Origin of the sequence: Roseovarius sp. MMSF_3298 (assembly GCF_030733705.1) — a bacterium.
Taxonomy (GTDB): Bacteria; Pseudomonadota; Alphaproteobacteria; order Rhodobacterales; family Rhodobacteraceae; genus Roseovarius; species Roseovarius confluentis.
This window is the reverse complement of sequence record NZ_JASHIN010000010.1, coordinates 1-56,200: the sequence shown is the minus strand read 5'-3', so window position 1 is coordinate 56,200 and position 56,200 is coordinate 1. Positions and strand designations below refer to the sequence as shown.

Below are 56,200 nucleotides of genomic sequence, written 5' to 3'. Positions count from 1 at the left end.
GTGTTGTTGCTGCCCGCGCCCGCGATCACCGGAATGCGGCCGTTGACGGCGCGCACTACTTCGGACACCACGGTTTCATGCTCGGTATGGCTGAGCGTAGGGCTTTCGCCGGTGGTGCCAACGGGCACGAGGCCGTGGCTGCCTTCGGCGATATGCCACTCGACAAGTTTCTTGAGCGTATCGAGATCCAGCTCGCCGTCCTTGAACGGCGTGACCAGGGCAGGAAATGATCCTTTGAACATGATACGCTCCTCTCTATGTCATAGCCCGTGGGGCTGGTGGATGACCGCGGTGGAACACGCAATCGTGCCGCGGCGTTGCCCAGCTTGTGAATGGACGATCCGTCCCCTTGAAACTAGGCTGGCTGTGTCTATCGTCGCTGGCCCGGGAAAATGCAAGAGATGTTCAGCGTTCAAAGAGTTGTCGTGGCCTTAATGGCCCTGCTGTGGCCGCTGCTCGCGGTGGCCCAGTCCGAGGATGGGGGGCAGGCGGAGCCCGCTGCCGTCTCCGAGGCCGAGGCCGAGGCGAGTGCGGAGGAAACCGTCATGGTCGCCCCCGCGCCGCGCATACCGCCGCGCCCGATGTCGAGCGCGTTCGATGCGATGCTGGCCGGGCGCTGGACTACGGCGGTGCAGATTGCTGAACGGGCTGGGCCTGCGGGCGTGACGCTGATCGAATGGCACCGGCTTCGGGCGGGCGAGGGCACGCCGGAGGAAATCCTGACCTTTCTCGAGGACCATGCCGATTGGCCAGGGCTGGATTACCTGCATACGCAGGCCGAGGTGGCGATGATCGACGCCTCCCCCGAGGAGATCATTACTTTCTACGAAGACCGGGTGCCGCAATCGGGCCTTGGCGCGCTGTCCTATGCGCGGGCGCTGCAGGAGGCCGGCCGGCCCGGCGATGCCGATGTCGCGATCGTGCTGGCGTGGCGGACGCTGGACTTGTCGACGGCGGAGCATGACGCCTTTATCCGGGCGCGACCGAACCTTTTGAAGCCGCATCATGCGGCGCGGCTGGACATGGCCTTGTGGCGGGGGTTGCGGGACGTGCAGCAGATGCTGCCGCTTGTGGACGAGGAGACGCGCGATATCGCCCAGACCCGGCTGGCGATCGAGGCCGATGCGGACGGTGCGGACAAGCGGCTGGAGCTGCTGCCTGATGCGGCAAAAAGCAACCCGCATATCGCCTATGCCCTGTACAACCGCCATATTCAAAAAAACCGGCCGGACGACGCGATCAAACTGATCCTTCGGCAAAGCCGGCTGGAAGGCAACGGGCTGGGCGATGCCGAACGGTGGGCCGGCTGGCGGCGGGAATTGGCACGCGACCGGATGCGCGACGGTGCGGCCCGCACGGCCTATGACCTGGCATCGGTGCACGGGCTTGTGGAAGGCTCGCATTTCGCCGACCTGGAATGGCTGGCGGGGTTCATCGCGCTCACGGACCTGAACGACCCCGAACTGGCGATTTTCCATTTCCAGCGGTTCATGGACGGGGTCGAGACGCCGATCTCGCTGGGTCGGGCCGGGTACTGGCTGGGCCGGGCGCAGGAGGCGGCGGGCAACGAGAGTGCCGCCGAGATAGCCTACGAGTTGGGGGCGCTGCACCAGACCAGCTTTTACGGGTTGCTGGCGGCCGAGCGGGGCGGGTTCCCGTTCGACCGCAAGCTGAGCGGGCGACAGAGCTTTGCGGACTGGCGCGAGGCGGACTTTGCGCAGGGCGAGGTGTTCCAGGCCGGTGTGCTGGCGCTGGCTAACGGGCGCGTGTCACTGGCTGAGCGGTTCTTCAAGCACCTCGCAGCCACGCTGGAGCCGCCCGAACTGGGCCAGTTGGGGCAAGCGATGCACGACCTTGGGTCGCCGCACCTGCAGGTGATGGTGGGCAAGGCGGCGGCGCAGCGCGGGATCACGCTGCCGGCGCCATACTATCCGCTGCACCCGATGCACGAGTTGGAGCTTCCGGTGCCGATGGAGCTGGCGCTGGCGATCGCGCGGCGCGAAAGCGAGTTCGACCAGGGCGTGGCCAGCGGCGCGGGCGCGATGGGCCTGATGCAGCTTATGCCCGGCACCGCCGCCGAGGTCGCCCGGCGGCTGGGCGAGCCCGGGCACACCCGGTCGCGCGTTTTCGACGATTGGGCCTATAACGCACGGCTTGGCTCGGCCTATCTGGCGCAGATGGCGTCGCAGTTCGACGGTAATGTGATCATGATGGCCGCGGCCTATAACGCGGGTCCCGCACGACCGCCGCGCTGGATGACGCGGTTCGGCGATCCGCGGCAGGAGGGCGGGGACATCATCGACTGGATCGAACATATCCCGTTCAACGAGACGCGAAACTACGTGATGCGCGTGGCCGAAAGCCTGCCGGTCTACCGGGCGCGGCTGGGAAAAGAGCCGCACCCGGTGCCGTTTTCGCAGGAACTGGTCGGCAATACGCTTTCACCGACGGTGGATTGACCCGGTGACTCGGTGATGCGGTGCCGGGGGCGGCATCCGCCTCGTCCCACTTTCCGCACGGATCAGTGGTTGGAGTGGTCCATGCTTTCGCCGCCCTCGGGGCGCGCCTCGACGTTGAACGTGATCTCGACTTCGCCCGCCTTTTCGAAGACCAGCGTGGCCGGGATTTCCAGACCGTCCTCGAACGGTGCCTCCAGCCCCATGAACATCACGTGATAGCTGCCGGGGGCGAGCTCGACCGTTTCACCGGCGGCGATGGGCAGGTTTTCAACATGCATCATCTTGGCGACGCCGTCGGTTTCCTCGGTGGTGTGAACCTCGACCTTGGGAAAGTCGGCGCGCACCTCGAGCAGGACGTCGTCGGTGTCGCCATTGTTGGTAATGGTAAGAAAACCGGCGCCGGCCTTGGCCATTTTCGGCGTCTCGAATGCCATCGGGTGCATGATTTCAAGGTCGCCCACGGTGTAATCATGCGCGGTGGCGATGCCTGTCGAAAGGATGAGGGCAGATGCAAGTGTAAGAAGGGTTTTCATGTCAGTTTCCTGTGGTGTGGTGGCGCGGGCCATGTGCCGCGTGCCGGGTGTGGTATGACAACGCTCCGGGCCGAAGCCCGCCTGCGTCTATTGTCTGGGGGAGTGTTGTGCGGGCGCTGTGCGCGCACCAAGTCAAGCCCGCAGCGGCGGAGCGCGTGCGGCGTTCTGAACCGGGGCGGTGGTCACCGGCTGTGACGTGCCCGTCTGGAATAGGGCGAGCGCGGCGGGCACCTGCAACGGCGTCGGCAGAGTCCGGTCCGCGCCGAGGTTGAAGGCCGTTACCCCGAAGAAGGGGCAGGAGTCGGCCAGCAGGCCGGTTTCGTCGTCGTTTTCCACCGGCAAGCCGGTCTCCATCGAGACGTAGACGATCTGGCCGCCCGAGCAGAGCGCCATCAGCCCTGGGTCAGGCGCGGTTAGGATCGTGGGCTGGGCCACAACGCGGATCGCGATGAACAGCGCGACGAGTACCGTCAGTGCTGCCTTGCAGATCGCTGTCACGTTTCGCGCCTTGCGCATGGGGTGTTCCCTTGCCGTCCACGCGTTTTGATACATCGTCTGCCGTGCGCGGGAAAGCCCGGTAAAATGCCGCACTGAAGCGTTTCCGGGTCAGTCTGAAACATGCATCGCTTTTTGCGTCTCAAGAGGCAGTGAAAAGCGATTCACTGTGTCCTGCAAATGCTTTAGCCGCGCAGCCGCTGGCGCCAGAGGGTAAACAACCCGGCGGCCACGATGAGCCCCGCACCGAGCGCCACATTGAGGCGGATCGTTTCGGAAAAGAACAGGATGCCGATGGTGCTGGCGAAGACCAGTTGCAGATAGGCGAAGGGCTGGACCGCGCTTGCCTCGGCGACCTCGTAGCACTTGATAAGCGTATAGTGTCCCGCCGCGCCGGTAACGCAGAGTGCGGCCATCCAGAGCCAGTTATAGGCCGACATCGGCTCCCAGAACCAGATGCCGACGGCGGTCATGGCGACCGAGCCCACCGTGCCGGTCCAGAAAAAGCTGGTTGCGGCGCTGTCGCGGCGGCCGACATAGCGCGTCAGTAGCCCGTAGAGCGCGAACATCAGGGCGGCGATCAGGGGCACGATAGCCTCGGGCTGGAAGACGCCGAAGCCAGGTTCGAGGATGATCGTGACGCCGACGAAACCCACGCCAATGGCCGCCCAGCGGCGCCAGCCGACGCTTTCGCCGAGGACCGGGCCGGAGAGCGCGGCGATGAGCAGGGGATAGCAGGCAAAGACGGCGTGGCTTTCGACGAGGCCCAGCAGGGTGAAGCCGAAGATCATCACGCAGATCTCGGCTACCAGCAGCACGGCGCGGAAGCCCTGTACCAGTGGCTGATCCGTGCGGGCGGCAGCGCGCAGGCCCCCGGCGGTGCGGCTGGCCACGGTCATCACGAAGGCCGCAAAGAACCAATAGCGGATCATCACGATCATCAGCACGTTGTATTCCCGCGCGAGGTATTGCGAGATGCCGTCCTGCACCGCGAAGATGAAGGTGGTTGTCACCATCATCAGGATGCCGAGACGAGTGTTCTGCTCTGCCATGGTCAGATCTTTCTTGCGCGGGTCATGTGTCGCTTGCGCCCGTATCCCGGAACGCGCGTGACTTCAAATCCCGCCGCCTGTAATCCGCGCCGGACGAAGCCCGCGGCGGTGTAGGTGGCCGCGGTGCCGCCCGGCGCGGTGTGCCGGCCCACTTCGCGCATGAGGTCTTCTTGCCAAAGCTCGGGGTTCTTTGCCGGGGAAAAGCCGTCGAGAAACCAGGCGTCTGCCATGCCGTCCCAGCCCGGGAGGGTGGCACGTGCGTCGCCCTGGATGACGCGCAGGGTGAAATCGGGGCCGGTCAGAGGGTCGCCGAAGGGGCCGCAGCGTTCCAGTTCGAGCGCTTCGACCGGCAGATCGGGAAACGCCGAAAGGGCGCGCGCGATCTGGGCCGGGTCCATCGGGAATGCCTCGAAGCTGGTGAAATGCAGGGTGCCCGGCGCGCCCGCCGTGCGCCACGCCTGAAGTGCGGTCAGGAAGTTGAGGCCCGTGCCGAAGCCCAGCTCGGCGATGTGAAAGCCGTTGCGAAACCGGGCGGGAAGGTCGTTTCCGTCCAGAAAGACGTGGCGCGTTTCGGCCAGGCCGTTTTCGAGGCTGAAATACGGGTCGTCGAACTGGGTGGAGACCGGCACATCGCCGTCACGCCATTCCAGTTCTGCCTGCTGGTCCTGCATCGCGCCTTCCGGTAGTCAGGGAAAATCCCGGCGACCATGCCGCCGGGCAGGGGAAATGACAATGGCAGACGTCACCATATTCGGCGCCGGGATCTTCGGCTTGTCCATCGCCTTTGCGTGCCAGTCGCGGGGGGCGTCGGTGCGGGTGATCGACCCCGGCGGCGTGGGTGCGGGGGCGTCGGGCGGCGTGGTGGGCGCGTTGGCGCCGCACGTGCCCGAGAACTGGAACGAGAAGAAGGCGTTCCAGTTGGAGAGCCTGCTGTTGGCCGAGGCGTTCTGGGCCGAGGTGGCCGAGGTATCGGGCCTGCCCTCGGGGTATGCGCGAACGGGCCGGGTGCAGCCGGTGGCGGACGAGGCCGCGCTGGCGCTGGCGCGGCAGCGGGAGGTCACGGCGCGCGAACTGTGGGGCGAGGCTGCGACGTGGCAGGTGGTGGCGGTGGATACGGTGGCCCATGCGCCGGTCACGCCCACGGGGTTGCTGATCCTCGACACGTTGTCGGCGCGGCTGCATCCGCGCGAAGGCGGCAAGGCGCTGGCGGCGGCGATCCTGCAACGTGGCGGAGAGATACTGGCGGAAGGCCATGCGACGGGGCGCGTGGTACATGCCACGGGTGTCGCGGGGCTGGCGGAGCTGTCCGACAAGCTGGGCGCGCCGGTGGGCAATGGCGTGAAGGGGCAGGGGGCGGTGCTGGATTTCGCCGCGCCGGACGCTCCGCAGGTGTTTGCCGACGCGCTGCACGTGATTTTTCATCGAAACGGGACGACCGCCGTTGGGTCGACCTCGGAGCGCGAGTATGCAAGCGCGACGGACACGGATACGCAATTGGACGAGGTGTTGGAACGCGCCCGCGCGGCGGTGCCGGCGTTGCGCGACGCAAAGGTGATCGAGCGTTGGGCCGGGGTGCGGCCCCGGGCGCGGTCGCGGGCGCCGATGCTGGGGGTGCATCCGCTTTACCCGGACCAGTTCATTGCCAATGGCGGCTTCAAGATCGGGTTCGGCATGGCGCCGAAGGTGGCGCAGGTGATGGCGGATCTTGTGCTGGACGGGCGGGACGAGATCCCGGCGCCGTTCAGGCCCGAGGCGTCTTTGCCGAAGTCGGGATGATCAGCCTGCCTTTGCGGCCATGCACTGTCGCCCGTCCGGGCCACGCACCCAACATGAGCCGTCCTCGCCCCAGCAGAGCTCTGCCGTCTCAAAGTGCATCAGGGGGCTGGTCGCGCGGAAGCCGAAGCGTTTCAGACCGCCCAGTTCGGCATCGGCCATCTGCATCAGGTGATGCGCCAGAAGGGGCCCGTGGACGACAAGGCCGTCATAGCCTTCGACCTTTCGGGCATAGTCTTCGTCGTAGTGGATGCGGTGGCCGTTGAAGGTGAGCGCCGAGTAGCGAAAGAGCAGCGTGCTGTCGAAGCTGACCGTGCAGGTTTTCACCGCGCCGTCGGGGGCGCGGGGCGGTTCGGGTTTTTTGCCCGTCTCATCCTCGCGATAGACGAGGTCCTGATGCTCGGTGATGCAGCAGATGTCGTCTTGCCAGATTTCGTGGCGCAGGGTGACGAAGGCCAGAGGGCCGCTGCGACCCTGCTTGTGTTCGGCCTTTTCGCGGGTGGTGCGGCGGGTGGCGGGCTGTCCGGCGCGGAAGGGCGCGTGAAACTGCAGTTGGCCGCCCGCCCACATGCGCCGGGGCAGGCCCATGTCGGGGATGACGCCGCCAAGTTTGGGATGCCCGTCGCGGCCAAGGTCGACGGGCACCTGCGGGTCCCAGAAATAGATCTGGTGGAAGAACGGCGGAAGGGCGTCTCCTTCCTGTATGGCTGGCGTGTCACCCAGCGTCGCCTGAAGCGCGCGAGCGCGGGCCGGGTCGATCGGATCGATAAGGGTTTGCGTGGCGTCTGTCATCGTGGCCTGCAGTCTGGTTTTGGCGTATGTCTATGCCCGGGTTTGCAAGGATGACAATCCCCCTGGCAAAGGAGACGCTGATGCCCCCCGCACTGACATCGCTGGATCATCTTGTGCTGACCGTGGCGGATATCGACGCGACACTGGCCTTTTATACCGATGCCCTGGGGATGAATGCGGAGGCGTTCACCCCTGCCGACGGCTCGCGGCGGTGGGCTCTGAAGTTCGGAGTGCAGAAGATCAACCTGCACAAGGCCGGGGCGGAGTTTGAGCCGAAGGCAGCGCATCCCGCGCCCGGCACGGCGGACCTGTGTTTCCTGAGCGACCTGCCCTTGGCCGACTGGCAGGCGCATCTGCATGCGCAGGGCGTGACGGTCGAGGAAGGGCCGGTACCGCGCACCGGGGCGACGGGGCCGCTGACCTCGATCTATGTGCGCGACCCGGATGGCAACCTGATCGAGATTTCCAACGCTGGTTGAGCGCCTAGTCCGGTTCGGCGAAGCTTTCGGCGCAGAAGCGGTGGATTTCAAGCGTGTCGCTCCAGTGATCCTTGGGCAGGCCTGCCTTGACCTTCAGGGCAGTCAGGAATTCGACGGGGTCGGACAGGCTGTCCCAGACCATCGGCAGGAACACACCGCGCTTGGCCCCGTCGCGCAGGATCAGCCCGTCGCGGTACGGCGTCAGTTGTGGCAGCAGGTCGGACTCGCCTGAAAACGTCATTGGCGCGGAGGGCGACAGGACTGCGATCTTGAGGCGCAAGTCGGGGACCTCTTCGGCGGTCACAGGCTTGAAACGCGGATCGGCGGATGCGGCCTTGACCGTGTTGTCCGACACGTCGCGCACCAGCGGTTGATGCGCGGAGAGCGAGCCGATGCAACCGCGCAGGCGTCCGTCCTGTTGCAGCGTGATGAAACTGGTACCGTGGCCGCGCAGCGTCTGCGGAAAGCTGGTTTCATCGAGCTTGGGCGGCTTGCCGCGCTTGGTGAAAGAGTCGAGCGTCTGCCGCGCGGCCCTGAGCAACATCTGGCGGTGGCGCGGGATGATGATCTCGTCGGTGGTGTCGAAAAGCGCCCAGGCGCCGTAACCAACGGTACGCGACGTGTCGCCGGTGACATCGGCGCTGGAGGCCATGGCGAGACGGGCGACGCGCAGGCCCGCGCCCGTGGTCGAAGCGAGGAACTCGGTGATAGCGGTGGCGCCGCAGGCATGACGGGATGTGAGCATCTTGCCCTTGGAGGTTTCCAGCAGCTTGGCGGTCTCGGTGTCCTTGGCGTCCGCCGCCTCGCGGGGCAGGAAGTGGCTGAGATCGCTGGACAGGACGAAAAGCGGCTGGTCCAGCGCACTGAGGTGGTCGATGGCGGCGGACACCTGGTCTTGGGGGGCGTTGCCGATGACGAGCGGCACCACCTTGGCGCGGGGATGCAGGCGGTGCAGGAAAGCAAGCTGCGTCTCGATGCCGTGCTCGCGGTCATGGGCAGCGTCCTCGACATGGGCCAGCTCTGCCTGCACGAGGCTGTTGGCGGCTGCGCGGTCGATCATCACGTCGAAGCCGGGCATGGCGTAGCCCTTTTGCGAGGGCAGGGCGATGCCCTCGAAGGCGTGCGCATGCGACGGCGACAGGATGACGATGGTCGAGGGGCGCCCGCGTGCGGTAGCCCGCCACGCCGCGCCGGCCAGCCAGCCGGAAAAGCGATAGCCGGCATGGGGCGAGATGATCGCGCGGGGCACCGAGCCTTCGGGCCGCCAGCCGCTGGTGCCACGGGTGATGCAGCTTTCGGCCTCGGACCAGAGCGCGTCGGGCTCGGCCGGGTAGAAGGTTCCGGCGACGGCTGGTTGGCGCATCATGGGGTCGGGTTCACTGTTCATTTCGGGATCGCATGCCTATCTGGTAGGCAGGATCATGGAGGAAAACGACCGGCGATGCACCCCGCGCGATTCTGGGAGACTGAAAGCGATGGCAGGCTGCGCTGCACCCTATGCCCGCGCTTTTGCACCTTGCGGGACGGGCAGCGCGGCATGTGTTTCGTGCGGATGCGGCAGGGCGACCGGATGGTGCTGGACACATACGGGCGCTCAACCGGGTTCTGCATCGACCCGATCGAGAAGAAGCCGCTGAATCACTTCCTGCCGGGTACGCCGGTGCTGAGTTTCGGCACGGCGGGGTGCAACCTGGCGTGCAAGTTCTGCCAGAACCACGAGATATCTAAGAGCCGCGAGGTCGACAGCCTGGCGCATCAGGCGGCGCCGGAGAAGATTGCCCAAGTGGCGCGGACAGAGGGCTGTGCGTCTGTGGCGTTCACGTACAATGACCCGGTGATCTTTCACGAATACGCGTTGGACACCGCCACAGCCTGCCGTGAAGCTGGCGTGAAAAGTGTTGCGGTGACGGCGGGGTATATCTGTGATGCGCCACGGTCGGAATTCTTTGCCGCGATGGATGCGGCGAATATCGACCTGAAGGGGTTCACGGAAGGGTTCTATCGCAAGCTGACCGGTTCGGAGATCGCGCCGGTACTGGAGACAATCGATTATGCGGTGAACGAGACCGAATGCTGGGTCGAACTGACGACGCTGCTGATCCCCGGCGAGAATGACAGCGCGGCGGAGCTGGAGGCGCTGTCGGCCTGTGTGATGGAGATATGCGGTCCCGACGTGCCGCTGCATTTCACCGCCTTTCATCCCGATCACCGGATGCTGTCGCACGCGCGCACGCCGCTGGAGACGCTGCTGCGGGCGCGTAACGTGGCGCATCAGGCGGGGCTGCGGCATGTCTATATCGGTAACGCGCATCACCCCGACGCGCAGTCGAGCTATTGCGCCGGGTGCGGAGATCGCGTGATCGGGCGGGACTGGCACGCGCTGTCGGACTGGAAGCTGGACGATTTCGGCGGGTGCGTCACCTGCGGCACGCGCTTTCCCGGCGTGATCGACGGCCCGCCGGGGGGCTGGGGGCGCAAGCGGCGGCCTGTGCGCATGGCCTGAGGATGCGAAAAAGCCCCGGGTGGCGCGCCGCCCGGGGTCAGGTTGCCTGGCAGGCGGAGGAAAATCTTACCAGTCCGTCGGGCCCTTCTCGGCGAAGGCGTGGACGAGGAAGTCGATAAAGGCGCGGACCTTGGGCTGTGTGAAGCGGCCCGGGGGATACACCGCGTAGATGCCTTGGGTTTCCATCGGCAGGTCGGGGATGACGTCGACCACGTGCCCCTCTTTCAGCGCGTTGGCGTAAAGAAAGCTGGGCAGGTAGGCGATGCCAAGGCCAGAGATCGCGGCGTTCAGGAGCGACTGGCCGTCATTGACCGACAGGCCACCCGCGGTGCGTACCTGGCGTTTTTCGCCCGAGGGCGCGGTCAGCTTCCAGACCGAGCCGTTGGACTGGCTGGAATAATGCAGGAGCTTGTGCTCGTTCAGATCGTCGATCTTGCCGGGCCGGCCGTGTTTCTCCAGGTAGCTCGGGCTGGCGATCATACGCTTCGTGGTCTCGGTCAGCTTGCGGGCGCGCAGGGTGCTGTCTTCCAGTTCGCCGATTCGGATCGCCATGTCGAAGCCCTCGGAGATCAGCTCGACGTAGCGGTTGTTGAGCACCATGTTCACGGTGATGTCGGGGAAATCGTCGAGGAACTGCCCAAGTATCGGACTGAGGTGATTCACACCGAAATCGGTGGCCACCGAGATGCGCAAGAGGCCCGAAGGGTCGGACTGCATGGAACTGACCAGCGCATCCGCCTCGCCCGCATCGTTGAGCACGCGCAGGGCACGGTCGTAATAGGCCAAACCGATTTCCGTCGGGCTGACCCGGCGGGTGGTCCGGTTCAGCAGGCGCGCACCCAGTCGGGCCTCGAGCGACGAGACGTGCTTGGATACGGCGGATTTGGAGATGCCCATCTTGCGCGCGGCGTCGGTGAACCCACCCTGGTCCACGACGGTCGCAAAGGCCTCCATTTCGGTAAGGCGATCCATTCTCGATACCCTCGTCGTTTATTGTTGAATTGAAGGTATCGCGGGAAATTCAGGCACAACTGCGGCGCGGGCCAGACAATATCTTGGTTTTGTGGTGCATCGTTCGTGGCCCGGAAACATGTTTGCGCCTTGATCCGGAGCCTGCCACCTTGCCGTGTTGCCCGCGCGCCCCATGTCTAGCAATGTCGCAGGTTCGTTCAGGCAACGCGGCGCCTGCGGGATTCGAACAAGGGAGAGCTCGCATGAAACTTCTTGCCAAGACTGCCGCCGCTTTGGTGCTGACCGCCTCGATGGCCTTTGCCCAAGGCACACCAGTCCCCGACGGCGCAGAGGTGTATTTCGTCAATCTTGAAGACGGCGCGACCGTCTCGGCCCCTGTGAAAGTCGTGTTCGGCCTGAGCGGCATGGGCGTGGCGCCTGCCGGCACCGAAAAAGAGAATACCGGGCACCACCATATCCTGGTGGACCGCGCGCCTCTGGGCGAAGGCCCCGATGGCGAGGAGGAACTGCAATCCGCAATCCCGTCGGATGAGAACCACGTGCATTTCGGCGGTGGTCAGACGCAGGTGGAACTGGACCTGGAGCCGGGCGAGCACACGCTGCAACTGGTGCTGGGTGACATGAACCATGTGCCACACGACCCGCCGGTGACGTCGGACCAGATTACGATCACGGTCGAGTAGGCGCGGTCAGATCCACTTCAGCTTTCGCAAGATCCAGACTGCGCCGACGGTCAGGACCACCAGCACAAGACACAGGGCGGCGAAGGCCCAGGGGGTGTCCACACCGGGCATCCCCGCCACGTTCACGCCGAAAAGGCCGGTGATGAACCCGAGCGGCAGGAAGACCGCCGCGACGATCGACAGGATATAGCCGTTGCGGTTCTGCCGCTGGTCGGCCTGAGTGGCGTGATGGTCCTGCACGGCCTCCATCCGCCCGATCATCGATTCCAGTTCCTCGACCGCCAGCTTTGCCAGGTTGCCCAACTCGCGCAGCCGCGCGCGGGCGTCGGACGTGACAAGCTCGCTGTCGGTGCCGACGAGCGCGATCAGCGCGTCGCGCTGAGGGGCGAGGTAGCGGCGCAGGCGGATCGCCATGCGCTGATCCTCGGCCAGATCCTCGGGCGGATCTTCATCGTCGTCCTCGACGCTGTCTTCCATGTCGTCCACGCGGCGGCTGAGGTCGAAGACCGTGTCCTGCACCCGCGTCATGAGCCGCTGCGCGAGGTCATGCACGAAGGCGACCGGGCTGGCGGGCGCGTCGCCGTTGGCCGCGTCTTCCCGGATGGCGTCGATGGCGAAGACCCGGCGCTTGCGCACTGTCACGACCAGGCGCTCGGTCACCCACATGCGCACGGCCACCATCTGGTCGGCGGGGCCGTCTGCGTTGAGGTTCACGCCGCGCAGGTTCAGCATCAGCCCGTCGCCGTAGCGGTCACAGCGCGGCCGGGTTTCCGGGGCCAAAAGCGCGGTGGCCGGGATGGACGGAACGCGCGCCTCAAGCCACGCCGGTAGCTCCGGATCGGCAAGGTCGAAATGCCACCAGGCATAACCTTTGTCCGGACCGTTTTCCGAGGCCGGGCGGGCGGTGCCATCGGGGGCGATATCGAAGGCGCAGACGGGCATGGCGCGACCCTAGGGCCGGGCGTTGGCGGCGACAAGACCTAGAGCGTCGCCGCCAGCCGCGTGCCCTGGTCGATGGCGCGCTTGGCGTCGAGTTCCGCCGCCACATCCGCGCCGCCGATCACATGACAGGTCATGCCCTTGGCCTCGAGCGCGTCGGCAAGGCTGCGTTCGCTGACCTGACCGGCGCACAGGACGATAGTGTCGACTTCCAGCGTGCGCGGGTCTTCGTGCCCCTCGCCATTGGACACCACGAGGCCAGTGGGTTCGATGCGCTCATAATTGATGCCGCCGACCATCTCGACATCTTTCATCCTGAGCGATGCGCGGTGAATCCACCCGGTGGTCTTGCCCAGCCGCTTGCCCACGCGTTCGGATTTGCGCTGCAAGAGCGTGACGGCGCGGGCGGGCGCATCCGGCTGCGGGCCTTCGGGGGCAAGGCCGCCAGGGGTTTTGGCGGGGTCGCCGACGCCCCATTCCTCTTTCCATTCCGCGAGTTTCTCGGTCGGGCTTTCGCCCTCGTGGACAAGGAACTCGGCCACGTCGAATCCGATTCCGCCCGCACCGATGATGGCGACGCGCTCGCCCGCCGGCTTGTTGTGCTTCAGCACGTCGATGTAGGAGAGCGTGTTGTCGCCCTCCTGGCCTTCGATCTCGGGGTCGCGGGGCAGGACGCCGGTGGCGATGACCACCTCGTCAAACCCGGCCAGGTCTTCGGGCAGCACATCATGGCCCAGTTTCACGGTCACGCCGGTCTCTTTCAGCATGGTATCGTACCAGTCGACGAGGCCGAAGAATTCCTCCTTGCCGGGGATCTGCTTGGCCATGTTGAGCTGTCCGCCGATCTTGTCGTCGCGGTCGAAAAGCGTCACGTCATGGCCGCGCTGCGCCGCCGTGATCGCGGTGGAAAGGCCCGCGGGACCGGCGCCGACGACGGCGACGGTCTTGGGGGTGTCTGTGGGCGTGATCGGCAGCTCGGTTTCATAGCAGGCGCGCGGGTTCACGAGGCAGGTCGAGATTTTGCCCGAGAAGGTATGGTCGAGGCAGGCCTGGTTGCAGGCGATGCAGGGTGCAATGGTGTCGGCGCGGCCCTCGATGGCCTTTTTCACGAACTCCGCATCGGCCAGGAACGGACGGGCCATCGAAACCATGTCGGCGCAGCCGTCGGCCAGCACGTCCTCGGCCACCTGCGGCGTGTTGATCCGGTTCGAGGTGATGACCGGGATGCCCACGTGCCCCATCAGCTTCTTCGTGACCCAGGTAAAGGCCGCGCGGGGGACGGAGGTGACGATGGTGGGCACACGCGCCTCGTGCCAGCCGATGCCGGTGTTGATGATGCTGGCCCCGGCCTTTTCGACCGCTTTGGCCAGTTGCACCACCTCGTCGAAGGTCGAACCTTCGGGGACGAGATCGATCATCGACAGGCGGTAGATCAGGATGAAATCGGGGCCAACGGCCTCGCGCACCCGGCGTACGATCTCCAGTGGCAGACGCATCCGGTTCTCGTAGGATCCGCCCCAGCGGTCCTCGCGCTTGTTGGTGTGGCGCACGAGGAACTGGTTGATGAAGTACCCCTCGGAGCCCATGATCTCGACCCCGTCATAGCCCGCCTGGCGGGCGCGGGCCGCGGCGGTAACGATGTCGGCGATCTGTTTTTCGATTCCGTCCTCGTCCAGTTCCTTGGGCGGGAAGGGCGAGATGGGCGACTTGATGGGCGAGGGGGCGACGCATTCGGGGCCATAGGCGTAGCGGCCCGCGTGCAGGATCTGCATGGCGATCAGGCCGCCGGCGTCGTGCACCCGGTCGGTCACGACCTTGTGGTTGGCGATGTCCTGATCGTTGAAGAGGCCCGCCGCGCCGGGAAAAACGCCGCCTTCGCGGTTGGGGGCCATGCCGCCGGTGACCATCATGGACACACCGCCACGGGCGCGGGTGGCATAGAATTCGGCGACGCGGTTCCAGTCCTTGGTCTCTTCCAGCCCGGTGTGCATCGAGCCCATCAGCACGCGGTTCTTCAGCGTCACGTGGCCCAGGTCGAGCGGGGCGAGCAGGTGGGGATATTGGGTCATGTGCGGCCTCCCGGGGGACGTTCGGATCAAAACGTAGGTTGACGCGCACCATGGTCACGTCAGCCGCGATTGTCACGCCCGACGCTGCGTTAGGCGGCGGAACGGGTCACCCGGATGTGATGCCGGGTGCGGGGGCGAGTGGTTGACGACAGTGTGTGATCCTGTCCAAACTTCGCGCCAACCAAATATGCAAGGAGACCGCCTATGCTGACCCGACGCAACCTTCTCGCCGGTGCCGCCGGTCTGGTGGCCACGGCCCCGCTCGCTGGTCTGGCGCAATCCGGCCCGGCCATTCACGTGATGAAAGATCCCAACTGTGGCTGCTGCAGCGCGTGGATGGACATTCTGCAAGGCGACGGCTTTGCCGTGACCAGCGAGGATGCGTTCGGCACGATCCTGTCGCGCTACAAGATCGACAACGGCATTCCGCAGCAGATGATCTCGTGCCACACGGCCAAGGTCGACGGGTACATGATCGAAGGTCACGTGCCGCCCGCCGATATCCGCCGCCTGCTGGATGAGCGCCCCGACGCGGTGGGCCTTGCGGTGCCGGGGATGCCCTACGGCTCGCCGGGGATGGGACCGGAGGACCGGCGCGAGGCCTATGACGTGCACCTGATCCTTCGGGACGGCAGCACCGAGGTCTTTTCCAGCTACGACGCGGCGGCCTGAGCGAGCTCAGGCGCTGGCCGCCCAGTCCCAGTACATCTCGCGCACCCGGCGCGTGACCGGTCCGATCTGGTAGTTGGTGTCGTCAAACGCCGTGACCGGAATGACCTTCATCATGTTGCCGGACAGAAAGACCTCGTCGGCATCGTGGAAATCGTCGAAGGACATGATGCATTCATGCACGGTCACGCCGTCAGTGCGCAGGTTCTCGATATGCCGCGCGCGGGTGATCCCGGCCAGGAAGGTTCCGTTGGGCACGGGCGTGAAGACCTCGCCATCCTTGACGGCAAAGGCGTTGGCGGTGGCGGCTTCGGCCACGTTGCCAAGCGCGTCGGCCACCAGCGCGTTGGTGAAGCCCTTGGATTTCGCCTCGGCCAGCATCCGGGCGTTGTTGGGGTAAAGACAGGCGGCCTTGGCGTTGACGACCGCGTCCTCAAGCACCGGGCGGCGGAACCGCGTGCGGGTGATGGTGGCCGAATGCTCGGGCGGGGCCATGGGGATTTCCTCAAGGCTGATGGCAAAGCCGGTGGCGCCGCCGTCCTTGGGCACGATGGCCGACATGCCGCCCTCGATCGCCCAGTACATCGGGCGGATATAGACGGCCGCATCAGGGGCGTAGGCCTTCAACCCGTCCTGCACGATCTCGACCATGTCCTGCACCGACACGGTCGGCGTGACCATCAGCGCCTCGGCCGAAGCGTTCACGCGGGCGCAGTGCCGGTCGAGGTCCGGAGTCAGCCCGTGGGCGAACCGGGCCCCGTCGAAGACGTTCGAGCCCAGCCACATGCCGTGATCGGCGGCGCGCATCACCGGGATATCCCCGTCATGCCAGGTGCCGTTGAAATAGGTCCGGATGTTGCTGCCTGTGGCCATGGTCGCCTCCCTTTGGCGCGGACCCTAAGCCCGGTCGCCCAAAGGGTCCAGAGGTGTCAGCCGGCTTCGGCCAGCAAAGCCTCGATATCCAGCCGGCTGTTGGCCATCTTGAGATTGCCCTGCGCGTCGCGCGGCCAGTCTTCGGGGGCGCGGTCACGGTAAAGCTCGACGCCGTTGCCATCGGGGTCGGACAGGTAGACCGCCTCGCTGACGCCATGATCGGCGGCGCCTTCCAGCGCGATGCCCGCCTCCAGCACGCGTTTCAAAGCTTGCGCCAACGCGGTGCGATCGGGGTAGAGGAATGCCGTATGGTAAAGGCCCGTATGCCCGGACGGGGGCGGCGTCCCACCCTTGCTCTCCCAGGTATTCAGGCCGATGTGATGGTGGTAGCCGCCCGCGGATAGAAATGCGGCCTCGGTGCCATAGCGCTGCTGAAGCTCGAAGCCCAGAACGCCGGAATAGAAGGCGATGGCCCGTTCCAGATCCGACACGCGCAGGTGCACGTGGCCGATACGGGTTTCAGGATGCGTTGTGAATGTCATGATATGACCCTTTCTTGCTTGCGCCATAGATGGGCCAGTTGAACGCACCGCGCAATTCCGCGCACTGACGCAGAGATCGTGCGAAAATGCAGACGCTTTTCTTGCCGCAAATACTCCGGGGTGTTTGAGGCGCAGCGCCCCTCATGCCCTTCAATCGAGCGTGGCGAAGCCACTCAATCGGGTCAGGCGCCGACCATGCCGACGATGTCCTTGGTGCGTTTGAGGATCGGCGCGGCGATCTCGCGGGCCTTTCCGGCGCCGTCCGACAGGATGCGGTCGATCTCGGCGGTGTCCTGCATCAGGCGGGCCATCTCTTGGGAAATCGGCGCCAGCTTTTCCACCGCCAGCTCGGCCAGCGCGGGCTTGAACGTGCCGAACTGCTGCCCGCCCACGTCGCGCATCACGCCATCGACGCTCTGGTCGTTGAGCGCCGCGTAGATGTTCACCAGGTTGCGGGCCTCGGGGCGGTCCTCCAGCCCTTCGGCGTCCGAGGGCAGCGGCTCGGGATCGGTCTTGGCCTTGCGGATCTTCTTGGAAATCGTGTCGGCATCGTCCGTGAGGTTGATCCGGGACATATCGGACGGATCGGACTTCGACATCTTCTTGGACCCGTCGCGCAGGCTCATGACGCGGGTGGCTGCCCCCTCGATCACCGGCTCGGTGATGGGGAAGAAATCGACCTCGAAATCGTTGTTGAACTTGATCGCGATGTCGCGCGTCAGTTCCAGGTGCTGCTTCTGATCCTCGCCCACAGGCACATGCGTGGCGTGGTAGGCCAGGATGTCGGCGGCCATCAGCGCGGGGTAGGCGAAAAGGCCAAGCGAGGCGTTTTCCTGGTTCTTGCCGGCCTTGTCCTTCCACTGGGTCATCCGCTTCATCCAGCCCATGCGGGCGACGCAGTTGAAGATCCAGGCCAGTTCGGCATGGGCCGAGACCTGGCTTTGGTTGAAGAGGACCGACCGCGCCGGATCGACGCCAGAGGCGATGAAGCCCGCGGTCAGTTCGCGGGTGGCGCGGCGCAGGGCCTCGGGGTCCTGCCAGACGGTGATGGCGTGCATGTCGACCATGCAGAAGATCGACTCGACCCCGCTGTTCTGGCTGTCGGCAAAGCGTTTCAGCGCACCGAGGTAATTGCCCAGATGCAGGTTGCCGGACGGCTGGATGCCCGAGAAGACGCGGGGGGTGAAGCTGGCCTCGGCCATGGCGGACTCCGTCTGGAAATTCGTGTCCGCCTCGCTTACTGCTGCGGCCAACAGCCGTCAAGGAGGCCACACCGATGTCCGATCCCCGAGCCACAGGTCCCGGCGACAGCCCGGTCAACCCGATCCCGCCGCTGGTGCTGGTCATCGTGGCCGCCATGGCCGCAGCCGAGGCGGTGTTCCAGTTGGGCGCACGTGGCCTCGCCGGTGGGCCCGAGGCCATCGGCTGGCGAATCTCGACCATCCAGCAATTCGGGTTTTCCAACCGGGCGATGACCTGGATGCTGGAGACCGGTCAGTTAAGGATTGATTATCTTATCCGCTTCGTCACTTATCCGTTCGTTCACGCCAGCCTTCTTCAGGCGGTTTTCGCCATTGTGATGACGCTGGCCATCGGCAAATTCGTGGCCGAGCGCATGGCCGGGTGGGCGGTGGCGATTTTATTTTTCGTCTCATCCATCTTCGGCGCGCTGGTCTTTGGCCTGATCTATCCTGACGGGCCGGGGTTAATAGGGGGTTTCCCCGGCGTCTATGGCCTGATCGGGGGCTTTACCTGCCTTGTCTGGCTGCAATTGGGGGCGATCGGCGAAAACCAGATGCGGGCTTTCGTGATGATCGGCGTTCTGCTGGGGCTGCAGCTGATCTTCGGGCTGCTCTATGGCAACAATTTCACATGGGTGGCCGATATCGGCGGCTTCGTCGGTGGGTTCTTTCTGTCCTTCGTGCTGGTCCCCGGCGGCATGGCGCGGCTGCGCGAGAAGTTGCAGCGGCGTTAGAGCGTGTCGCGTTCATTTGCATTCACGCGCCGCGCTCCAACCTTTTGATAACGCACGTCCGAGGAGCGCAAACCCGGTGCCCACTTTTGCGCGACGTGCGCTAGCGGCGCACCGCGGCACGAAATTCCGACAGGCGGAACGCGCCCAGAAGCTGGCCGAGGCCGAAATAGCTGACACTGCCGAGCCCGATCAGCACCAGAAGTGCCAGCCAACGCCAGCCGCCCAGGCCGAAGAACGGTGTCATCAGCACTTGCAGGCCCCACAGGATCACGCCGAGGAGGACCGACGTCAGCAGGATGCGCCAGATGCGGCGGCGGAAGCGGTCGTCGAAGCTTGCCACCTCGCCATAGCCGCGTGCGCCGCGCAGCAGAAGCCAGACCATGGCCCAGCCGGCCGCCGTGGCGGCGATGGCGGCGGCCCACCAGCCGACGACTTGCGCCAGCCCCACGGCCAGCGCGGCGTTCACCACCATGGCCACAAGGGCGTAGTGGAACGGTTTCTTCGTGTCCGATCTAGCGAAAAACACGGGTTGCAGGACCTTTTGCAGCACGAAGGCGGGCAGGCCGAGACCGTAGATCATCACCGCGAGCGCCGTTGCGGCGGTGTCGTCGGCATCGAACTTGCCGCGCTCGAACAGGACCGACACCAGCGGCAGGGGGATCACCATCAGCGCCACGGCGCAGGGCACGGTCAGCGCCAATGAGATCTCGGCGGCGCGGGAATAGGCGTGGCGGGCGCCCTCGTGATCCTCGGCTTTCAGGCGCCGCGACAGGTCGGGCAGCAGGACGATGCCGACGGCGATGCCGACGACACCCAGTGGCAACTGGTAGAGGCGGTCGGCGGCGTAGAGCCAGCTGACGGCGCTTTCGGTGTTGGAGGCGACGAGCTGACCCACCACCAGGTTAATCTGCACCACGCCGCCCGCAAGAGCGGCCGGCACGGCGACGCGCACCAGCTTGGACATCTCGCGCGTCCAGCGGGGGCGGGTGGGGCGTATCGCCATGCCCGCACGGTCGGCGGCGATCCAGACAAGCGCCAGTTGCGCCACGCCGGCGAAGGGGATCGTCCAGATCAGCGCGTCGGCGACGGGGCCGCCCACGTACCACGTGATCATCATGGCGCCGACCAAGAGCACGTTCAGGATGACCGGCGCGGCGGCGGCGGCGGCGAAGCGCCCGGCGGCGTTGAGAACCCCGGAAAACAGGGCTGCGAGCGAGATGAAGAAGATGTAGGGAAAGGTGATGCGCGCGTAGTCGACAGTGATGTCGAAGCGCGGATCGCCGTAGTAGCCCTCGGCCGTGGCATAGACCAGCGCGGGCATGAAGATCATCGCCAGCGCGGTCAGGATCAGCAGGACGAAACTGAGGCCGGAGAGCGCCAGCCGGGCAAAGCCGATGGGGTCTTCGTCGGCCTCGAGCCGCTTGGAAAACATCGGCACGAAGGCGGCGTTGAACGCGCCCTCTGCAAAGAAGCGGCGGAACATGTTGGGCAGGCGGAAAGCGGCGACATAGGCATCCATCAGCACGCCGGGGCCGATGAGGTTGGCGATGATGACGTCGCGCACGAAGCCCAGGATCCGGCTGGCCAGGGTCCAGACGCCCACGGTCAGGACGCCGGAGAGAAGGCGGATGGGTTTCATGTGCGGTGCCTGCGTCTGCCTTGTTTTCAAGAGCATTAGCCGATTGCCGGGGGCGGGGGAAGTGTGGGAATGCGTGCCTGTCGGCCGAATCGGGTATTAACGGTCCTGTTTCCGCCGATTTCGGACGTCGGTATCGCGTCGGTATTCGGGTGGTTTTGCGACGGTGGAATTTTCGCGCGTCGTGCCACGCGACTTCCTGAGGCCACCGCGCGGTGCGTTTGTCGCATATTGAGGTCTGGCGCCCCGCGACGAGGGTGGTAGCGTCGGGCAACCCCACCCGGATCGGAAGGTGCCCCCGATGACGACCTCGCCCTATGACATCCTGTTCGAGCCCGTGCGGATCGGGCCCAAGACCACGCGCAACCGGTTCTACCAGGTGCCGCATTGCACTGGCATGGGCTTTCGCTATCCGCAGGCCGAGGCGGCGCATCGCGGCGTGAAGGCGGAAGGGGGCTGGGGCGTGGTCTCGACCCAGGAAACAGAGATCCATCCCAGTTCCGACCTGACGCCGGCCAACGAGGGGCGGCTGTGGGATGACGGGGACATTCCGGCGCTGCAGCTGATGGCCGAAGCCGTGCAGGCGCATGGCAGCCTTGCGGCGATCCAGCTGGCGCATAACGGGTTTCATGCCACCGGGCGCTATGCGCGGCAGCCGATGCTGGCGCCTTCGCCCACGCCCAGTGACTGGGGCGATCCATGGCAGGCGCGCGCGATGGACAAGGCCGACATCAAGGCGTTTCGGGGCTGGCATGTGGACGCGGCGAAGCGGGCCAGGCGGGCGGGCTTCGACATCGTCTATGTCTATGCCGGGCATGACATGACCCTGCTGCAGCATTTCCTGCTGGCGCGGCACAATCACCGGACGGATGAATATGGCGGCAGTTTCGAGAACCGGCTGCGGCTGTTCCGTGAGGTGCTGGCCGATACCAAGGAGGCGGTGGGCGACAGTTGCGCCATTGCCGTGCGGCTGGCGGTGGACGAGTTGATGGGCGCGGACGGGCTGCGCCACGAGGTCGAGGGGCGCGACATCGTTGAGGCGCTGGCCGAGGAGCCGGACCTGTGGGACGTGAACATCTCGGACTGGTCGAATGACAGCCAGACGTCGCGGTTTGCAAAGGAAGGGTACCAGGAGTCTTACACGGCCTTTGTGAAATCCGTGACGACGAAGCCGGTGGTGGGGGTGGGGCGGTATACCTCGCCCGACACGATGGTGCGGCTGGTCAAGTCGGGGCATCTGGACCTGATTGGCGCGGCGCGACCGTCGATTGCCGACCCGTTCCTGCCGAACAAGATCAAGGATGGGCGGCTGGAGGAAATCCGCGAGTGTATCGGGTGCAATATCTGCGTGTCGGGGGATCAGTTGCTGATGCCGATGCGCTGCACCCAGAACCCGACGGTGGGCGAGGAGTGGCGGCGCGGCTGGCATCCGGAGGTGATGACCAGGGACAAGGCTGCGTCGGAGCGGTTCCTGATCGTGGGTGGCGGGCCTGCGGGCATGGAGGCGGCGCGCGGGCTGGTCGCGGCGGGGCACGAGGTTGTGCTGGCGGAAGCCAGTGACGCCTGGGGCGGGCGCGTGGCCATCGAAAGCGCCTTGCCGGGGCTGGCGGAATGGGGCCGGGTGCGCGACTGGCGGCTGTGGCAGTTGCAGCAGAAGGATGCGGCCGATCTCTACCTGCAAAGCCGGCTGAGCGCGTCGGAGATCCTGGACTACGGGATCGGGCAGGTGGTGCTGGCCACCGGGGCCAGCTGGCGGCTGGACGGGGTGGGGCGCACGCACCGCCTGCCGGTCGCGGCATTCGGGGCATTGCCGGTGCTGTCGCCCGAAAGCGCGATGCAGGGCGGGCTGGAGCAGGATGATGGATCGGGGCCGATCGTGATCTATGACGATGACGGGTATTACTTTGGCAACGTGCTGGCCGAGCTGGCCGTGCAGACCGGGCGCGAGGTGGTGTTCGTGACGCCCGAAGCGGTGGTAGCGCCGTGGACGACGAACACTCTGGAGCAAGAGCGCATCCAGGCGCGGTTGATCGGGCTGGGGGTCACGATCATTCCGCTGCACAAGGTGGCGGAGGGAGATAGCAGCACGCTGGAACTGGCTTGTGTCTATTCCGACGCCCGGCGGCAGATCCCCTGCGCGACGCTGGTGCCGGTGACGTCGCGGGTGCCGAATGATGCGCTTTGGACCAATCTGAAGGAGCACGAGGCCGACTGGGATGCGGCGGGGATCAGGGCGGTGACGCAGATCGGGGATTGTTATTGCCCGGGCACCATCGCGGCGGCGGTGCATGCGGGCCACGACTTTGCCCGGACAGTCACCGGCGCGCAGATCGACCCGCCGCGACGGGGCGAGCGGGTGGATTTGTCGCCGGAGAGGTGATGCGGGCGCGTGCCGGAATTTTCGGAAATTCCGGGCGTGAAAATACGTATTTTCACGGCCATTTCCTGCGCAGGAAATGGGGCCTGCAGGAACCTGCGGTGGAGTTGAAGCGCGATGACCGCTGCGAGCCCTTTGCGAGACATTAGTATCGAGTCACCAGCCGGTTAACAGCCGCGAAGCGGCCCGGCCATCGTCAGCCCCTCCCTTGGGCTGGCGATTTGGCTGAGGCTGGGCGCAACGATCATTCCGAGGATGTATTTGGCAGGCATAAAGGGCTTCAGAATTGCCGTCGGATCGCCACCCCAGGGGCTGACGCTCGCCTCCGTCATGAACGGCAGCTCCGTCCGCATTGGCGACCTTCAGGCAGCTTGCGACGAAGGACCGGACCGAGCCCTCGCCGCTCAGTCGCCGCGGCCTCAGGTCTCGGTCGGTTCAGTGACGTCCCTGTCACGCTCCCACCCTTCATGTTGCAGGGTTATGCGTTCGATCGCGGCCATGGCCTCGCCTTGGCTGTCCAACTCGGGGAGTGCCTCGTAGTCCGATACCCAAGCGCGGAAAACGTTGTAGCGAATAACGAGCTGTCCGGAGAGATTGTAGAGCTCGACCTGGATATCCTTGCGCATGTTCTTGAGCGAGACTGCCGCATCACCTTGCAGGCTGAAGACCTGATTGGCCCAATCCTCGAACGCGGTGTCGTGCGTGATGCCGCGTTCCATGGTGATGGGTTCATAAGCGGTTTTGCCAGGAGAGCGGAGGGGGCGGCTGAGGGCGCCGCCTTCGCGGAGACTGAGAACCTCGGTCGAGCGTTTGAGCGCACTGACCTTGCTGATGCCCGCAACGAAACGGCCGTCCCACTTCACACGAAACTTGAAGTTCTTGTAGGGGTCGAGGCGATGGGTGTTGACGGAGAACTGGGCCATGAAATGTCTCCTGAGAATAGGCGCAGGATATGAATAAAAACGCCAAATTGCCAGAAATGAAGTCGAGGGCTCAACAAGTCGACCGGCGCTCACCGTTCAGACGCTTTCGGGGAGATGGCAACCCGAAGCATGCGTTGGCGTCGTCGCAGAGAAAGTCCGCTTCGTCCCGCATGGCGGACGGTCGAAGGCAGCGCCCCGCGCGGGATCAAGGTGCAGCTTGCTGCACCGCCGCGCATCGCGCCAGAGGCGCGTCACTTTTTATGCGTGCCTTCGGCGCGACGGGCCGCTCCACCGGCACGGCGATTTGGTGAGGCTGGTTGCGCCGTTCGGAGGTTTTGCGGAGTTCGCGGGGATAAAGTGCAGCAGAACCATCGTTGGAACGCCGCGCCGCGGCCCGTCGAGGCGCGGCAACAACGAACAACCGTTTGCTCTGTCCCGCACAACCGCCATTCGTGGCAACCTATTCAATGCCGGGGGCTACACTTTCACGCCCGTTTTCAGCGGATCGCCTGTTCGACGCCGTCCGAAATCGCCTCGCGCAACTTGCGTTCCAGCGCCCGCTGCTTGGCGGGGGAATAGAATTTCAGGCCGAACATGTCCTTGACGTAGAACGTGTCGACCACCTGTTCACCATAGGTCGCGATCACCGCCGAGTTGATGTAGACGTTGCCATTGGAAAGCGTGCGCGTCAGGTCGAACAGCAGGCCGGGGCGGTCGCGGGTGTCGACCTCGATGATCGTGTAGATTTCCGAGCCTTCGTTGTCGAAGGTGATGTGGGTGGGCACACGGAAGGCGCGTTCGCGTTTCTTGATCTTGTCGCGCGATTGCATCGCGTCGCCGGTGATGACCTCGCCCCCGAGGGTTTTGCGGATCATCTGGGTCAGGCGCGGCAGTCGGTCGGCCTCGTAGGGGCTGCCGTCGGCGTCCTGGATCCAGAAGGCGGCGGTGGCATAGCCGTCCTTGGTGGTATAGGTGCGCGCGTCCACCACGTTGGCGCCCACCAGCGCCAGCGCGCCGCACATGCGGCTGAAGATGCCGGGGTGGTCGGCCAGCGCAAAGCAGACGCGCGTGGCGTCGCGGTCCTCGTCGGGGGTGAGCTGAATGCGCATCTCGTTCTCGGAAATGTCGCGCAGCAGGAGGGCGAAATCTTCGTGCGCGGTGACGTGCAGGCCCTGCCAGTAGGGCGGGTAGTGGCGCTCCAGCTCGGTCTTGAGGTCCTTTGCGTCCCAGTCGGTGAGGGCCTCGCGCAGATTGCGCTTGGCGTCGGTGCCGCGCTGTTCGCGGTTGAGCGCCTCGAGCCCGCCTTCCATGGCGCGGCGCGTCTGGCGGTAGAGCGCGCGGATGAGCGAGGCCTTCCAGTTGTTCCACGTGTTCGGCCCGACGCCGCGAATGTCGCAGACGGTCAGCACGCAAAGAAGATCGAGCCGTTCGCGGGTCTGCACAGCCTTGGCGAAGTCGCGCACGGTGCGCGGGTCGGCGATGTCGCGCTTCTGGGCCATGTCGGACATCAGCAGGTGATAGCGCACCAGCCATTCGACCGTGTCGACCTCCTTGGGTTTCAACCCCAGCCGGGGGGCGACGCGGCGGGCGATGCGGGCGCCGAGGATCGAGTGATCCTCGTCCCGGCCCTTGCCGATGTCGTGCAAGAGCATGGCGACGTAAAGCACCTTGCGGTTCACGCCGGCATCGAGGATCGAGGACGCGATCGGCAGGTCCTCGGTCAACTCCTTGCGCTCGATCTTGGAGAGCTGGCTGACGCACTGGATGGTGTGCTCGTCCACCGTGTAGCTGTGATACATGTTGAACTGCATCATGGCCCTGATCGGCTCGAATTCGGGGATGATGGCCGACAGCACGCCAAGCTCGTTCATCCGGCGCAGCGCCCGTTCGGGGTTGCCGTGCTTCAGCAGCAGCCCGAGGAACAGTTTGCGGGCCTCGGGGCTTTCGCGGAAGCTTTCGGTGATGAGGTCGAGATTGGCGGTGACAAGCCGCATCGCGTCGGGGTGGATCAGCAGCCCGGTGCGCAGGCCTTCCTCGAACACGCGCAAGAGGTTGAGCGGGTCCGACAGGAAGTCTTTCTCGTCTACAATGGCCAGCCTCCCGTGGACTTCCTTGTAGCCGTCCTTGAGCTTGCGCTTGCGGGTGAAAAGGCGTTGCAGCAGAGGCTCGGATTTCACATGCGCCGCTTCCAGCTTGGTCAGGAAGATGCGGGTGAGGTCGCCGACGGCGGTGGCGTGGCGGAAATACTCCTGCATGAACACCTCGACCGCGCGGCGCCCGGCGCGGTCCTTGTAGCCCATGCGCTCGGCCACTTCGACCTGAAGGTCGAAGGTCAGTTGCTCGGTCGCGCGGTTGGTGACGAGGTGAAGGTGGCATCGGGTGGCCCAGAGAAAGGTCTCGGCCTTGAGGAAGGTTTCGAACTCGTCTTCCATGAAAAGGCCGTGGTCCACGAGGTCGGACACCTTGTCGACGTGGTAGAGGTACTTGGAAATCCAGAACAGCGATTGCAGGTCGCGCAGACCGCCCTTGCCCTCCTTGACGTTGGGCTCGACCATGTAGCGTTCGCCCTGCTTTTCGTGACGGGCGTCGCGTTCTTCCAGTTTGGCTTCGACGAATTCGCGTTCGGTGCCCTTGAAGAGATCGTTGCGCAGGCGGTGGTCGAGATCGCCCGCCAGCCTGTCGTCGCCGTAAAGCAGGCGCTTTTCCAGCAGCGTGGTGCGGATCGTGAAATCGTCCGTCCCGAGGCGGATGCATTCGCGGATCGTGCGGCTGGCGTGCCCGACTTTCAGCTTGAGGTCCCACAGCATGTAGAGCGTGCTTTCGATCACGCTCTCGGCCCAGGCGGTCATCTTGTAGGGCGTGAGAAACAGCAGGTCGACATCCGAGAAAGGCGCCATTTCCCCCCGGCCATAGCCGCCAACGGCAAAGACCGTCAGGCGCTCGGATTCGGTGGGGTTGGGCAGGGGGTGCAGGTAGCGGCTGGCCACTTGCAGGGCGGTCATCACGGCGCAGTCGGTGAGCCAGGTGTAGGCGCGCGTCGCCTCGCGTGCGGCGAAGGGCGTCTGCAGAAGCGCCTCGGCAATGGCGGCGTAGCCCGCCGTCATGGCCTCGCGCGTCGCGGTCATCGTCTCGCGGCGCAGGGCGACGGTATCCGACGGGTCGGCCTCGCGCACGGCGTCGATGCGCGCCTGCACGGCGTCCTGGTCGAAAATGACCTCGGCCGGACAGATCAGCGCGTCCGGCGGCGTCAGCGTGTCCTTCATGGCATGGGTCGGCGGCGCGGGATCAGAGACCCGCGCGACCGAAGCTGGCGGGGGCGGGCGACAGCACCACGACCTGCTGGTTGCGGATGGTGGCCACCGCAAGGCCGCGCTGGGTCGTACCGTTGGGCAGGAAGCGGAAGATGCCGTTGACGCCCTGGAAGCCGGACGATTGCGTCAGGCGGGAGCGCGACAGGGCATCGGCCCGGCCGGAGCTGGTCAGCGCCCCGATGGCGGCGATGGCGTCGTAGCTGAGACCGGCAAGATCATGCGGCGGGTTGCCGTTGGCCGCCTGGAAGCGCGATTTGAACTGGTTGGCGCGCTGCGGGTCGGGAATGGCGAACCAGCCGCCCTGAACGCCCGGCAGCGTGCGGGTCTGCGCCGGCTCGTCCCAGCGGGCAAGGCCGATATACTGCATCTCGGCCGGGGACAGGCCCGCCTCGGGCAGCATCTGAGAAAAGAGTGGCAGCGCGCCGGCGGAATTGGCCGTCAGGAAGATCGCGTCGGCGCTGTTGGTCTGGGCGTTATCCTTGATCGCCGGGATGGCGCCGACGACACCGCCTTGCGAGAATTCGTAGTTCACCACGCCGGCCGATGTCGCGCCGTTGGCGCGAATGGCCTGGGCGATGGCGTCGCGGCCCAGTTCCCCGGCGAGGTTGCGCGAATGCACAGTCAAGATGCGGCGCTTGCCCTGGCTGACGGCATAGCCGGTCAGGCGATTGGCGGTATCCTGGAAAGTCTGGCCGAGGACCAGCAGATTGCCGCCCGCGATGGTGGGGTTGTTGGAGAAGGCCAGCACGTTGATGTTCTTGGGCGCCATTGCGACGGCGACGGCGTTGGCGGATTCGGCGTGCAGGGGGCCCACGATGATCTTGGCACCGTCGGCGGCGGCATTGAGCGCCGCCTGCTGGGCCTTGCCCGCATTGCCGGCAGTGCCGTAGACGCGCAGGTCGATATTGACGCCGGAAAGGTCCGCCACGGCCATGCGGGCGGCGTTTTCCAGGTCGCGCGCAAGGCGCTGTTCGTTCGGGTTTGCCGCGCCGTGCGGCACCAGCAGGGCGACCGGCACGGCGGCGCCCGGGTCGATCCGCTGGCCGCTATTGCCACCGACCACCGGTATGCCGGCGTCGCAGGCGGCGAGCAGCAGGAACGTGGCCAAGAGGGCAAGTCGGTGGAACGGCTTGCGGACGGCATCGAAAACGGCAAACATCAGGGTACGAACTCCTTCTTTCGCGCGGTCCGGGTGGACGGCGCAGTTGGTCACGATAATAGACGTCCAGAGAGGCGGGTCCAGTGATGAATCCCGACAAGCAGAGCCTTGCGCCCGGGCTGTACCTGGTGGCGACCCCGATCGGGGCGGCGCGGGACATCACGCTGCGCACGCTCGACATCCTTGCAGATGCCGATGTGCTGGCGGCGGAGGACACGCGCAGCCTGCGGCGACTGATGGAAATTCACGGTCTCAAGCTGAACGACAGACCGCTCGTGTCCTATCACGACCACAATGGCGACCGCGCCCGCCCGCGCCTGATGGCGGCGCTGGAGAGCGGCAAATCAGTGGTTTACGCGTCCGAGGCGGGCACGCCGATGGTGGCCGATCCGGGCTATGACCTGGCCCGCGCGGCGGTGGCGGAGGGGCATGCGCTGATCTCGGCGCCGGGGCCGTCGGCGGTCGTGACGGCGCTGACCGTGGCGGGATTGCCGACCGACAGGTTCTTTTTCGCGGGCTTCCTGCCGTCGGGCGGATCCAAGCGGAAATCCGCACTTCGGGAGGTGGCGGGCGTGCCCGGCACGCTGGTGTTTTACGAATCGCCCAAGCGGGTGGCGGCGATGCTGCGCGACGCGGCCGAGGTGCTGGGCGAGGAACGGCAGGCGGCGGTGTGCCGGGAACTTACGAAGAAATTCGAAGAGGTGCTGCGTGGCACGCTGAAGGAGCTGGCCGAACGCCTGCAAGCACAACCGGTCAAGGGCGAGATCGTCGTGGTGATCGAACGCGGAGCGGCAGAGGTAGGCAGTGCGGAGGATCTGGATGTGGCCCTGAGCGCGGCGCTGGAAACGCTGAGCGTGCGGGATGCGGCCGATACGGTGGCGGCGCGGCTGGGGCTGAAACGGCGGGTCGTGTATCAGCGGGCGCTGGAATTGAGCGGTTAGGAAAAAATTAGATGTTTTGGTGTGAGATGCCGGGGTGAGATGAAGTAAGGAAGACCGGAATGACATGCGACACCATCCTGCGCAGGCGCAGGGAACGCGGGCAACGCGCCTATCAGAAGGGGGCGTCCGCCGAGAAATCGGTCGCGCTGGACTATGACCGTCGTGGCGCCGACCTGTTGGAAACCCGTTGGCGCGGACAGGGGGGTGAGATCGACCTGATTTTTCTCGAAAACGGCGTTTACGTGTTCTGCGAGGTGAAGGCGTCGGATACGGTCGAAGGCGCGATGGCGCTGCTGCGCCCGGCCCAGATGCAGCGCATTCACGTGGCGGCGTCCGAATATCTTGGGCAGACGCCTGATGGGCAGCTTAGCGAGGTGCGCTTTGACCTCGCGGTCATGGACGGGCAAGGTATCGTGACGGTTATGGAAAACGCGTTCGGGCATTTCTGAATTGATCCCTGTCGGTGCTTGGCCCATGTAGAGGGCAGCACAAGACGGGGATGGCCCATGAAAATCGCCTTTCAGATGGATCCGATCGACGGGATCGACATTGACGGGGACAGCAGCTTTCGCCTGGCCGAAGAAGCGCAGGCGCGGGGCCACGAGCTGTTCTATTACACGCCCGACAAGCTGGCCTATGACCGGGGGCGGATCACCGCGCGGGGCTGGCCGCTGACGGTGCAGCGGGTGAAGGGCGATCATTTCAGCCTGGGCGAGGAGCGGGTTGCGGACCTGTCGGAGTTCGACGTTGTCTGGCTGCGCCAGGATCCGCCGTTCGACATGTTCTACATCACGACCACGCATCTGTTGGAGCGGGTGAAGGACACGACGCTGGTGGTGAACGACCCGTTCTGGGTGCGGAACTTTCCCGAGAAGCTGTTGATCCTAGACTTCCCGGAGTTGATGCCGCCCACGGCGATTGCCCGCGACCTGGGCACGATCCGCGCCTTCAAGGCCGAGCATGGCGACGTGATCCTGAAGCCGCTTTACGGCAATGGCGGCGCGGGGGTGTTTCACCTGCCCGAGAGCGACCGGAACCTTTCAAGCCTGCACGAGATGTTCACCGGGTTCAGCCGCGAGCCGCTTATCGTTCAGAAATACCTGCCCGAGATCAAGGACGGCGACAAGCGCGTGATCCTGGTGGATGGAGAGCCCGTGGGCGCGATCAACCGTCTGCCCGGCAAGGGCGAGGTGCGGTCGAACATGCATGTGGGCGGGCGACCCGAGAAGGTCAGCTTGAGCGATCGCGACCGGGAGATTTGTTCGATCATAGGCCCGCGGCTGCGCGAAGCTGGGCAGATTTTCGTGGGTATCGACGTGATCGGGCAGTACCTGACCGAGATCAACGTGACCTCGCCCACCGGTATCCAGGAGTTGGAGCGGTTCGACGGGACCAACGTGGCCGGGACGATCTGGGACGCGATCGAGGCGAAACGCGCATGAGCGTGATGCGGCCACTGCTGAACCGGTGGCTGCGGCTGACCGAGAAGCCGCACCTGCGCAAGGCCACGGTCGCCAAGGCGCGCAGTTCCTTCGAGACCAAGGCAAAGGTCCTGTTCCATGCGCCGCGCGGCACCTCTGTGGCCGAGGACGAGTTGGGCGAGGTGCCGGTGCTGTGGACATGGGCGCTGGGCACGGGGCGCGAGGACGGGCCATTGATCCTCTACTTCCATGGGGGTGGCTTCGTATTCGGCAGTCCTCGGGTCTATCGCAAGATGCTGGCGGTGTTGTCGCGCGAGGCGCGGGCGCCGGCAGCTTTGGTGCAGTACAGGCTGGCGCCGGAGACGCCTTTTCCCGGTGCGTTCGACGATTGCATGGCGGCGTATCGCGCGGTGATGGACCGGCCCGGCGGGGTGGTGCTGGCGGGCGACAGCGCGGGGGGATGCCTGGCGCTGGCGGTGCTGGCGGAGATCACGCGGGAGGGCCTGACGCAGCCCAGGGGCTGCATCGCCCTGTCGCCGGTGACGGATTTGACGTTTTCGGGTGACAGCATCCGTGAGAATGCCGAAAGCGAAGCGGTGCTGCCGATCGAGCGGGCCGAGGAAATGTGCGAATGGTATCTTGGGGACACGGACCCGAAAGACGTGCGCGTCTCGCCGCTTTTCGCCGATTTCGAGGGCGCGGCGCCGGTCTGGATCGGGGTGGGGGATACCGAGGTGCTGCGCGACGACACGCTTCGAATGGCGGCGCATTTGCGGGCGGCAGGCGTGGACGTGACGGAGGTGGTGGAGCACGACCTGCCGCATGTCTGGCCGCTGTTTCACAACCTGCTGCCCGAGGGGCGCGAGACCCTGGCGGATCTGGGAGACTGGATCAGGTCTCTTTCATCGACATAAGGCGGTAGCTGACGGCCTCGGCCACGTGGGGGCGAAGCACGTCGGTTGAGCCGTCGAGATCGGCGATGGTGCGGGCGACGCGCAGGACGCGGTGATAGCCGCGCGCCGAGAGCCCCATGCGTTCTGCCACGGTGTTCAGAAGGTCGCGGCCTTCGGTGTCGGGGGTCGCGATCTCTTCCAGGGCCTCGCCTTCGGCATCGGCATTGAGGCGCATGTCGGCGTGGTCGGCAAAGCGGGATTGTTGTACCGCCCTTGCCGTGGCGACCCGCTCGGCCATCTGGGCTGAGCTGTCGCCGGAGGGGGGCAGGTCAAGGTCGGTGAAGCTGACCGGGGGAACCTCGATGCGCAGGTCGAAGCGGTCCATCAGGGGGCCGGAAATGCGGGACATGTAATCCTCGCCGCATTGGGGCACGCGGGCGCAGGCGCGGGCCGGGTCGGGGAGGTAGCCGCATTTGCAGGGGTTGGCGGCAGCCACCAGCAGGAAGCGGCAGGGGTAGCGGACATGGGCGTTGGCGCGGGCGACGACGACCTCGCCCGTCTCGATGGGCTGGCGCAGGGTCTCAAGGACCGCGCGGGGGTATTCCGGAAACTCGTCCATGAAGAGCACGCCGTTATGGGCAAGGCTGATCTCGCCCGGACCCGCCCGCCGACCGCCGCCGACGATGGCGGCCATGGAGGCTGTGTGGTGCGGCTCGCGGAAGGGGCGCGTGCGGTTGATGCCGCCCTCGGTCAGCAGCCCGGCGAGGGAATGGATCATGGAGGTTTCCAGCGCCTCGGGCGCGGTGAGGGGCGGCAGGATGCCGGGCAGGCGGGCCGCCAGCATGGATTTGCCGGAGCCGGGCGTGCCGACCATCATCAGGTGATGCCGCCCGGCGGCGGCGATTTCGAGTGCGCGCTTGGCGCGTTCCTGTCCCTTGACGTCGCGCAGGTCGCGGCCGGAGGCGTCTGCCGTGACCTCGCCCGGTTCCGCCGGGGGCAGGGGAGACTGGCCGGTGTAATGGCGGACCACGTCGGCGAGGGTGGCGGCACCGATGACCTGCGTGGCGCCGACCCAGGCGGCCTCGGCCCCCGAGCCCTTTGGGCAGAGAAGCGTGCGGTCTTCCTCGGCCGCGGCCATGGCTGCGGGGAGAGCGCCGATGACGGGGATGAGGGAGCCGTCGAGAGAGAGTTCCCCGAGGCTGCAGGTGCACTCGACGGCGTCGGGGGGGATGATTTCCAGCGCGGCGAGCAGGGCGAGGGCGATGGGCAGGTCGAAATGGCTGCCTTCCTTGGGCATGTCGGCGGGCGACAGGTTGATGGTGATGCGCTTGGAGGGCAGGGCGATGGCCATCGACGAGAGCGCCGTACGCACGCGGTCGCGCGCCTCGGACACGGCCTTGTCGGGCAGGCCCACGAGCGAGAAGGCCGGGACGCCGGGGGTGACGGCGCATTGCACCTCGACCTGGCGGGCCTCGACGCCCTCGAAGGCGACGGTGTAGGCGCGGGCGACCATGGGGGACTCCGTTCCGTGAGAATGATTAACGGATAGCGCGCAAGTGGTTTAGGAATGGTTAACGCAGCCCCGACGGCGTGCGTGAGGCACGGTCGGGATTTGAGTATTTTTGGCAAGAAAAAGAGGGTGCTTTCAGGCGGTTCCGTCGCGCATTGCGGTGAAGGCGGGCCAGGCGTCGGGGTCGGCGACGGTCTTGTCGCGGCAGGTGGCGTTGCAGAAGCCGAAAATGCGGCCGCCGGTTTCCATGAGGTGCGTGGGGGCCTTGCCGGAATAGGGGCAGGCGGTGTTTTCGGGCGTGCCATCGGCGACGGGACGGGCCGGGGCGGTACGGGGGCCGGGCCATGTGGTGTGGTCGAGCGGCTGGTCATAGGGGACAGGGTCGTAGGACTTGGTGAGCCCGAGCGCGCGCCATTGGCGGAAGGATGTGTCGGCGAGGGTGGTGTCGACATAGGCTTGCGCGGTTTTGCCCACGGGCAGGGCGTAGCCCGCGATGCGGGCGGCGACAGGGGCGTAGAAGGCATCGGCGAGGCTGAAGCGCCCGAAGAGCCAAGGGCCGTCTGCGCCGTGGCGGCTGTGGGCGAGGGACCACAGGGTTTCGATGCGGGCGAGGTCGGCATTGACGGCGTCGGACGGCGTGAAGCCTTGCCATTGATGCCGAAGCTGCATCGAGCAGTCGGCGCGCAGGGCGGAAAAGCCGGAATGCATTTCCGCGGTGATCGAGCGGGCGAGGGCGCGGGCGGCGGGGTCGGCGGGCCAGAGACCGGCGTCGGGGTGACGTTCGGCCAGGGTTTCGGCCATGGCGAGGCTGTCGAAGATGACGATGCCGCCCTCGTCGCGCATCACCGGGACGAGGCGGGCCGGGACGAGATCCTTGAGGTCGTCGGCCATGGTGCCGTCGTAGAGCCCGACCATATGGGTGCGGTGGGGCAGGTCGAACTTTTCGAGCATGAGCCAGCCGCGCAGGGACCAGCTTGAAAAGGTGCGATCGCCGATGAAGAGATCGTATGTCATGGCGCGACGTTAGGCCGGGCCGGGAATGTGGCAAAGCGATCATTTGTGCGCATGTGCATCACGGGGCGTGATCGATGCCTTCGACGTGCCAGCCGGAGGGGACGTGGTGCAATTCGGTCACCGAAAGGGGGGCGATGTTGTGGGAGAACGCCTCGGTCGCGGTGAGGTCGAGGGCGCGCTGAAGCTGGGTGAGAATGACGCCGAGATGGGCGACGATCACCAGGTCGGCGCCGGGATGGGTGGCGATGAGCGCGTCGGTGGCGGCGTCCACGCGGGCGACAAGCTCGGGCCAAGTTTCGCCGGAGGGTGGGCGCACCTCGCCGGGGTGATCCCAGAACGCCCGGTAGCGGGCCTGGTCCTCGATGTCGTCGGGGGATTGCAGGTCCCAATCGCCGAAGTGAAGTTCCCGTAGGGCGGGATCGTGCGGCAGGCGCGTGCGATGTTGGGCCAGCGTGTCGGCAGTGGCGGCGGCGCGGCTGAGGTCGGAGGAGTCGAGCATGGCCGGTTTCGGCAGGTGGGCGTCAAGGCGGGCGATGCGCGCGGTGTCGGAGAGGTCGGCGGGCAGATCGGCCCAGCCGACGAGGCCTTTCGCGTGGGTGGGGCCATGCCGGACCCAGAAAAGGCGGGTTTTCACGGCAGGTCGCCTTTCAGCACCTGGGGCAGGCCGGCGATGACGTTGACCACGAGGCCGGCCTTGGCGGCCAGCTTGAGGTTCAGGCGGGAGAGCGCGGCGCAAGAGCCGGGCGGGTCGGACGGGGCTGGCTCGTGGCTCAGCACGATCACGGGCGCGGCGCAGAGGGCGAGGCCGGCCATCAGTTCCGCCTCGGCCTCGGCCGGGTCCTTGCCGTCGGCGATGAGGGTGTCGAGCCACGGCGGCAGCGCGTCCAGCAGGACGGCGGAGTCGCCGCTGATCCCGGCGAGCGTGCGGCCGATATCGCGCGGTGCGCGCAGGATGGTCCAGTCGGTTTCGCGGCCTGCAAGGCTGGATTGAGCTGCGGGATCGTCGGCGGGTGCGGTGAGGATGCAGACGGGACCGCGGCCCGTGCCCGTAACGAGGGTTTTCGCGAACCCGGCCTTGCCCGAGCCGGCGGTACCTAAAACAAAAGTGAGTCCCGGCAACATTTTTTTTGCATCCTTTTCGTGATCCGCGCGTTGAGATGATGCGTACCACCACCAAAGACGGCGAAAAAGCTGCTTTCAAATCGCGACCGGGAGTACTTCACCATGGCCTTGGATGGCAATTTCAGCACCAACATGTCACGCGCGGCGATGAAGGCCGAACTGCTTGACGCCGAAACCGAACTGACGCTGGCCTATGCCTGGCGCGACCAGCGGGACGAGGGGGCGCTGCACCGCCTGATCACCGCGTATATGCGCCTGGCGATTTCGATGGCGTCGAAATATCGCCGCTATGGTGCGCCGATGAACGACCTGATCCAGGAAGCGGGTCTTGGGCTGATGAAGGCTGCGGACAAGTTCGATCCGGACCGCGGCGTGCGGTTCTCGACATACGCGGTGTGGTGGATCAAGGCCAGTATCCAGGATTACGTGATGCGCAACTGGTCGATGGTGCGGACCGGCTCGACCAGCAGTCAGAAATCGCTGTTTTTCAACATGCGCCGGGTGCAGGCGCGGCTGGAGCGGGAATCCATGGCCAAGGGCGAGACGTTGGACCGGCACCAGATGCGCGAGATGATCGCCATCGAGGTCGGTGTCCCGCTGCGCGACGTGGAGATGATGGAAGGCCGGCTGTCCGGCTCGGATTTTTCGCTGAACGCGACGCAATCGACCGAGGATGAGGGCCGCGAGTGGATCGACACCATCGAGGATGACGGCAAGCGCGGTGATGAGCTGGTCGAGGAAGACCATGACCGGGGCGCGCTGCGTAATTGGCTGGGCGGTGCGATGTCCAAGCTGAACGAGCGCGAGCGGTTCATCGTGGTGCAGCGCAAGTTGCAGGACGAGGCGCGGACGCTGGAGAGCCTTGGCGAAGAGCTGAGCCTGTCGAAGGAGCGCGTGCGCCAGATCGAGGCGGCGGCGTTCCAGAAGATGCGCCGCTACCTGGAAAAACAGGGTGGCGAAGTGCAGAGCCTGCTGGTCTGATACCCGTCCGTTCCTGACGTATGAAATAACGCTGTCGCGGCCTGCGGCGGCGTTTTTTCATGTCGTGGGACCGGGCCTTGTACCGTGTCGGGTCCGGGCATAGTGTTTGGCCGAAGATTCAGGGAGCCGTCACATGCTGGCCGGAAAACGTGTTTTGCTGATCATCGGCGGCGGGATCGCGGCCTACAAGGCGCTGGACCTGATCCGGCGGCTGCGCGAACGAGGCGCGACGGTGACGCCGGTGCTGACGCGGGCGGGCGCGGAGTTCGTGACGCCGCTGTCGGTGTCGGCCCTGGCGGGGATGAAGGTGTTTCAGGACCTCTTTGACCTCACGGACGAGGCCGAGATGGGGCATATCGAGTTGAGCCGCAGCGCGGACCTGATCGTGGTGGCGCCTGCGACGGCGGATCTGATGGCGAAGATGGCAGGAGGCCAGGCGGATGATCTTGCCTCGACGCTATTGCTCGCGACGGACACAGCCGTGCTGCTGGCGCCGGCAATGAACGTGCGGATGTGGCAACATGCGGCGACGCAGCGCAATATCGCGACGCTGAAGGACGACGGGATCGGGTTTGTCGGGCCGAACGCGGGCGACATGGCGTGCGGCGAGCATGGGCCGGGCCGCATGTCCGAGCCGCTGGAGATCGTGGCGGCGGTGGAGGCGCGGCTGGCGCAGGGGCCGCTGGCGGGCAGGCGCGTGATCGTCACCTCGGGGCCGACGCATGAGCCAATCGACCCGGTGCGGTACATCGCCAACCGCTCTTCCGGCGCGCAGGGCACGGCGATTGCCAGGGCGCTGGCGGGCGCGGGGGCGGAGGTGGTTTTCGTCACGGGGCCGGCGGATGTGCCGCCGCCCGACGGTGTGGAGGTCGTGGCCGTCGAGACCGCGCAGGAGATGCTGGAGGCGGTGGAGGCCGCGCTGCCGGTTGATGCGGCGGTTTTTGCCGCCGCCGTTGCGGATTGGCGCGTGGCGAGCGCGGGAGCGCGCAAGATCAAGAAGGAAGGTGGCAAGCTGCCGGTGCTGGAGTTTGCCGAGAACCCCGATATCCTGGCCACCATCAGCCGGATGGAGGCCGGGCGACCGCCGCTGGTGGTGGGCTTTGCGGCCGAGACCGATGACGTGGTGGATCATGCCACGGCCAAGCGGGCGCGCAAGGGGTGCGACTGGATCGTGGCCAATGACGTGAGCCCGGCGACGGGCATCATGGGCGGTGCCGAGAATGCCGTGACGCTGATCACGGCCGACGGGGCCGAGGCTTGGCCGCACATGTCGAAGGCGGACGTGGCGCAACGGCTGGTGGCGCGGATCGCGGAGGCGTTGGGCTGAGGCGACGGTGGTTGCGCCCGAAGAGTATCTTGCCTTCGGCGAGGATATTTATGGCCAGAGGAAAAGCAGGAAGAACCGGCGCATGGTGAGCATTTCGGTGATGTGGGACGACGGCGCGGACCGTGAGTTGGGTCTGCCGCGCTATGAGACGGCGGGGGCGGCGGGGGCGGACCTGCGCGCGAACTTGGCCGATCGGGGCGCTGTGGTGATCGCGCCGGGAGCGCGGGCGCTGGTGTCGACGGGGCTGCGGCTGGCGATACCCGAGGGGTACGAGGTGCAGGTGCGGCCGCGCTCGGGGCTGGCGTTGAAGCACGGGATCACGCTGCCCAACAGCCCTGGGACGATCGACAGCGATTATCGCGGACCGTTGGGGGTGATCGTGATGAATGCCGGGGCCGAGCCGTTCACGGTGGAGCACGGGATGCGGATCGCGCAGATGGTGGTGGCGCCGGTGGTTCAGGCGGAATTCGACGTGGTGGAGCGCCTTGAGGACACCGCGCGCGGGACGGGCGGTTTCGGGTCGACGGGGGCAGGCTGATGCTGTTGGTGCTTGTGCTGGCCGGTGCGATCTGGGGGCTTGGGGCGTGGATGGGCGCGCCGCGGCGGCAACGCTGGATGATGATCGCGATCCTTTGGGCGTTCGTGGTGCTGACGCAACTGGTGCTGCCCGATGGGAACGGGTTGCGCGAGGCGACGGGCGGCACGGCGGCGCCTTGGCTGTTGCTGGCCGGAGCGGTGGCGCTGCTCCTGGCCTACCGGCAGGTGCTGCGGCGACTGCGGGGCCGGGTGGCGGCGCCGGAGCCGGAGAAACCGAAGGGGCTGTTCGCGCCGACGGAGCTGGAACGCTATGCGCGGCATATCGTGCTGCGCGAGATCGGCGGGCCGGGGCAGAAAGCCTTGAAACAGGCGAAGGTGCTGGTGATCGGGGCCGGGGGGCTGGGCTCGCCCGCGATCCTCTACCTGGCGGCGGCAGGCGTGGGGCGGATCGGTGTGATCGACGACGACGTGGTGGATGCGACCAACCTGCAACGGCAGGTGATACACACCGATGCGCGGATCGACATGCCCAAGGTGCATTCGGCGGCGCAGGCGGCGGAGGCGGTGAATCCATACGTGGAGATGCGCCCCTATCAGCGGCGGTTGAGCGAGGCGTTCGCGGCGGACTTGTTTGCCGAGTATGATCTGGTGTTGGACGGGACGGACAATTTCGACACGCGCTACCTGGCCAACCGGGTGGCGGTGGCGCAGGGCAAGCCCTTGATTTCAGGGGCGTTGTCGCAATGGGAAGGGCAGGTGAGCGTGTTTGATCCGGCGAAGGGCGCGCCCTGCTACCAGTGCATTTTCCCCGAGGCCCCGGCGCCGGGGCTGGCGCCGAGTTGCGCGGAAGCCGGCGTGCTGGGACCGTTGCCGGGCGTGGTGGGGGCGATGATGGCGGTGGAGGCCGTGAAGGTGATCACGCAGGCGGGTGCGGCGCTGCGGGGTGAAATGCTGATCTATGACGCCCTATATGGGGAAAGCCGGAAGATATCACTGAGCCGCCGGGCGGACTGCCCCGTGTGCGGCCAAAGAGGAGAGCAAGATGACCAATCCGCTGTTGAGTGAGTGGGAGACGCCGTTCGAGATGGCGCCGTTCGACATCGTGTCGGACGAGGATTTCGCACCTGCGTTCGAGGCCGCCCTGGAAGAGGCGCGGGGCGAGATCGCGGCGATTGCGGACAATCCCGCGCCGCCGACATTTGCCAACACGGTGGAAGCGCTGGAAGTGGCGGGCGACAGGCTGGACAAGGTTCTGTCGGTGTTCTTTACCGTGGCAGGGGCCGACAGCAACGACAGGCGGCAGGAATTGCAGCGGGAGTTCAGCCCGAAGCTGGCCGCGTATTCGTCGGAGATCTACGGCAACAAGGCGCTGTTTCAGCGGATCGCGACGTTGTGGGACGCGCGCGAGAGCCTGGGGCTGACCGAGGAGCAGGAGCGGGTGCTGATGCTGACGCATCGCGGGTTTCGCCGCGCCGGGGCCGGGCTGGAAGGCGCGGCGGACGCGCGGATGCGCGAGATTCGCGCGCGGCTTGCGGAACTGGGCACGGCCTTCACGCAGAACCTGCTGAAAGACGAGGCGGGGTGGTTCATGGAATTGAACGAGGCGGACCTGGACGGGCTGCCGGAGTTCGTGGTGCGCTCGGCCCGGGCGGCGGGCGAGGAGAAAGGCGCGGAGGGGCCGGTGATCACGCTGTCGCGGTCGTTGATCGTGCCGTTCCTGCAGTTCTCGCCGCGGAGGGATTTGCGGGAGAAAGCCTATGAGGCGTGGACCTCGCGCGGGGCCAATGGGGGCGAGACGGACAACCGCGAGATTGCCGCAGAGGTACTGAAGCTGCGCGAGGAGCGGGCGAAGCTGTTGGGCTACGAGAGTTTCGCGGCGTTCAAGCTGGAGACCGAGATGGCCAAGACTCCCGAGGCGGTGCGGGGGCTGTTGATGGATGTCTGGGGCCCGGCCCGCGCGCAGGCGGAGGCGGATGCGGACGTGCTGACCGAGATGATGCGCGCGGATGGCGTGAACGGCCCGCTGGAGCCGTGGGACTGGCGATACTATTCGGAAAAGCGGCGCAAGATCGAGCATGATCTGGATGAGACCGCGCTGAAGCCGTATTTGCAGCTGGACCGGATGATCGAGGCGGCGTTCGCCTGTGCGCATCGGCTGTTCGGGCTGGAGTTCGAGCGGCTGGATGTGCCGCTTTACCACTCCGATTGCCGGGCGTGGGAGGTGACGCGGGAGGGGCGCCATGTGGCTGTCTTTATCGGGGATTACTTTGCGCGCGGATCGAAGCGGTCGGGCGCGTGGTGTTCGGCCATGCGGGGCCAGCGGAAGTTTCCCGATGTGAAGGGGCCGGTGGTGATCAACGTGTGCAATTTCGCCAAGGGCGATCCGGCGCTGTTGAGCTATGACGATGCGCGGACGCTCTTTCACGAGTTCGGGCACGCGCTGCACCAGATGCTGTCGGACGTGACTTATGAGAGCATTTCGGGCACGTCCGTGGCGCGGGATTTCGTGGAATTGCCGAGCCAACTCTATGAGCACTGGCTGGAGGTGCCGGAGGTGCTGTCGGAGTTCGCGACGCACGCCGAGACGGGCGAGCCGATGCCGCAGGAGATGCTGGACAAGGTGCTGGGCGCCGCCACCTATGACATGGGGTTCCAGACGGTGGAATACGTGGCCTCGGCCATGGTCGATCTGGCCTTCCACGAGGGGGAGGCTCCCGACGATCCGATGGCGAAACAGGCCGCGGTGTTGGCGGAGATGGGGATGCCCCGCGCGATAAGGATGCGCCACGCGACGCCGCATTTCGCGCATGTGTTCAGTGGCGACGGGTATTCGAGCGGCTATTACAGCTACATGTGGTCGGAGGTGATGGATGCCGATGCCTTTGCCGCGTTCGAGGAAGCGGGCGGGGCGTTTGACGCCGAGAAGGCGAAGGCGCTGGAGGAGAATATCCTGTCGACCGGCGGATCGCGCGAGGCGGAGGAGTTGTACCTGGCCTTCCGCGGGCGGATGCCCGGCGTTGAGGCGCTCTTGAAAGGACGGGGATTGGCGGCATGACACCGGAAGAGATCGAAAAGCTGCCGTATCGGCCCTGCGCGGGGGTGATGCTGGTGAACGAGGATGGCAAGGTCTTTGTCGGCCAGCGGATCGACAGCGAGTATGACGCCTGGCAGATGCCGCAAGGCGGGATCGACGAGGGCGAGGCTCCGCGGGACGCGGCCCTGCGCGAGCTGTGGGAAGAAACCGGGGTGAAGGCCGACCTCGTGACGGTGGAGGCGGAGACGCCGGAGTGGATACCTTACGACCTGCCGCATGAGCTGGTGCCGAAGCTGTGGAAGGCGCAATACCGGGGGCAGATGCAGAAGTGGTTTCTGCTGCGGTTTCATGGGGTCGATGCGGATGTGGACATCACCCTGCCGCCGGCGGAGTTTTCCAGATGGAAGTGGATATCGCCGGACGAGGTGGTGGACGCCATCGTGCCGTTCAAGCGCGGGGTTTATGCCAATGTGATGAACGCGTTTGGAGACAGGCTATGAAGACGTTTTTGACGAGTATGGCCTTGGTACTGGCGGCTGGACCGGCGCTGGCACTGTCGTGCCTGCGGCCGGACGTGGCGCGGACCTACAGCCAGGCGTCGGAGGCGGAGCAGGCCTATGTGGTGGTGGCGGGCGCGTTGCGGTTCGACGAGGGCCGGCTGCCCGAGAATGACGGCACCAACCAGGACCGGCGGACCGTGGCGATCCCGGCGCGGCTGGAGGGGAAATCGCTGTCGCGGGCCGGGTTCACGACGCCGTTTGCGCGGGACATCACGCTGGAAGTCAGCTGTTTCGGGCCGTGGTGTGGCGGGGCGCAGTCGGGGGCGGAGTACCTCGTTTTTTTGGAAAAGCACGGGCGGAAGCTGGTGATGGTGGCCGACCCTTGCGGCAGCTGGGCCTTTCCCGAGCCGTCGGCGGAGCAGGTCAAGCAGGTGGAGACCTGCATGGGCGGGTTGGAGTGTGTGCCGCTGAAGTGAGGGGGGACGCGTGGGTTTTCACCCGCCCTACGAGGTCCCGGATCGGGTCCGGGACGGGGTGAGTGGGCCCCGCGCGGCTTTCACCAACCCCACGATTCGGACTCGAAATGAGAACAAAAGGTGAATATGATGCGGGTCTGCCATGTTCACCGAATTGTCGATCACCTCCAATTTCACCTTCCTGACCGGGGCGTCCCATGCCGAGGAATACGTGGCGCGGGCGGCAGAGCTGGGTCTGGCGGGGCTGGCCATTGCCGACGAGAACTCGGTCGCGGGCGTGGTGCGCGCCCATGCGGCGGTGCGCGAGATCGCCCGCGTGGTGGCCGAGCGGGAGCGCATCGAGGCGCGTGACGGCGCCATAGGCCCGCCCGCGCCGCAGCCGCGCGCGCCCGAGTGGGCCCATGTGCCGCGCTTCTACCCCGCCGCGCGGCTGGTGCTGCGCGAGGGACTGGTGCTGACCGCCCTGCCCGAGACGCGGCAAGGGTGGGGGCGGCTGAGCCGGTTGATCAGTGCCGGGCGGCTGCGGGTCGAGAAGGGGGAATGCGACCTGCGGCTGGACGACCTGCTGGAGAGGATGGAGGAGATCGTGCTGTTGCTGCATCCGCCCGAGGGGGCGTTGCGCGAGTGGCAGCGTCACGCGGGGCGGTTGGTGAAGGGTGTTGGTGGGCAGTGTTACCTGCTGATGGCGCCGCGCTATGACGGGCAGGATGCGAAGCGGCTCAAACGGCTGGCGGCGCTGGCGGGGGAGCTGGGGCTGGAAACCGTCGCCTCGGCCCTGCCCGCGATGCACCACGCGCGGCGGCGGCGGCTGGCGGATGTGCTGACCGCGATCCGGCAGGGGCGGCGGGTGGACGAGTTGGGCCGGGATGCGTTGGCCAACGGCGAGCAGCGGTTGCGGTCCGAGGCGGAGATGTTGCGGCTGTTCGCGGGGCACGAGGACGCGGTGCGGCGCACGGGGGAGGTGGCGGCGCGGCTGCGGTTCTCGCTGGACGAGTTGCGGTACGAGTATCCCAGCGAGGTGTCGCAGGGGGAAACGGCGCCGCAAAGGCTGCGGCGGCTGGCCATGGAGGGGTTGCGCTGGCGCTATCCCGACGGCGCGCCGGAGCGGGTGCGCGGGATGATCGAGCACGAGCTGACGCTGATCGCCAAGCTGAATTACGAGCCTTATTTCCTGACGGTGCGCGACGTGGTGGCCTTTGCCCGGTCGCGCGGGATCCTGTGCCAGGGTCGCGGGTCGGCGGCCAATTCGGTGGTGTGCTATTGCCTGGGTGTGACATCGGTCAGCCCGGAGACCGGCACGATGGTGTTCGAGCGGTTCGTAAGCGAGGCGCGCAACGAGCCGCCCGATATCGACGTGGATTTCGAGCATGAGCGGCGCGAGGAGGTGATCCAGCATATATACGAGCGCTATGGCCGGCACCGCGCGGGGCTGTGCGCGACGGTCATTCATTACCGGGGCAAGCGGGCCATCCGCGAGGTCGGTGCGGCGATGGGGCTGAGCCAGGACACGGTGGGGGCGCTGTCCTCGCAGTTATGGGGGTTCTTTGCGACCTCGGGCGCGGTGGAGCGGGAGCGGATGCGCGAGATCGGGCTTGACCCCGACGACCGGCGGCTGCGCCAGACGATGGAGCTGGTGCGCGAGATCGAGGGGTTTCCGCGGCACCTGAGCCAGCACGTGGGCGGGTTCGTCATCACCGAGGGGCGGTTGGACGAGCTGGTGCCCATTGAGAACGCCACGATGGAAGGCCGCACGGTCATCTGCTGGGACAAGGACGATATCGACGCGCTGGGCATCCTGAAGGTGGATGTGCTGGCGCTGGGGATGCTGAGCTGTCTGCGCAAGGCGTTCGACCTGATCGATCAGCATCACGGGCAGACGCATACGCTGGCCTCGCTGCCGCCGGAAGACCCGCGCGTCTATGACATGCTGTGCAAGGCGGACACGATCGGGGTGTTCCAGGTGGAGTCGCGCGCGCAGATGAATTTCCTGCCCCGGATGCGGCCGCGGACGTTTTATGACCTGGTGATCGAGGTGGCGATCATCCGGCCCGGGCCCATTCAGGGCGACATGGTGCACCCCTATATCCGGCGGCGGAATGGCGAGGAAAAGGTCGAGTTTCCGTCCGACGAGCTGGGCCGGGTGCTGGGCAAGACGCTGGGGGTGCCGCTGTTCCAGGAACAGGCCATGCAGATCGCCATCATCGGGGCCGGGTTCACGCCGGACGAGGCGGACCGGCTGCGCCGGTCGCTGGCGACGTTCAAGAAGCACGGGAATATCAGCGAATTCCGCACGCGGTTTCTGAGGGGGATGCGAGCCAATGGCTATGACATGGAGTTCGCCGAACGGTGTTTCAGCCAGATCGAGGGGTTCGGCAGCTACGGTTTCCCCGAAAGCCATGCGGCGAGCTTTGCGCTGCTGGTCTATGCGAGTGCATGGGTCAAGCGGCACCATCCGGGGATCTTTGCCTGTGCACTGCTGAACGCGCAGCCTATGGGGTTCTACGCGCCGGCGCAGATCGTGCGGGACGCGCGGGAGCACGGCGTGGAGGTGCGCCCGGTCTGCATCAACGCCAGTTTCTGGGACAACGTGATGGAGCCCGACGAAGCCGGCGGGCTGGCCCTGCGGCTGGGGTTCCGGCAGGTCAAGGGGATGGTGGAGGAAGACGCCCACTGGATCACCGCGGCGCGGGGCAACGGGTACCGCGAGGTGAGCGACGTGTGGCGTCGCGCGGGCGTGGCGCCCGAGGTGATGACGCGGCTGGCGGAGGCGGATGCCTTTGCCAGCATCGACGTGGCGCGGCGCGGGGCGCTGTGGGAAACGCATGCGATGGTGGGCAAGAGCGCGCTGCCGCTGTTCGCCGGGGACATGGAGGGCGAGGCGGTGTTCGAGCCCGACGTGGACCTGCCCGCCATGACCACGGGCGAGGAGGTGGTGGAGGATTACGTTTCGATGCGGTTGTCGCTGAAGGCGCACCCGCTTGCGCTGCTGCGCGATGTGTTGACGCCTGCCGCTTCGACACGGCGCCCGCCCGCCAACCCCGCCGTGTCGAAGCGGCAGGGGTAAGAAACGCAGACCTCATCGCGCGCGGCAGGTGCTGGAGCCTCCGGCGGGAGTATTGTCAGGCGATGAGATGATTTTCTGTCAGTTGGTTAATGCAGGTGACCGTGGAAAAACCATCCATTGCGCAAGTTGGCCCAAGCTCGGGACCAGGCGCGGGGTCGGAGGGTAATGTCGTGGCCATCCAGACAGGGCTGCTTGCGACACCGCAGTTTCAGCTACGGCAAGGTGTTCACGCCCTGGCACACTCGCATGACGGTTCGACAGCAGAACGGCCCGCCGGGAGGAGGCGGGCCGTTGCGCTTGCGGGGTCTTGCCGACCGGGAGGATGGGAGGAAGACACGGCCCCGCGATGACGGATCAGGTGTCACGCGCCATGCGCGATCCAGATCGATTTCGGTTCGGTGAAGTTTTCCAGCGCGATCTCGCCGTGCTCGCGGCCAAAGCCGGAGTCCCGAGTGCCGCCCCATGGCAACCGCACGTCGGTCGGCCCAAAGGTGTTGGCCCAGACGGTGCCTGCCTTCAGGTCGCGAAGGAAACGGTGCATCCGGCGCATGTCATTGGTCCAGATACCCGCCGCGAGACTGAAGCTGGTACCGTTGGCGATGGCGAGCGCCTCATCCTCGTCATCGAAGCCGATCACCGAGGCGACAGGGCCGAAAATCTCCTCCTGCGAGATGCGCATCTCGGGGCGGACATCGTCGAACACGGTCGGGGCGACAAAATATCCGCGCTCCATTGCGCGGGCGCCGCCTGTCACGAGCCGTGCGCCCTCTTCCTCGCCGATATGGATATAGTCGAGAATCCGGTCCATCTGTTTCTCGGAAACGACCGGCCCCATCTGCGTGCCGCCATCGGACGGATCGCCGGTTCGGATCTTCTCGGCCCGCGCCACGAGCCGTTCCACGACTTGCTCGCGGATCGAGTTGTGGACGACGATCCGGGAGCCGGCCGAGCAGACCTGTCCGCTGTTGAAGAAAATACCGGACGCGGCGGCCTTGGCCGCGGTTTCAATGTCGGCATCGGGAAAGATGACGTTGGCCGATTTGCCGCCAAGTTCCAGAGTGACGCGCTTGAGGTTGCCCGCGGAGCCTTGCAGGATCTGCCGGCCGACCCCCGGAGAGCCGGTGAAGGTCACCTTGTCCACGTCCGGGTGATCGACCAGTGCCTGCCCCGCGACGGCGCCGAAGCCCGGCACGACGTTCAGCACGCCGGCGGGAATGCCGGCCTCGAGCGCAAGTTCACCCAGTTTCAGCGCGGTCAGCGGTGTGAGTTCCGCCGGTTTCAGGACCACGGTGCAGCCGCAGGCCAGGGCCGGGGCAATCTTCCACATGCCGATCATCATCGGGAAGTTCCAGGGTACGATGGCCCCGACCACGCCGACCGGCTCTCGTACGGTGTAGGTCAGTGCGTCCTGCCGGGCGGGAATGACCTGTCCGTTGATCTTGTCGGCGAAGCCTGCGTAGTAGGTCAGCGTGTCCAGCACCGCCGGCATGTCCTGCCGCCGGATGGTCGAGACCGGTTTGCCGGAATCGAGGCTTTCCAGTTCGATCAGTTCGTCCTGATCGCGGCGGATGAGGTCGGCGAAGCGCAGCAGGATCTGGCCGCGATCGGCTGCGCGCATCCGGCCCCAGTCACCGGTCAGCGCCTCCCGGGCGGAGGCGACCGCGTCGTTCACATCCTCCACGCCCGCCTCGGCGACCTGTGCGAGCGGTTGCTCGGTGGCCGGGTTGAGCGTTTCAAAGCTGCGACCGGAACGCGCCGGCATCCGTTCACCATGAATGATCAGATCCGCGCGGGTGGTCGAGATGTCGTAGGGCATGGCGTCCTCACTATATGCATTTAAGTTCATATTTAGCCTTCGGCTCCGTGCTTTGGAAGCCGCATGCCCTCAACTTAGGAATGGTTTTCGTTTGATAAAATATGATATTTACTGCATATAAGCCGAAATGACTGCTTAAAGTTATGCACTGATGTGCATATTAAGGAGACCACATGCAGATCGAGATTGTCCCCGTCTGGCGCTTTCGTAAGTCCGAAGACGAGCCGCCGATGATGGTCATGCTGGATTTTCTCAACGAGATCCGCGCCACCGGCAAGATCACGCGCGCTGCCGAGCAGGCGCAGATCTCCTACCGGCACGCGTGGAACCTGATCGAGAAATGGTCGGACTTCTTCGAGACACCGCTGGTGGAGCGCAAACGCGGCAAGGGCACTAGCCTGACGCCGTTCGGCGAACGGCTGGTCTGGGCGGGACAGCGGCTGCAAGCCCGGCTGATGCCGCAGCTCGCCAACCTGGTGCACGAGCTGGAGGCGGAACTGGTGGAATTTCTTCCGCAGGCCACCACGGAGATTCGTGCTCATGCCAGCCACGGGTTCGCCGTGGAACAGTTGCAGCACATCCTGGACAGTCAGGGCGACATGGTCTTTGACCTGCGGTACGTCAGCAACGAAACCTCACTGATGGCATTAAAGCGAGGCGAATGCGATCTTGCCGGGCTGCATCTGCCACAGGGGCCGTTGCGTCAGCAGGCGATCGAGGCGAACCGGGAATTCCTGACCGGAGAGCGCTACAGCGTGATCAGCTTCGTCACCCGCGAAATGGGCTTGATGCTCGGGGCCAACAATCCGTTGGGCATTCGGGGCGTCGAGGACCTGAAGACCCCCGATATCCGTTTTGTCGCGCGCGACCCGGTCTCGGGGACGGCGCATCTCTTCAAGCAGATCCTTGCGCAACTTGGCATGACGCCGGAGGACATTGGCGGCGGGCATCCGCCCTTCGAGTTCACCCATGCCGCCGTTGCCGCCTATGTCGCGAGCGGAATGGCCGATGCGAGCTTCGGCGTGGAGGCCGCCGCGCGTCGGTTCAACCTGGAGTTTCTGCCCCTGGTGACAGAGGACTACGTGTTCGTCTGTCGCGACGCGCTGCTGGCGTCGGAAGCCATGAAGCGGGTCATCGCCGCCATGCAGAGCCGGGAGTTCGCGAGCGCAATCAAGATCCTTCCGGGATATCGTGCAGCCAATCCCGGCGCAGTGCGGCCAGTGGCCGAGATTTTCGGAGAATGAATGCCGTTTATCGCAAGCTGCGCCAGAACGGCATACCGCGATCAGATTGACATTGCTTGGTTATGCTCGCAGCATATGTTCAGCCACGCGTGCAGACCTTGCCCGAAGCCAGACACCCACCTGATCCCGGAGTCTGCATGCGTTTTCCATCTTTGGTTATTGCCGCCCTTTTCCTGTCTGTCGGCGGCGCCGTGGCCTGTGACGGTGTCGCGGTCGAAGACCCGGCGATCTATGGCGGGAACCTGTGCCTCGACGCGGCCCCGGAGCGGGTCGTGGTGCTGGACCCGAGTTTCGGACTGGGCGTGGCGATGGATACAGGGTTGCAGGTCGTCGGCGCGCCACTGGACCTGATGAGTGACGAGACATTGAAGGCGCGCGCCGAGAGGGCGGGTGTGACCAGCATAGGCGCCGTGACCGAGCCGAGCATGGAGGCGATCGTGGCTTTGCAGCCGAATCTGATCCTGGGCTTTGCAGGGTCCGAGAGCATGGCGTCCGGTATCTACCCGATGGCGAGTCAGCTTGCGCCAACTTTGCTTTATACAGACCTCGACTGGCGGGGTTTCTATCGCCTGCTTGCGCCGTTGGGGAACGAGGTTTCAGAGGCCGCCGTCGAGGCCGGGCTTGCCGCCTTCGAGGCGCGAATGGCGGACCTGCGGGCGCGGGTGCCCCACGACCGGACGCTGTCGGTGGTGCGGATCACGTCCTGGGATTTCCAAGTCTACATGGATGCGCCGGTGACCTACGCGCCCTTTGCGCTTTTGCGCGAACTCGGTGTGCAGCGTAGCGCGTACGAGAGCACCGATGACCCCAGCCTGTCGATGAAGCGTCCCGACCTCGAGGAACTGGCTGCGCTGGACGGCGACGTGCTGTTCTACATTGTCGGTGGCACCAATGATTCCGACACCGATGGCCGGTTCGAGGAAGTGACGGGCAACCCGCTGTGGCGGATGCTGCCGGCGGTGGAGACGGAGCGTGCCTATCGCGTGGATCACGCCCACTGGATGGAGTTCAGCGGGCTCGATGCCGCCAACGCGGTTCTGGATGATGTCGAGCGATACCTGATCGGCACGCCTTGAAGTTTCCTCTTTGGTCGATACTGCTGCCCGGCGCGCTGGCGTTGTTGGCTTTGTCGCTCTGGGCGTTGACCGTGGGCGCATCGGATATGGGGTGGTCGGAGGCGTTGAAGGCCTTGACTGCCGACGGGTCCGACCGGGCGGGCCTGGTGATGCAGGAAGTGCGCCTGCCGCGTGTGCTGGCCGGGCTGCTGACCGGCGCGGCGCTGGCCGTTGCCGGTGCGATTATCCAGGCGATGACGGGCAATCCGCTGGCCGATCCGGGACTCCTGGGCGTGAATGCGGGGGCGGCTTTTGCCGTGGTCTGCGGCATCGCCTTTCTGGGTGTCGATGCGATGGGGGTGCTGGTCTGGCTGGCCTTTCTCGGCGCGGCGCTGGCGGCGGCGCTGGTGCTGGCGCTGGGGTCGGCGGGCCGGTCGGGGGCGAGCCCGGTGCGCCTGATCCTCGCCGGCGTGATCGTGGCCAGTTTCATCGGCGCGCTCACCGCCGCGATCCTCGTGCTGGACGCGCAGACACAGGACGTGGTGCGGCAGTGGACGATTGGCAGTCTGCGTGGCCGGACGCTCGATGTGGTTCTGCCTCTGGTGCCCTACGTGGCCTTTCCGATGGGGCTGGCGCTGGTGCTGTCGGGGCAGGTGACGGCGCTGAGTCTCGGGGCCGAGGTGGCGCGGAGCATCGGGCAGGCGCAGACCGTTTGGCGTCTGGTATCCGCGGCACTGGTGGTAGCCTTGGCAGGGGTGGCCGTGGCGCTGGCGGGGCCGCTGGGATTCGTCGGACTGGTGGTGCCGCACATGGTGCGTCTTTCGGTGGGAGCGGATTACCGGCGGATCCTGCCGGTCGCGGCGGTGGCGGGTGCCGCGCTGGTCGTGGTGGCGGACGCGTTGCCGCGCGCGATCTGGGCGCGGGACGTGCCGGTGGGCGTCTCGATGGCGCTGGTCGGCGCACCGGTCTTCATCTGGCTGGCGCGGCGTCGCACGGGTGGCTTGGCATGACCGGCGCGGTGCTCTGTGCCCTACTGCTGCTGGCTATGCTGCTGGCGCTGGCCGCAGGCGACCAGCCGGTGTCGCCGGTGGACGTGCTGCGCGCGCTGGCCGGGGTGGAGGTGTCGCAAGTCTCGGAGACGATCGTGATGAGCCTGCGCCTGCCGCGCGTGGCGCTGGCGGCCGCGGTGGGGGCGGCGCTGGCGGTGGCGGGCACCGCGACACAGGCGGTTCTGCGCAACCCGCTGGCCGAGCCCGGCCTGCTTGGGATCAATGCGGGTGCGGCCCTGGCCGCGATGATCGTGATCGTCGAGGTTGCCAGCCTGCCCGAAAGCGTTCTGCCCGCCGTCAGTTTCGCCGGTGCGCTGATCACCGCGCTGGCGATCCAGATGTTTGCCTGGCGGGCGGGAACGTCGTCCCTGCGGTTGATCCTCGTGGGAGTGGGGGTCGGCGCACTGGCCGGGGCCGGGGCGAGTTTCATCGCCGCATTCGGTCCGGCCGCTGAGGTGCAGCGTGCGATCACCTGGTCGGCAGGATCGTTGCAGGATGCGCGCTGGGTCAAGCTGGAATGGCTCGTGCTGTGGGGCCTGCCGGGTGCGCTGGCGCTGTGGCTGGCGGCCCGTGAGCTGGACCTGATCGCGCTGGGTGACAGGGTGGCGGGCGGTGTCGGACAACGGGTGCAGCTGGTGCGGGGGCTGGTGATCGTGGCCGTCGCCTTGCTGGCGGGCGCGGCCGTGGCCGCTTCGGGGCCGATCGCCTTTGTCGGACTGGCCGCGCCGCATGTGGCGCGGGCGTTGACCGGGCGCAATCACGCACGGCTGATCCCGGTCGCCGCGGTCTGCGGTGCGATACTGCTGGTGGTGGCCGACCTGGCCGCTCGCCGACTGCTTGCGCCGGTGCAGGTGCCTGTCGGGCTGGCCACCGCGCTGATCGGCGCGCCATTCTTTGGATACCTTCTCTGGAGCCGCCGCAATGAGCTTTGATCCCTCCGAAGCGCAGGCCGGTCTTGTCGCCGAAGCCCTGACCCTTGGCTATGGTGCGTTACCGATCGTGGACAGCTTGTCGGTCACGCTGCCCAAGGGCCGGTTCATTGCGATCCTGGGGCCGAATGGCTGTGGGAAATCGACCCTGCTGAAAGCGCTGTCGCGGCAATTGGCGCCGCTTCAGGGGCAGGTCCTGCTGGACGGACGTGCGATTGCCGATCTCGGGTCCAAGCAGGCCGCGCGGGCGCTGGGCCTGCTGGCGCAGGGGGCGGAGCCGCCCGAGGGCCTGAGCGTCGAAGCGCTTGTGCGGCAGGGCCGCTATCCGCATCGCGGCCCGTTCAGCCCGTGGCAGGCCTGTGATCAGCGGGCGGTGGACCGGGCCTTGCATCAGACCGGCCTGACGGAGCTGCGTGACCGGCCGGTCGAGGTGCTTTCGGGCGGGCAGCGACAGCGGGCCTGGATCGCCATGGTGCTGGCACAGGACGCGCCTGTCCTGTTGCTGGACGAGCCGACGACCTGGTTGGACCTGCGCCACCAGCTGGAAGTACTGGGCCTGATGCGGCGACTGGTGGATGAAGGCGGCCTGACCGTGATCGCGGTGCTGCACGACCTGGACCAGGCGGCGCGGCACGCTGATCACGTGGTCATGATGAAGGCCGGCCGAATCGTTGCCGAAGGCGCGGTGCGCGTAGCCCTGACCAAAGACCGCCTGGCCGAAGTCTTCGGTGTGGATGTCGACGTGCTGGAGGACCCCGCGACCGGGCGGCCAATGTGTGTTCCCCGCTCCATACTGCCGGAATAAGTTGCTAATTTGATACAAGAACGTCGTCGAGCGATGATATCGCCTTGCTTGCGCGGCCTACCTGAGTAATTTGGTCAACAAAGCGAGCGTTACGCCAGCCATTTCCTTTTCAAATGCTTCCGGAAGGACATCTGGCCGTGCTTATTTTCCCGCTCAAGAAGCTGGTTTTCACCAGCAGTATATCGATCCTTGCCGTCACGGCTGCACAGGCGCAGGACGGCCAGATTCCGTTCGACCTCGGCACACTGGAAATCTACGGCGACAGGACTTCGACAGATGCCGAGGACAGTACCGCGCCTCTGAGCGTCGTGCGGGGCGAGCAGTTGGACGATGCCACAATCGCGTCGATCGAGGACACGTTCGGCCTGATCCCCAACGTTCAGGGCGGGGACAGCGCGCTGACCGGCTTTGTCATCCGCGGCGTCAATTCCGAAGGCCAGACGCCGGGGCTGGGTGCGCCGCTGGCATCCTTCTATATCGACGGTGTCCAGCAAACGGTCGAGGGCACGCGCCGTGGCTCACGCTCGACCTTCGATGTCGAGCAGGTGGAGGTCTATCGCGGGCCGCAATCCACGCTCAGCGGCCGCGCCGCGCTGGCCGGTGCCGTCTACGTCAAGACCAAGGACCCGGAGTTCGAACCCGGCGGCGCGATGCGTCTGACCTATGGCAGCGATAACCGTAGAACCGTGGGCATTGCGGGAACCGGCCCGGTTTCGGATACCGTGGCGATCCGGCTGAGCGGTGAGTGGTACCATAAGGACAGTTCGATCGACTATCCCTCCTACCAGGGGTTCAGCGGGTATGACGACATCAGCGAGGACAAGTACCACACGCTGCGCGGCAAACTCCTGTGGACGCCGACCGACCGTACGCGCGTGCTGCTCAGCTATTCCCACTCCTATGACAATACCAGCCCCAACATCGTGGCCAGCGGGACCAACCGCGGTGATGTCAACGGGGCGCTGAGTCCGAACTTTCCGGTCCTGCAGGCGAACTCGGCGGCCTTGAGCCTGTTCTTCGGCATTCCGCCGGAAAACCAGCTGGGCCTGCTGACGGTACTGGAAGAGGTGCGCAATACCACCACGAACAATTTCGGGCTGGAGATCACGCACGAAATCAATGCCAACCTCAAGTTTACCTCGATGACGAGCGTGTCGATGTCGGAAACCGACGTGCGGTCCCTGAACTTCGGCAACCCGGGTGAGTTTACATCGGCCGATGCGGGGCAGCAGCAGGACCTCTTCACGCAGGAATTCCGCCTGAACTACGAGAGCGAGGGTCTGCGCTGGGTGCTGGGCGCCTATGCCGGCCGCGAGGTGCGGGATACCTATCGCCGCGGCACCTACTTCAACACCGGAATCCTGGCCGATCCGACGCAGCCGCTGACCATCGGCATCAACCAGATGACCGATATCGAAACCAACAACACCGCGATTTTCGGCGAGGCGACCTATGAATTCGCGCCCGGCTGGTCGGTGATCGCGGGCGGACGGCTGGATCATATTGACCAGGAAACGACGCAGGTGGTTTCCGGCGCCACGACCAGCTTTTCCTATGACGACGTGGTCGCCCTGGGCAAGCTGGGCCTGACGCGCGAACTGGCCAACGAGGACAGGATATCGCTTGTGGTGCAGCAGGGCTACCGCCCCGGCGGCGCCGGGAGCAACCTGGCTGGCGCGTACCGTTTCGATCCGGAAACCTCCACGGTCGTCGAACTGGGTTACCAGGGGCGGTTCGTGCAGGACCAGCTGGGTTTCTCTGCGACGGCGTTCTGGCAGACATGGGATGACCAGCAGGTCGAGATCGGCCTGTTTCCGAACAACAGCATCGTCAATGCGGGAGAGTCCGAATCTTACGGCGCCGAGTTCGAGCTGGACTACGCGGCGACCGGCAAGCTGGATCTTTTCGCCTCGGTCGGTCTGCTGCATACCGAGTTCAAGGATTTCAACACCGGCGGCGTGAACTACACAGGTCTCGGCTTTCCCAATGCGCCGTAATTCACGGCCGCGGTCGGGTATCGCTGGGGCGCTCCGACCGGATGGTTCTCTTCCGGGGTGGTCAAGCATACCGGGCGGCAGAAATCGCGCTTTGACAACGCGACGCCGGACACGCTCAGCGCCTTCACCACGGTCGATCTGAACGTGGGCTATGCGTGGGATCAGGCCAGGATCACGGCCTATGCGACGAACCTCTTCGACGAGGATTACCTGGTCTACGAGAACAGCAGCGCGAGCCTTCAGGGGCTGGGCAACCGGCAAGAGATCGGCCTGCAGCTCGACTACACGTTTTGAGGCGAGGGTGACGTTTGCGAAAGCGATACTGGCGGTTGACGGCACACGTGCCGTCGCCGCCTTCAGGGTCTTTGCCGAGGACGCCGAGCGACCGGTCGAGCCGCACGGCGACGGGATTCGCATCGGCCTGATGACGGGCGGTCTTGTCGTAGAGCCGCGGGGAAAGGACACTGCGATCACCATCGATGCCACCGATGCGGTCGGCTTGCAGTTGATCCGCGACACACTTGTCGAACGGCTGGCCGGTATGGGGCTTGTCCCCGACTGGCAGGAAGATCTGGCCGGAAAAAAGCCCGGCAACCAGGCGCTTGCGCGGGTCGCCGGGGTGACGCGGATATCGCCCTCCTACAGCAGGGTGGTGATCGAGGGCGATGAGCTTGGGCGTTTCGCCGCCGAGCCGCTGCATTTTCGTCTGTTGATGGGACCGGCGGGCGCGCCCTGGCCGGTGACGGGCGAAACGGGTGCCACGGATTGGCCCGGCGGGATCGGCCAGTGGCATCGGCCGGTCTACACCACGCGGGAGGCCGAACCCACGCGGCAAGGCACGCGCCTGAGCTTTGACGTGTTTCGACATGATGGCGGGCGTGTGACCACGTGGTGCGACCGGGTGGGCCCGGGAGACGAGATCGCCCTGACCGGCCCGGGCGGGAGTGGCTATCCTGCGCCGGTTGGCTGGCTTGGGCTTGTCGGAGATGAAACCGGGATGCCGGTCATGGCGCGAATCCTGTCCGCCTTGCCGCGCGACGCGCGGGGTGCGGCCGCGATCGTCGTGCCGCATTCGGAAGACATTCAGAAGATACCGCATCCCGACGGTGTCACCCTGCGCTGGTGCATCCGGAGCAAGGGGGAAACGCCGATGTCGGCCCTGGCCGGTCTGCCGTTCCCCGAAAGCGACCGGTACATCTTTTTCGCCGCTGAAAGATCCGAGGCAGAGCAGGCGCGCAAGTGGTTGGCCGAAAGAGGATTCCGGAAAGGTGAGTCGCGGACGGCAGCCTACTGGGCGGCAGCGTAATGCTCTTTTAAACGGTGGATCAAGAACATGAGCGGTGCTGTCAGACCAATTCGAACTCGCCTCCTCTTGGACAGTGAAGGTGTCTTTTATGCTGAGCCGAGACTGTGGCACTCGGCGAGAGCGGCGGTTCTGTTCAGCTTGAAGATATCGCGGCTGGAGAGTGTTCGGCCCTGATTGAAGTGGTTGAAAATGGAAGAATGAACGGCAGCGAATTTCTGAAGACTTCGCATTCGGCGGAGGCGCTGCATGGCTCGGTCCCTTCGTCGGAATGGCAGGTGTGAATTCTCAATACGGTTGTTGAGCCAGCGCCCACATGCCTGGAGATCATCACATCCGAGGTCGCGCAGGGCGGCTTTATACGAAGGGAGCCGGTCGGTAACCAGCACCTCTGGACGACCGTAGCGCCGCATCATTTTCCTCAGCATTTTCAATGCGGCTTGCTTGTTTCGTCGCTTTGCAACAACGCTTTCCGGTACGTCGCCTTCGTGATCTACGGCCCGCCAGAGATAGTGGCGCTCGCCTTCAATCTTCACGAAAACTTCGTCCACGTGCCGCTGCCATTTCGAGACGGCACGCAGCTTTTGAACCCGTTTTCTTCTTAGCTCTGAGGCAAACATTGAGCCGAACCTGTTCCACCAATACCGTACCGTCTCGTCGCTGACGTCGATGCCGCGCTCGTGGAGAAGGTTTTGGCATTTCGCAGCGAGAGCGGGAGCCGGACGTAGAGCATCGCCGTCAGACGCATGATCTCGGGACCGGATTTGAAGTACTTGAATGGGGCGCGTTCTGCCATTCGGGCTGGGTAGGCGGAGGTTCAACCCGCCTCAAGCCAAGTTCCTCTGACATGGCCCCGGCACCACCCAGCCAACAATTCAGCGTCTAAGATATTAGGCGGCGTCTGCATTTAGGGGTTCCCAAATCACCTCTCGTTTGATTCAAGATCTAAAACGGGAGGCGATCTTGAG

At 65.7% G+C, this 56,200-nt stretch carries 51 protein-coding genes and 1 pseudogene (1 of these 52 cut by a window edge); 28 read left to right on the top strand and 24 right to left on the bottom strand.

Annotation, left to right across the window (positions count from 1 at the left end; all coding sequences use genetic code 11):
- Positions 1–242, bottom strand: the 5' end (the start) of a protein-coding gene (gene dapA, locus RBB18_RS10860) for a 4-hydroxy-tetrahydrodipicolinate synthase (protein WP_306111399.1). It extends 634 nt beyond the left edge of the window; only the first 242 of its 876 coding nucleotides appear in the window; it begins with the start codon at positions 240–242; its stop codon lies beyond the left edge, outside the window.
- Positions 243–434: 192 nt separating this feature from the next.
- Between dapA and RBB18_RS10855 the strand changes: the two genes are divergently transcribed.
- Positions 435–2,459 (top strand): lytic transglycosylase domain-containing protein, encoded by a 2,025-nt coding sequence (locus tag RBB18_RS10855; protein ID WP_306111417.1) that lies wholly within the window; start codon positions 435–437, stop codon positions 2,457–2,459.
- A gap of 62 nt (positions 2,460–2,521) precedes the next feature.
- Here RBB18_RS10855 and RBB18_RS10850 read toward each other — a convergent pair whose 3' ends face one another.
- From RBB18_RS10850 to mnmD, 4 genes are all read right to left on the bottom strand, one after another.
- On the bottom strand, positions 2,522–2,992 hold the full coding sequence (locus RBB18_RS10850; protein WP_306111398.1) for a copper chaperone PCu(A)C: 471 nt from the start codon (positions 2,990–2,992) through the stop codon (positions 2,522–2,524).
- A 132-nt stretch (positions 2,993–3,124) separates the two neighbouring features.
- Positions 3,125–3,508: a hypothetical protein gene (locus tag RBB18_RS10845; RefSeq protein WP_274593853.1), complete on the bottom strand. Its 384-nt coding sequence runs from the start codon at positions 3,506–3,508 to the stop codon at positions 3,125–3,127.
- Positions 3,509–3,672: 164 nt separating this feature from the next.
- Positions 3,673–4,539, bottom strand: coding sequence for a DMT family transporter (locus tag RBB18_RS10840; protein WP_103763754.1), 867 nt, complete (start codon positions 4,537–4,539; stop codon positions 3,673–3,675).
- Between the two features lie 2 nt (positions 4,540–4,541).
- Positions 4,542–5,210, bottom strand: a complete 669-nt coding sequence (gene mnmD / locus RBB18_RS10835) for a tRNA (5-methylaminomethyl-2-thiouridine)(34)-methyltransferase MnmD (protein ID WP_306111397.1) — start codon at positions 5,208–5,210, stop codon at positions 4,542–4,544.
- Positions 5,211–5,271: 61 nt separating this feature from the next.
- Between mnmD and RBB18_RS10830 the strand changes: the two genes are divergently transcribed.
- Positions 5,272–6,315 (top strand): FAD-binding oxidoreductase, encoded by a 1,044-nt coding sequence (locus RBB18_RS10830; RefSeq protein ID WP_103763752.1) that lies wholly within the window; start codon positions 5,272–5,274, stop codon positions 6,313–6,315.
- Here the strand turns inward: RBB18_RS10830 and RBB18_RS10825 are convergent, their stop codons facing one another.
- Entirely contained in the window at positions 6,316–7,104 is a 789-nt protein-coding gene (locus RBB18_RS10825) for a MaoC family dehydratase N-terminal domain-containing protein (RefSeq protein ID WP_103763751.1), read from the bottom strand.
- A gap of 80 nt (positions 7,105–7,184) precedes the next feature.
- Here RBB18_RS10825 and RBB18_RS10820 point away from each other — a divergent pair, with 80 nt between their 5' ends.
- Positions 7,185–7,583 (top strand): VOC family protein, encoded by a 399-nt coding sequence (locus RBB18_RS10820; protein ID WP_306111396.1) that lies wholly within the window; start codon positions 7,185–7,187, stop codon positions 7,581–7,583.
- Between the two features lie 4 nt (positions 7,584–7,587).
- Here RBB18_RS10820 and amrB read toward each other — a convergent pair whose 3' ends face one another.
- Entirely contained in the window at positions 7,588–8,949 is a 1,362-nt protein-coding gene (amrB, locus tag RBB18_RS10815) for an AmmeMemoRadiSam system protein B (RefSeq protein ID WP_306111395.1), read from the bottom strand.
- Between the two features lie 75 nt (positions 8,950–9,024).
- Between amrB and amrS the strand changes: the two genes are divergently transcribed.
- Positions 9,025–10,086 (top strand): AmmeMemoRadiSam system radical SAM enzyme, encoded by a 1,062-nt coding sequence (gene amrS / locus RBB18_RS10810; RefSeq protein WP_306111394.1) that lies wholly within the window; start codon positions 9,025–9,027, stop codon positions 10,084–10,086.
- 66 nt (positions 10,087–10,152) lie between these two features.
- Here amrS and RBB18_RS10805 read toward each other — a convergent pair whose 3' ends face one another.
- Complete coding sequence (locus RBB18_RS10805; protein ID WP_103763748.1) at positions 10,153–11,058, bottom strand: LysR family transcriptional regulator; 906 nt, start codon at positions 11,056–11,058, stop codon at positions 10,153–10,155.
- 242 nt (positions 11,059–11,300) lie between these two features.
- Between RBB18_RS10805 and RBB18_RS10800 the strand changes: the two genes are divergently transcribed.
- Complete coding sequence (locus RBB18_RS10800) at positions 11,301–11,741, top strand: DUF4399 domain-containing protein (RefSeq protein ID WP_103763747.1); 441 nt, start codon at positions 11,301–11,303, stop codon at positions 11,739–11,741.
- Positions 11,742–11,747: 6 nt separating this feature from the next.
- Here the strand turns inward: RBB18_RS10800 and RBB18_RS10795 are convergent, their stop codons facing one another.
- Together RBB18_RS10795 and RBB18_RS10790 are read right to left on the bottom strand one after the other, a co-directional pair.
- Positions 11,748–12,683 carry a CorA family divalent cation transporter gene (locus RBB18_RS10795; RefSeq protein ID WP_103763746.1) on the bottom strand — a complete coding sequence of 312 codons (936 nt, stop codon included), beginning with the start codon at positions 12,681–12,683 and terminating at the stop codon, positions 11,748–11,750.
- A 38-nt stretch (positions 12,684–12,721) separates the two neighbouring features.
- The gene (locus tag RBB18_RS10790; RefSeq protein ID WP_306111393.1) at positions 12,722–14,749 is read right to left on the bottom strand and encodes an NADPH-dependent 2,4-dienoyl-CoA reductase; all 2,028 of its coding nucleotides are present in this window, start codon (positions 14,747–14,749) and stop codon (positions 12,722–12,724) included.
- A 204-nt stretch (positions 14,750–14,953) separates the two neighbouring features.
- On the opposite strand from RBB18_RS10790, the gene RBB18_RS10785 reads away from it, so the two are divergent.
- Complete coding sequence (locus RBB18_RS10785; protein ID WP_274593863.1) at positions 14,954–15,421, top strand: DUF411 domain-containing protein; 468 nt, start codon at positions 14,954–14,956, stop codon at positions 15,419–15,421.
- Between the two features lie 6 nt (positions 15,422–15,427).
- Here RBB18_RS10785 and RBB18_RS10780 read toward each other — a convergent pair whose 3' ends face one another.
- From RBB18_RS10780 to trpS, 3 genes are all read right to left on the bottom strand, one after another.
- Positions 15,428–16,291, bottom strand: a complete 864-nt coding sequence (locus RBB18_RS10780; protein WP_306111392.1) for a branched-chain amino acid aminotransferase — start codon at positions 16,289–16,291, stop codon at positions 15,428–15,430.
- 56 nt (positions 16,292–16,347) lie between these two features.
- A complete protein-coding gene (locus RBB18_RS10775; RefSeq protein WP_103763876.1) occupies positions 16,348–16,833 on the bottom strand; it encodes a VOC family protein in 486 nt (161 codons plus the stop codon).
- Between the two features lie 182 nt (positions 16,834–17,015).
- Positions 17,016–18,035 carry a tryptophan--tRNA ligase gene (gene trpS / locus RBB18_RS10770; RefSeq protein WP_274593864.1) on the bottom strand — a complete coding sequence of 340 codons (1,020 nt, stop codon included), beginning with the start codon at positions 18,033–18,035 and terminating at the stop codon, positions 17,016–17,018.
- Between the two features lie 74 nt (positions 18,036–18,109).
- On the opposite strand from trpS, the gene RBB18_RS10765 reads away from it, so the two are divergent.
- Complete coding sequence (locus tag RBB18_RS10765) at positions 18,110–18,808, top strand: rhomboid family intramembrane serine protease (protein ID WP_306111391.1); 699 nt, start codon at positions 18,110–18,112, stop codon at positions 18,806–18,808.
- Positions 18,809–18,908: 100 nt separating this feature from the next.
- Here the strand turns inward: RBB18_RS10765 and murJ are convergent, their stop codons facing one another.
- The gene (gene murJ / locus RBB18_RS10760; RefSeq protein WP_306111390.1) at positions 18,909–20,447 is read right to left on the bottom strand and encodes a murein biosynthesis integral membrane protein MurJ; all 1,539 of its coding nucleotides are present in this window, start codon (positions 20,445–20,447) and stop codon (positions 18,909–18,911) included.
- Positions 20,448–20,745: 298 nt separating this feature from the next.
- Between murJ and RBB18_RS10755 the strand changes: the two genes are divergently transcribed.
- Positions 20,746–22,824 carry an FAD-dependent oxidoreductase gene (locus RBB18_RS10755; protein ID WP_306111389.1) on the top strand — a complete coding sequence of 693 codons (2,079 nt, stop codon included), beginning with the start codon at positions 20,746–20,748 and terminating at the stop codon, positions 22,822–22,824.
- A 164-nt stretch (positions 22,825–22,988) separates the two neighbouring features.
- Here RBB18_RS10755 and RBB18_RS10750 read toward each other — a convergent pair whose 3' ends face one another.
- The 4 genes from RBB18_RS10750 to RBB18_RS10735 all read right to left on the bottom strand — a co-directional run bounded on the left by RBB18_RS10750 (position 22,989) and on the right by RBB18_RS10735 (position 28,214).
- The gene (locus tag RBB18_RS10750) at positions 22,989–23,153 is read right to left on the bottom strand and encodes a hypothetical protein (RefSeq protein ID WP_306111388.1); all 165 of its coding nucleotides are present in this window, start codon (positions 23,151–23,153) and stop codon (positions 22,989–22,991) included.
- A gap of 87 nt (positions 23,154–23,240) precedes the next feature.
- Entirely contained in the window at positions 23,241–23,744 is a 504-nt protein-coding gene (locus RBB18_RS10745; protein ID WP_306111387.1) for a phage tail protein, read from the bottom strand.
- A 497-nt stretch (positions 23,745–24,241) separates the two neighbouring features.
- Positions 24,242–27,007, bottom strand: coding sequence for a [protein-PII] uridylyltransferase (locus tag RBB18_RS10740; RefSeq protein WP_103763737.1), 2,766 nt, complete (start codon positions 27,005–27,007; stop codon positions 24,242–24,244).
- A 22-nt stretch (positions 27,008–27,029) separates the two neighbouring features.
- The gene (locus RBB18_RS10735) at positions 27,030–28,214 is read right to left on the bottom strand and encodes a penicillin-binding protein activator (RefSeq protein WP_103763736.1); all 1,185 of its coding nucleotides are present in this window, start codon (positions 28,212–28,214) and stop codon (positions 27,030–27,032) included.
- An 86-nt stretch (positions 28,215–28,300) separates the two neighbouring features.
- On the opposite strand from RBB18_RS10735, the gene rsmI reads away from it, so the two are divergent.
- The 4 genes from rsmI to RBB18_RS10715 are packed head-to-tail and all read left to right on the top strand — an operon-like array spanning position 28,301 to position 31,490.
- Positions 28,301–29,155, top strand: coding sequence for a 16S rRNA (cytidine(1402)-2'-O)-methyltransferase (rsmI, locus tag RBB18_RS10730; protein ID WP_103763874.1), 855 nt, complete (start codon positions 28,301–28,303; stop codon positions 29,153–29,155).
- Positions 29,156–29,214: 59 nt separating this feature from the next.
- Positions 29,215–29,604 carry a YraN family protein gene (locus RBB18_RS10725; protein ID WP_103763735.1) on the top strand — a complete coding sequence of 130 codons (390 nt, stop codon included), beginning with the start codon at positions 29,215–29,217 and terminating at the stop codon, positions 29,602–29,604.
- A gap of 57 nt (positions 29,605–29,661) precedes the next feature.
- A complete protein-coding gene (gene gshB / locus RBB18_RS10720; RefSeq protein WP_103763734.1) occupies positions 29,662–30,597 on the top strand; it encodes a glutathione synthase in 936 nt (311 codons plus the stop codon).
- A complete protein-coding gene (locus tag RBB18_RS10715; RefSeq protein ID WP_306111386.1) occupies positions 30,594–31,490 on the top strand; it encodes an alpha/beta hydrolase in 897 nt (298 codons plus the stop codon). The genes gshB and RBB18_RS10715 overlap by 4 nt, the downstream gene beginning before the upstream one ends.
- Here the strand turns inward: RBB18_RS10715 and RBB18_RS10710 are convergent.
- From RBB18_RS10710 to RBB18_RS10695, 4 genes are all read right to left on the bottom strand, one after another.
- Positions 31,468–32,982, bottom strand: a complete 1,515-nt coding sequence (locus tag RBB18_RS10710; protein ID WP_306111385.1) for a YifB family Mg chelatase-like AAA ATPase — start codon at positions 32,980–32,982, stop codon at positions 31,468–31,470. The two genes, RBB18_RS10715 and RBB18_RS10710, sit on opposite strands and share 23 nt — an antisense overlap.
- A gap of 132 nt (positions 32,983–33,114) precedes the next feature.
- Complete coding sequence (locus RBB18_RS10705; RefSeq protein ID WP_274593874.1) at positions 33,115–33,993, bottom strand: glutathione S-transferase; 879 nt, start codon at positions 33,991–33,993, stop codon at positions 33,115–33,117.
- Positions 33,994–34,051: 58 nt separating this feature from the next.
- On the bottom strand, positions 34,052–34,627 hold the full coding sequence (locus RBB18_RS10700; RefSeq protein WP_306111384.1) for a histidine phosphatase family protein: 576 nt from the start codon (positions 34,625–34,627) through the stop codon (positions 34,052–34,054).
- Positions 34,624–35,115: a bifunctional adenosylcobinamide kinase/adenosylcobinamide-phosphate guanylyltransferase gene (locus RBB18_RS10695; protein ID WP_274593876.1), complete on the bottom strand. Its 492-nt coding sequence runs from the start codon at positions 35,113–35,115 to the stop codon at positions 34,624–34,626. Before RBB18_RS10695 ends, RBB18_RS10700 begins: the two co-directional genes overlap by 4 nt.
- 102 nt (positions 35,116–35,217) lie before the next feature.
- Between RBB18_RS10695 and RBB18_RS10690 the strand changes: the two genes are divergently transcribed.
- The 8 genes from RBB18_RS10690 (at position 35,218) to RBB18_RS10655 (ending at position 45,034) form a co-directional block, all read left to right on the top strand.
- Positions 35,218–36,096, top strand: a complete 879-nt coding sequence (locus tag RBB18_RS10690) for an RNA polymerase factor sigma-32 (RefSeq protein ID WP_306111383.1) — start codon at positions 35,218–35,220, stop codon at positions 36,094–36,096.
- Positions 36,097–36,229: 133 nt separating this feature from the next.
- Entirely contained in the window at positions 36,230–37,423 is a 1,194-nt protein-coding gene (gene coaBC, locus RBB18_RS10685; protein ID WP_306111382.1) for a bifunctional phosphopantothenoylcysteine decarboxylase/phosphopantothenate--cysteine ligase CoaBC, read from the top strand.
- Positions 37,424–37,505: 82 nt separating this feature from the next.
- Positions 37,506–37,961, top strand: a complete 456-nt coding sequence (gene dut / locus RBB18_RS10680) for a dUTP diphosphatase (RefSeq protein ID WP_103763873.1) — start codon at positions 37,506–37,508, stop codon at positions 37,959–37,961.
- Positions 37,961–39,025: a HesA/MoeB/ThiF family protein gene (locus tag RBB18_RS10675; RefSeq protein ID WP_306111381.1), complete on the top strand. Its 1,065-nt coding sequence runs from the start codon at positions 37,961–37,963 to the stop codon at positions 39,023–39,025. Before dut ends, RBB18_RS10675 begins: the two co-directional genes overlap by 1 nt.
- The gene (locus RBB18_RS10670) at positions 39,003–41,015 is read left to right on the top strand and encodes a M3 family metallopeptidase (protein WP_306111380.1); all 2,013 of its coding nucleotides are present in this window, start codon (positions 39,003–39,005) and stop codon (positions 41,013–41,015) included. The genes RBB18_RS10675 and RBB18_RS10670 overlap by 23 nt, the downstream gene beginning before the upstream one ends.
- Positions 41,012–41,494 (top strand): RNA pyrophosphohydrolase, encoded by a 483-nt coding sequence (locus tag RBB18_RS10665; RefSeq protein WP_103763724.1) that lies wholly within the window; start codon positions 41,012–41,014, stop codon positions 41,492–41,494. Before RBB18_RS10670 ends, RBB18_RS10665 begins: the two co-directional genes overlap by 4 nt.
- On the top strand, positions 41,491–41,970 hold the full coding sequence (locus RBB18_RS10660) for a hypothetical protein (RefSeq protein WP_103763723.1): 480 nt from the start codon (positions 41,491–41,493) through the stop codon (positions 41,968–41,970). Before RBB18_RS10665 ends, RBB18_RS10660 begins: the two co-directional genes overlap by 4 nt.
- Before the next feature lie 142 nt (positions 41,971–42,112).
- A complete protein-coding gene (locus tag RBB18_RS10655; protein WP_306111379.1) occupies positions 42,113–45,034 on the top strand; it encodes an error-prone DNA polymerase in 2,922 nt (973 codons plus the stop codon).
- 361 nt (positions 45,035–45,395) lie between these two features.
- Here the strand turns inward: RBB18_RS10655 and RBB18_RS10650 are convergent, their stop codons facing one another.
- The gene (locus RBB18_RS10650) at positions 45,396–46,850 is read right to left on the bottom strand and encodes an aldehyde dehydrogenase family protein (protein WP_306111378.1); all 1,455 of its coding nucleotides are present in this window, start codon (positions 46,848–46,850) and stop codon (positions 45,396–45,398) included.
- Between the two features lie 173 nt (positions 46,851–47,023).
- Here RBB18_RS10650 and RBB18_RS10645 point away from each other — a divergent pair, with 173 nt between their 5' ends.
- From RBB18_RS10645 to RBB18_RS10615, 8 genes are all read left to right on the top strand, one after another.
- Positions 47,024–48,094, top strand: coding sequence for a substrate-binding domain-containing protein (locus RBB18_RS10645; protein ID WP_103763720.1), 1,071 nt, complete (start codon positions 47,024–47,026; stop codon positions 48,092–48,094).
- 137 nt (positions 48,095–48,231) lie between these two features.
- Positions 48,232–49,170 carry an ABC transporter substrate-binding protein gene (locus RBB18_RS10640; protein WP_306111377.1) on the top strand — a complete coding sequence of 313 codons (939 nt, stop codon included), beginning with the start codon at positions 48,232–48,234 and terminating at the stop codon, positions 49,168–49,170.
- Positions 49,167–50,159 carry an iron ABC transporter permease gene (locus tag RBB18_RS10635; protein WP_306111376.1) on the top strand — a complete coding sequence of 331 codons (993 nt, stop codon included), beginning with the start codon at positions 49,167–49,169 and terminating at the stop codon, positions 50,157–50,159. Before RBB18_RS10640 ends, RBB18_RS10635 begins: the two co-directional genes overlap by 4 nt.
- Positions 50,156–51,130, top strand: a complete 975-nt coding sequence (locus tag RBB18_RS10630) for an iron ABC transporter permease (RefSeq protein ID WP_306111375.1) — start codon at positions 50,156–50,158, stop codon at positions 51,128–51,130. Before RBB18_RS10635 ends, RBB18_RS10630 begins: the two co-directional genes overlap by 4 nt.
- Positions 51,120–51,932, top strand: a complete 813-nt coding sequence (locus RBB18_RS10625) for an ABC transporter ATP-binding protein (protein WP_306111374.1) — start codon at positions 51,120–51,122, stop codon at positions 51,930–51,932. Before RBB18_RS10630 ends, RBB18_RS10625 begins: the two co-directional genes overlap by 11 nt.
- 137 nt (positions 51,933–52,069) lie before the next feature.
- Positions 52,070–53,929: a TonB-dependent receptor gene (locus RBB18_RS10620; RefSeq protein WP_371931628.1), complete on the top strand. Its 1,860-nt coding sequence runs from the start codon at positions 52,070–52,072 to the stop codon at positions 53,927–53,929.
- 57 nt (positions 53,930–53,986) lie between these two features.
- Positions 53,987–54,223 (top strand): hypothetical protein, encoded by a 237-nt coding sequence (locus RBB18_RS23180; protein WP_371931627.1) that lies wholly within the window; start codon positions 53,987–53,989, stop codon positions 54,221–54,223.
- A 7-nt stretch (positions 54,224–54,230) separates the two neighbouring features.
- Positions 54,231–55,235, top strand: coding sequence for a siderophore-interacting protein (locus RBB18_RS10615; protein WP_306111373.1), 1,005 nt, complete (start codon positions 54,231–54,233; stop codon positions 55,233–55,235).
- An 86-nt stretch (positions 55,236–55,321) separates the two neighbouring features.
- Here RBB18_RS10615 and RBB18_RS10610 read toward each other — a convergent pair.
- Positions 55,322–56,028: pseudogene (locus tag RBB18_RS10610) on the bottom strand (IS6 family transposase).
- Positions 56,029–56,200: the final 172 nt, after the last annotated feature.

Bases quoted from the DNA above. Each gene is read 5' to 3' on its own strand.
- RBB18_RS10855 (WP_306111417.1), top strand. From the start codon at position 435: ATGGCCCTGCTGTGGCCGCTGCTCGCGGTGGCCCAGTCCGAGGATGGG.
- RBB18_RS10850 (WP_306111398.1), bottom strand. From the start codon at position 2,992: ATGAAAACCCTTCTTACACTTGCATCTGCCCTCATCCTTTCGACAGGC.
- RBB18_RS10845 (WP_274593853.1), bottom strand. From the start codon at position 3,508: ATGCGCAAGGCGCGAAACGTGACAGCGATCTGCAAGGCAGCACTGACG.
- RBB18_RS10840 (WP_103763754.1), bottom strand. From the start codon at position 4,539: ATGGCAGAGCAGAACACTCGTCTCGGCATCCTGATGATGGTGACAACC.
- mnmD (WP_306111397.1), bottom strand. From the start codon at position 5,210: ATGCAGGACCAGCAGGCAGAACTGGAATGGCGTGACGGCGATGTGCCG.
- RBB18_RS10830 (WP_103763752.1), top strand. From the start codon at position 5,272: ATGGCAGACGTCACCATATTCGGCGCCGGGATCTTCGGCTTGTCCATC.
- RBB18_RS10825 (WP_103763751.1), bottom strand. From the start codon at position 7,104: ATGACAGACGCCACGCAAACCCTTATCGATCCGATCGACCCGGCCCGC.
- RBB18_RS10820 (WP_306111396.1), top strand. From the start codon at position 7,185: ATGCCCCCCGCACTGACATCGCTGGATCATCTTGTGCTGACCGTGGCG.
- amrB (WP_306111395.1), bottom strand. From the start codon at position 8,949: ATGATGCGCCAACCAGCCGTCGCCGGAACCTTCTACCCGGCCGAGCCC.
- amrS (WP_306111394.1), top strand. From the start codon at position 9,025: ATGCACCCCGCGCGATTCTGGGAGACTGAAAGCGATGGCAGGCTGCGC.
- RBB18_RS10805 (WP_103763748.1), bottom strand. From the start codon at position 11,058: ATGGATCGCCTTACCGAAATGGAGGCCTTTGCGACCGTCGTGGACCAG.
- RBB18_RS10800 (WP_103763747.1), top strand. From the start codon at position 11,301: ATGAAACTTCTTGCCAAGACTGCCGCCGCTTTGGTGCTGACCGCCTCG.
- RBB18_RS10795 (WP_103763746.1), bottom strand. From the start codon at position 12,683: ATGCCCGTCTGCGCCTTCGATATCGCCCCCGATGGCACCGCCCGCCCG.
- RBB18_RS10790 (WP_306111393.1), bottom strand. From the start codon at position 14,749: ATGACCCAATATCCCCACCTGCTCGCCCCGCTCGACCTGGGCCACGTG.
- RBB18_RS10785 (WP_274593863.1), top strand. From the start codon at position 14,954: ATGCTGACCCGACGCAACCTTCTCGCCGGTGCCGCCGGTCTGGTGGCC.
- RBB18_RS10780 (WP_306111392.1), bottom strand. From the start codon at position 16,291: ATGGCCACAGGCAGCAACATCCGGACCTATTTCAACGGCACCTGGCAT.
- RBB18_RS10775 (WP_103763876.1), bottom strand. From the start codon at position 16,833: ATGACATTCACAACGCATCCTGAAACCCGTATCGGCCACGTGCACCTG.
- trpS (WP_274593864.1), bottom strand. From the start codon at position 18,035: ATGGCCGAGGCCAGCTTCACCCCCCGCGTCTTCTCGGGCATCCAGCCG.
- RBB18_RS10765 (WP_306111391.1), top strand. From the start codon at position 18,110: ATGTCCGATCCCCGAGCCACAGGTCCCGGCGACAGCCCGGTCAACCCG.
- murJ (WP_306111390.1), bottom strand. From the start codon at position 20,447: ATGAAACCCATCCGCCTTCTCTCCGGCGTCCTGACCGTGGGCGTCTGG.
- RBB18_RS10755 (WP_306111389.1), top strand. From the start codon at position 20,746: ATGACGACCTCGCCCTATGACATCCTGTTCGAGCCCGTGCGGATCGGG.
- RBB18_RS10750 (WP_306111388.1), bottom strand. From the start codon at position 23,153: ATGACGGAGGCGAGCGTCAGCCCCTGGGGTGGCGATCCGACGGCAATT.
- RBB18_RS10745 (WP_306111387.1), bottom strand. From the start codon at position 23,744: ATGGCCCAGTTCTCCGTCAACACCCATCGCCTCGACCCCTACAAGAAC.
- RBB18_RS10740 (WP_103763737.1), bottom strand. From the start codon at position 27,007: ATGAAGGACACGCTGACGCCGCCGGACGCGCTGATCTGTCCGGCCGAG.
- RBB18_RS10735 (WP_103763736.1), bottom strand. From the start codon at position 28,214: ATGTTTGCCGTTTTCGATGCCGTCCGCAAGCCGTTCCACCGACTTGCC.
- rsmI (WP_103763874.1), top strand. From the start codon at position 28,301: ATGAATCCCGACAAGCAGAGCCTTGCGCCCGGGCTGTACCTGGTGGCG.
- RBB18_RS10725 (WP_103763735.1), top strand. From the start codon at position 29,215: ATGACATGCGACACCATCCTGCGCAGGCGCAGGGAACGCGGGCAACGC.
- gshB (WP_103763734.1), top strand. From the start codon at position 29,662: ATGAAAATCGCCTTTCAGATGGATCCGATCGACGGGATCGACATTGAC.
- RBB18_RS10715 (WP_306111386.1), top strand. From the start codon at position 30,594: ATGAGCGTGATGCGGCCACTGCTGAACCGGTGGCTGCGGCTGACCGAG.
- RBB18_RS10710 (WP_306111385.1), bottom strand. From the start codon at position 32,982: ATGGTCGCCCGCGCCTACACCGTCGCCTTCGAGGGCGTCGAGGCCCGC.
- RBB18_RS10705 (WP_274593874.1), bottom strand. From the start codon at position 33,993: ATGACATACGATCTCTTCATCGGCGATCGCACCTTTTCAAGCTGGTCC.
- RBB18_RS10695 (WP_274593876.1), bottom strand. From the start codon at position 35,115: ATGTTGCCGGGACTCACTTTTGTTTTAGGTACCGCCGGCTCGGGCAAG.
- RBB18_RS10690 (WP_306111383.1), top strand. From the start codon at position 35,218: ATGGCCTTGGATGGCAATTTCAGCACCAACATGTCACGCGCGGCGATG.
- coaBC (WP_306111382.1), top strand. From the start codon at position 36,230: ATGCTGGCCGGAAAACGTGTTTTGCTGATCATCGGCGGCGGGATCGCG.
- dut (WP_103763873.1), top strand. From the start codon at position 37,506: ATGGTGAGCATTTCGGTGATGTGGGACGACGGCGCGGACCGTGAGTTG.
- RBB18_RS10675 (WP_306111381.1), top strand. From the start codon at position 37,961: ATGCTGTTGGTGCTTGTGCTGGCCGGTGCGATCTGGGGGCTTGGGGCG.
- RBB18_RS10670 (WP_306111380.1), top strand. From the start codon at position 39,003: ATGACCAATCCGCTGTTGAGTGAGTGGGAGACGCCGTTCGAGATGGCG.
- RBB18_RS10665 (WP_103763724.1), top strand. From the start codon at position 41,012: ATGACACCGGAAGAGATCGAAAAGCTGCCGTATCGGCCCTGCGCGGGG.
- RBB18_RS10660 (WP_103763723.1), top strand. From the start codon at position 41,491: ATGAAGACGTTTTTGACGAGTATGGCCTTGGTACTGGCGGCTGGACCG.
- RBB18_RS10655 (WP_306111379.1), top strand. From the start codon at position 42,113: ATGTTCACCGAATTGTCGATCACCTCCAATTTCACCTTCCTGACCGGG.
- RBB18_RS10650 (WP_306111378.1), bottom strand. From the start codon at position 46,850: ATGCCCTACGACATCTCGACCACCCGCGCGGATCTGATCATTCATGGT.
- RBB18_RS10645 (WP_103763720.1), top strand. From the start codon at position 47,024: ATGCAGATCGAGATTGTCCCCGTCTGGCGCTTTCGTAAGTCCGAAGAC.
- RBB18_RS10640 (WP_306111377.1), top strand. From the start codon at position 48,232: ATGCGTTTTCCATCTTTGGTTATTGCCGCCCTTTTCCTGTCTGTCGGC.
- RBB18_RS10630 (WP_306111375.1), top strand. From the start codon at position 50,156: ATGACCGGCGCGGTGCTCTGTGCCCTACTGCTGCTGGCTATGCTGCTG.
- RBB18_RS10625 (WP_306111374.1), top strand. From the start codon at position 51,120: ATGAGCTTTGATCCCTCCGAAGCGCAGGCCGGTCTTGTCGCCGAAGCC.